Source organism: Actinoplanes subtropicus (assembly GCF_000721705.1).
GTDB lineage: Bacteria > Actinomycetota > Actinomycetes > Mycobacteriales > Micromonosporaceae > Actinoplanes > Actinoplanes subtropicus.
Genome location: NZ_JOJL01000046.1, coordinates 1 through 55,962 on the forward strand (window position 1 = coordinate 1; position 55,962 = coordinate 55,962).

The following is a 55,962-nucleotide window of genomic DNA, read 5'->3' on the forward strand; positions in this document are numbered from 1 at the left end:
GGCGACTGCAGCACCAGGCACGAGCCAGACGAGCCCACTACGCCCGCCGCCTCAGCCTCGAATTCCAGCCATGATCACGAATGGCGGCTGCCGTACTAGGTCACCAGTTCCTTCGCCCAGTCGACGGCGACCTGGGGTGGTGTGCCGGTTCCGCCGTAGAGGGCGTCGATGAGCAGCCAGATCCGGTCGCCGGTGACTCCGGGTTTTCCGAGTGTGGCAACCAACTCGTCGACCTGCCGGCGGGTGTCGCGCAGATAGTCGCGGGCGACCGCGGCGGGTTCGTCGTCGCCCGCGGGGAACTCGGTGAGGTAGTTCCGGAACGCGCAGCCCCGGTAGTCGCGGCGTTGCACCCAGGCCGCGACCTCGGCGACCAGGGCGACCAGTTGTTCTCCTGCCCGGGTCGTGCCGATCCCTCGCGCCGCGTCTCCGGCGCTGGTCGTTTTGCTCGCGCCGGCCGCCGCGGCGAGCGCCCGGGTGGTGGATTTGTCGCGCTCGGCCCGGACGCGTCGCAGATATGCCGCGGCCAGGGCCGCCTTGCTGGGGAAATGCCGGTACAGCATGTGTTTCCCGCACCCGGCGGCGGCGATCACCTCGGCCATGCCGACCGCCCGCACCCCGTTCACGTAGAACAGGTCGGTCGCCGCCGAGAGGATCCGTTCGCGTCCCGCGGGATCTTCCGTCCGTGCCATGAGTGACAAGTGTAACGGACCGATCGGTCCGGCGAGCGCATAGTATCGGACCGATCGGTCCGTCAAGGGATGGGCCGGCGCGCGACGCCCGAGCGGGGCACGCCAGCCGAGTGCCTCGCTGAGTGAGTATCTCGCTCAATGAGTATCTCGCTGGGCGAGTAACTAGCTCAGCGAGTATCTCGCCGGGCGTGCGAAACCGGACCCACCTACCCGAGGAGGCCAGCATGCGAGACGCAGTCATCGTGGACGCCGTCCGCACCCCCATCGCCAAGGGCAAGCCCACCGGCGCCTACCACGACATCCACCCCGTCGACCTGCACGCGCACGCCCTCCGCGCCCTCGTCGACCGCACCCCCGGCCTCGACCCGGCCGACCTCGACGACATCATCGGCGGCGCGGTCGGGCAGGTCGGCGAACAGTCCGCCAACACCACCCGGCTGGCCGCCCTCGCCGCCGGCTTCCCCGAGTCGGTGCCGGGCGTGACCGTCGACCGGCAGTGCGGGAGCAGCCAGCAGGCGCTCAGCTTCGCCGCCCAGGGAGTGCTCGCCGGCGCGTACGACCTGGTCATCGCGTCCGGCGTGGAGTCGATGTCCCGGGTGCCGATCGGCTCGTCCACGCTCGTCGACGGCCGCCGCGCCGACGTGGGCGGCCCGGCCCTCGCGCGGCGTTACCCGGGCGGCCTGATCCCGCAGGGCATCGCCGCCGAACTGATCGCCCGCAAGTGGAACCTCTCCCGCGCCCAGCTCGACGAGTTCTCGGCGACCAGCCACCAGCGGGCCGCCGATGCTGGGAAACGCGGATATTTCGACTCCCAGATCGTCGCGGTCAACGAGCTGGCGACCGACGAGACGATCCGGCCGGGCACGACGGTCGAGACGCTGGCGCCGCTGCGGACCGCGTTCGAGGACCCGCGCTGGGTGGAGCGGTTCGGGCCGATCGACTGGAAGATCACGGCCGGCAACTCCAGCCCGGTCAACGACGGCGCCGCCGCGCTACTCATCACCACCAGCGAGATCGCCCGCAAGCACGGCTGGCGCCCGCGCGCTCGGATCCACACCGCGACGGCGGTCGGCGACGATCCGATCTACATGCTCACCGGGATCATCCCGGCGACGGCGAAGGTCCTCGCCCGGGCCGGTCTGACCATCAAGGACATCGACGCGTACGAGGTGAACGAGGCCTTTGCCCCGGTAGTGCTGGCCTGGCAGGCGGAGACCGGCGCCGATCCCGCGCGGGTCAATGTCGACGGCGGCGCGATCGCGATCGGGCACCCGCTCGGCGCCAGCGGTGCGCGGCTGGCGACCACGTTGCTGAGCGTTCTGGAGCGCACCGGCGGACGATATGGACTCCAAACCATGTGCGAGGCCGGTGGCACGGCGAACGCGACGGTCATCGAAAGACTCGGTTGATGATGAAGACTGGCGGGCATGTCTCCCGCGCACCCGAACTACCCGAGCCTCCTCGCCCGCACCCAGCGCTTCCGCCTCGGCCGTCCGACGCGCCTCACCCTGACCCCCGACGGGCGCCGGGTGTTCTTCCTGCGCTCGCGGGGGAGTGAGGACCCGGTCCGCTGCCTCTGGCAGCTCGACCTGGAGACCGGGGCGGAGCGCCTGCTCGCCGATCCGCGCGCGCTCGGCACGACCGAGGCCGAGCCTTCGGCGCAGGAGCAGACCCGGCGGGAGAGAGCACGCGATCAGGGTTCCGGCATCGCGGCCTACAACTTCGATCAGGCCGTACGGGTCATAGCGTGCACGATCGGGGAGGAGCTGTACGTGGTCGGGATGCGGACCGGCACGGTCACCCCGCTGGCGGCGCGCACCCCGCTGACCGACGCCACGATCAGCCCGGACGGCGTGCGGGTCGCCTACGTTCACGACGGCGAACTACGTCTGATCGGGACGGACGGCGCGGACGACCGGTCCCTGGCCACGCCCGAGTCCCCGGACGTGACCTACGGGCTGGCCGAGCACGTGGCGGCCGAGTCGATGGAGCGGCACCGCGGGTACTGGTGGTCCCCGGCCGGCGACCGGCTCGCCGTGGCGCGGGTCGACAACGCGCCGGTCGGCGTCTGGTACCTGAGCGACCCGGCCAGCCCGGAGAAGCCCCCGGCCGCGCATCGCTACCCGGCCGCCGGCACGAACAACGCGCTGGTCACGCTCTGGGTTTACGGGGTCGGCGGCGAGCGGGTCGCGGTCGACTTCGGCTGGGACGACTACGAGTACCTGGTGGACGTGGTCTGGGACCGGCACGGCCTGCTCGCCGTCCTGCAGAACCGCCCGCAGACGGTGTTGCGCACGGTCGCGGTCGACCCGGACACCGGCCGGGTCAGCACGCTCGCCGAGTCCCGCGACCCGGCCTGGACCCAGATCGTCCCCGGCGTGCCCGTCCGCACCGCCTCGGGCGCCCTGGTCGCGACGGCAGACCTCGAGGACACCCGGCACCTGACCGTCGACGGCAACCCGGTCACCCCGGCCGGCCTGCAGGTCTCCGAGGTGCACGGCGCCGACGACGAGACGGTGCTGTTCTCGGCCACCGACGAGCCGACCGAGCGACACCTCTGGACCTGGTCCCCGGCCGGCGGCCTGACCCGGGTCACCACTACGGCTGGCATACATTCCGGCATCCGTACTGCCGGGACCACCGTCATCAGCAGCGCGACCCTGGACGGCCACGCGGTAACCGCGACGACGCGGAACGGCCACGCGGCGACCCGTACGGTCAAGGATTTCTCGGCGACGTCCCCCGTCGTACCGCAGGTGAATTTGATGCGGACCGGTGAGCGCGAGTTGCGGACGGCCGTGCTCCTCCCGTCCGGATGGCGGGGTGAAAGCCTGCCGGTGCTGATGGATCCCTACGGCGGGCCGGCCGACCAGCGGGCGCTGGCCGACCGGGACCGCTATTACGCGTCCCAGTGGTTCGCCGACCAGGGCTTCGCCGTGATCGTCGCGGACGGGCGCGGCACCCCCGGCCGCGGGCCGCGCTGGGAGCGGACCGTCCACGGCGACCGCGCGACGCTGCTGCTCGAGGACCAGATCGCCGCCCTGCACGGCGTCGCCGAGCGATATCCGTCGCTGGAACTGGGCAGCGTGGCGATTCGCGGCTGGTCGGCGGGCGGCTATCTCGCGGCGCTGGCGGTGCTGCGCCGGCCGGACGTCTTCCACGTGGGGGTCGCCGGTGCGCCGGTCACCGACATGCGGCTCTACGACACGCACTGGCAGGAGCGGTTCCTCGGCGACCCGCGTACGGACGCCGGAACTTATGAGAACAGTTCCCTGATCGCCGACGCGCGGCGGCTGACCCGGCCGCTGATGCTGATCCACGGCCTGCGCGACGACAACGTCTATCCGGCGCACACGCTGCGGCTGTCCGCGGCCCTGCTGGCGGCCGGCCGCCCGCACACCGTGCTGCCGCTGCCGGGCGGAAGCCACATGCCGCCCGGCATCGACCTGCTGACCCAGGAGCTGATCTTCATCCGGGAGGCGCTGGCCATCGCCCGCACCGGGAGCTGATCTTCATGGCGGAAGGGCCGGCCATCGCCCGGCCCGGGAGCTGATCTTCATCCGGGAGTGGTAGACCATCACCTGATCGGCCGGAGGCGGGACGTCTCCACAGTGGATCCACAGGAAGGCGGCGGCGGTCTAGCGTGTGCGCCCATGCGGTTGCTTCTGGTCACCGGGAGCGGCGGGGTGCTGCTGGACCTGGTCGCGCTGCGCCCCTGGTGGGAGCGGCACGAGACGTCGTGGGTGGCGAAACGCGCGGCGGACACGACGATCGCCCTCGACGGGTTGCCGGTGACCTGGGCGCCGGAGTCGATCGGGATGTGGCGGGCGCTTCTAATGCTGCGCCGGGAACGGCCGGAGCTGCTGGTGTCGGCCGGCCGGATGGCGACCCCGTTCTTCCGGGCGGCGCGCCTGCTGCGGATCCCGACGCTCTGGGTGGAGCCGCTCACCCGGACCGGGCCGCGGCCACGGGTGGCCCGGCTGGCCGGCGAGGTGTTGACCCAGCGCCCGTCCCGCCCCGGCGTCTACGTCGGCGAGCTCTACTGATGGCCGTCCTGCTGGTCACCGTCGGCATGGGGTCCCGCCCGTTCGACCGCCTGATCAGCGCGGTGGCGCCGCTCTGCGCCTACCACGACGTGTTCGTGCAGACCGGCGCGTCGTCGGTGGTCCCGCCGTGCCCGCACGAGCGATATGTTCCGCTCGCGGAAATGCGGCAGCGACTTTCCGAGGCCGATATCGTCATCACCCACGCCGGCGCGACCGTCCGGCTGGTGCAGCGGCTGGGCGGGGTGCCGATCGTGGTGGCCCGGCGGCGTCCGCTCGGCGAGACCGACTCGACCGAGCAGGAGCAGTACCTGCGGCTCGAGGAGCGGACCGGCCGGGTCCAGGCGGTCTGGGACGTGGCGACGCTGCCCGCGGCGGTGGCCGCGCACGGCCTGCGGGCGGCGGAGCTGCTGGAGACGCGGGACCTGCCGCCGGTCGCCGAGCCGGCCGGGCTGATCGTCCAACTCGACGAGATCGCCGAGCGCCTCCGGGGCGGCCGTCGCGGGCGCCCTGCCGGCCAGTTCCCGGGGCCACGCGCGTGGTGGTGCGGTAGACAGCTGTAAACATCTATGATCGCGGGCCGCGGCGGCGCAAGATGAGCGTGGATGCCCTGTTGAGAGGGCTCGCACGAGGCGGTGGACGATGGCCCGTACCGAGCAAGTCACGCCGGCGGTGATGGCCGGCACCGGCATCGAACTGATCGGCATCGAGGTCGTCCCGGAGAGCTCGCGCGCCGGTCGGCCGAGATCGCTGTTCTGGCCCTGGTTCGCGTCGAACATCTCGGTGCTCGGCATCAGCTACGGCGCCTTCACGCTCGCCTTCGGCGTCTCGTTCTGGCAGGCGGTGATCGCCGGGATCATCGGCGTCGTCGTCTCCTTCGCGCTGTGCGGCGTGATCGCGCTGGCCGGCAAGCGGGGCTCGGCGCCGACCATGGTGCTGTCCCGGGCCGCCTTCGGGGTGAACGGCAATCGCCTCACCGCCGCGCTGTCCTGGCTGCTCACCGTGGGCTGGGAGACGGTGCTGGTCATCCTGGCCACGCTGGCCACCGCCACGGTCTTCACCCGGCTCGGCTGGGGCGGCGGCACCGGCACGAAGGTGGTCGCGCTGATCGTGGTCTCGGCCGTCACCGTGCTGGCCGGGGTGGCCGGCTTCACCGTGGTGATGCGCCTGCAGACGGTGATCACCGTGGTCACGGCGGTGCTCACGGTGGTCTACATGGTGCTGGCCGCCGGCCACATCCACTGGTCGACCGTCTCCGCGCTGCCGGCCGGCTCCACCCAGCAGGTGATCGGCGCGCTGGTCTTCCTGATGACCGGCTTCGGCCTGGGCTGGGTGAACGCGGCCGCCGACTACTCGCGCTACCTGCCCCGTACGGCATCGGGTTGGGGGGTGTTCGGTTGGACCACGTTCGGCGGAGCGCTCGGCCCGGTCGTCCTGCTGACCTTCGGACTGCTGCTGGCCGGCTCGTCGAAGGACCTGTCGACCGCGATCGGCGCCGACCCGATCGGCGCGTTGACCAGCTTGCTGCCCACCTGGTTCCTGGTGCCGTTCGCGATCGCGGCGGTGCTCGGCCTGATCGGCGGCGCGGTCCTGGACATCTACTCGTCCGGCCTGGCCCTGCTCACCGCCGGCGTCCGCCTCCGGCGCCCGGTGGCCGCCGCCGTCGACGGCGTCCTGATGATCGCCGGCACCATCTACGTGGTCTTCTTCGGCACCAGCTTCATCGGTACGTTCCAGGGCTTCCTGATCACCCTCGGCGTCCCGATCGCGGCCTGGTGCGGCGTGATGCTGGCCGACGTGGCCCTCCGCCGCCGCGACTACGCCGAGGCCGAGCTGTTCGACCCGCGCGGCCGCTACGGCAACGTGCGCGCGCTGCCGCTGACGCTGGTCCTGGCCGGCACCGCGATCGGCTGGGGCCTGGTCACCAACACGTATGCCGGTTGGCTGTCCTGGCAGGGCTACCTGCTCGGACCGCTCGGCCTGGGCGGAAAGCAGGGCGCTTGGGCGTACGCCGGACTGGGCATCCTCGTCGCGTTGGTGATCGGCCTCCTCGGGACACTGATCGGCAGCGCGAGGGAGGTCCGCCGCCAGGAGGACCGAGTGGACGCCGCGGCCCGCCTGCGCGCGACACCACACGCCCCGTAGCCCACCGCCCCGGCAGGCCCGCGCTCCCCACGCCTCGGCCGATCCGACACGACGACGCCCGCAGCCCACGCGACGGCCACGGCCCACACGGCGGCGCCCCCACCCGGCGGCGCCCCACCCGGCGGCGCCCCACCCGGCGGCGCCCCACCCGGCGGCGCCCCACCCGGCGGCGCCCCACGCGGCGGCGGCCATGCTCCCGTGGCGGCCGCGCCGTAGCGGCGGCCGGGGCCCGGTTGGGCGCCCCGGCTGGCGGCGCTCCGGCTGGCCGTGCCCCGGCGCGGTTGCTGTCCGCGGCCTGCGAGGCGTTCTTCGCCCTGCCTATGCGGCGACGGGCGTGTTCTCCAGGTCGATCACCTCGTCCACCCGGTCCAGGCCCTCGGGGCGGTGGGTCAGCAGCAGGACCGTGCGTCCGGCGGCCGCGTCGAGGAGGTCGGCCATCAGGGCTTCGGCCAGGTCGGTGTCGAGGCCCTCGGTGGGTTCGTCGAGGATCAGCACCTCCGGGTCGGCGAGCAGTGCCCGGGCGGTGGCCAGCCGCCGCGCCTGACCGCCGGACATGGTGGCGCCGCCGGTGCCCAGCCAGGTGTCGAGGCCGTCGGCGAGCGTCGCCAGCCAGCCGTCCAGGCGCACCCGGCGCAGCGCGGCGACGAGCTCACGGTCGGTGGCGGCGGGCCGGGCCAGCCGGAGGTTCTCGCGCACGGTCGAGGCGAAGATGTGCCCGGTCTCGTCACCGACCAGCACGATCCGGCCGCGGATCTCTTCCTCGGGCAGCGCCCGGAGGTCACGCCCGTCGGCGATGATCGTGCCGGCCCTCGGGTCGAGGAGACGGGCGACCACGGCCCCGAGCGTGGACTTGCCGGAACCGGAGCGGCCGACGACCGCGACCCGGGCGCCGGCCGGGAGGTCGAGGTCGAAATCCTGGAGCGCGGGAGTCTGCCTGCTGTCCCAGCCGGCGCTGACGCCACGCAACGAGATGTCGCCAAGCACCCGGCCGGGCATGAATCCGGAAATCTCCGCCGGGAACGCCGCGGGAATCGGTGCGCTGGTCAGGTCGGCCAGGCGGGCGGCGGCACCGGCCTCACGACGGCGGGCTGTCGCGGCGTCGGGCAGGGGCAATGCGGTGTCGCCGAGCGCTACCACAGTCAGCAGCAGGACGGCCGTCCACTCGGGGGAGAGGGTGGCGGCGTTGGTCAGGGCCCAGGCGACCCCGGTGACGGCGATTCCCCAGCCGAGGTGGGCCAGCGCGGTGGCCCGGCCGGCGGCCTGCGCGGCCCGGGACTCCAGGCGGGCCAGGGCGCGGCTGTGCTCCTCCGGGACACGGCTGCCGGTCGGCAGCTCCTCGATGCCGTCGACGGTCTCGACCATCGCGTCGTGCAGGCGGGTCCGGGCGGTGGCGGTGGTGGCGTCCTCGTTCGCGGCCTGCCGGGCGGCCAGGGCGGGGGCGAGAACGACCGTGGTGAGCAGTCCGATGGCCAGCGGGACGGCTACCGGCGGGGCGATCGCCACGGCGGTCAGGGTGGCGATCGCCAGGGTTGCGGCCGCGGCGAGGGCGGGCAGGCGTCCGCGGAGGAGGCCGTCGACCCGGGCGTCCACGTCGTCGACCACCCGGGTGAGCAGGTCGCCCCGGCGGCGCAGGCGCGGGCCGGGCACGCGGGGGATCAGCGCGGCGTAGACGCGGGAGCGCCGGGCGCCGAGCCGGGCGAAGGCGACGTCGTGGGCGACCAGCCGTTCCAGGTAGCGCAGGAGCGGGCGGGCCACGGCGCTTCCCCGCACCAGCACCACGGCCGCGGAGAGGGTGAGCACGGGTGGCAGCGTGGCCGCCCGCACCAGCAGCCAGGCCGCCGCCCCGGTGAGCACCAGTCCGGCGAGCGACGACCCGCTGCCGAGCGCCACCGCGACCGGTGTTGAGCGGACACGCCGCCGCCCGGAAAGGGACGGCAAGGGCCCATAGGGGTCGGCCGTCGAGGCCGGGGCGGGTGGTTGAGGGGCGACGGGGTCGGCGGTCGGGGCGGGGCCGGGTGGTTGAGGGGCGACGGGGTCGGCGGTCGAGGCCGGGCCGGACTGACGAGGGGCGACGACGTCGACTGTGCGGTCGGCGGCGGCCAGCAGAGCCGAGCGGTGGGCCACCACGAGGACCGCTGAGCCCCCGGCTGCCGTCTCTCGGAGGCGGGTGATGACCAGGCGTTCCGTTTCGGCGTCCAGGTGGGCGGTGGGCTCGTCGAGCAGGAGCGTGGCGGGGGCGGCGCTCGCCTTCTGCAGGACCGCGGCCAGGGCCAGGCGGTGGCGTTGGCCGGCCGAGACGCCGGAGCCGTGTTCGCCCAGCGGGGTCTCGGGGGAGAGGGTGAGGCCGACGGCGGCAAGGGCGGCCTCGGCGGATCCGGGCGGGAACAGGTCGGCCACTCGGCGGGCGTGCGGCAGGGTGGGGCGCTGCGGCAGGTAGAGCGGGCTCGGCGCGGTGAACTCCCCGGCCGTGGCGGGGTGCAGGCCGGCCAGCACCCGCAAGGCGGTGGTCTTGCCGGCGCCCGAGGGGCCCCGCAGGGCGACGATCTCGCCGGGTGCGACGGTGAGCGCGGGCAACGAGAGGGCGTCGACGGTCGCGCCGAGATAGCGGGCACGCAGCCCCGACACGGTGACCCCGGCCGGACCGCCCGGCGCGGATTCCGCCCGGCCGAGGGAAGCGTGGCCGACGGGGGCGCGGTCGAGGAAGGCGGCGCCGAGGACAGTGCGGCTTGGGGAGGTGCGGCTTGGGGAGGTGCGGCTTGGGGAGGTGCGGCTTGGGGAGGTGCGGCTTGGGGAGGTGCGGCTTGGGGAGGTGCTAGGCCTCGGGCGCCAGCAAGATCACCAGTAGGGCCGGCCCGAGCGACAGGTGACCGGCCGCGACCCGCAAGCCGGCCTCGACGGCGATCAGGCCGACCGAGAGCGTGCCGACCAGGTCGAGGGCGGTCGACGAGAGGAAGGCGACGCGCAGCACCCGCAGCGTGGCCGAGCGGTGCTGGTCGGTCAGGTCGGCGATGACCTGGGTCTGGCGGGTCGCCCGGCCGAAGACGCGCAGCGTGGGCAGGCCCCGCACCACGTCGAGGAAGTGGCCGGCCAGGCGGGCGTCGGCCTGCCAGCGTTCGCGGGCGCGGGCCGCGGTGGCCCAGCCGATCAGCGCGCCCAGCAGCGGGATCAGCGGCAGGGTGGCGAGGGCGATCAGGGCCGACGCCGGGTCGACGACGGCCATCACGAGGATGACCAGCGGCGGGAGGGCCACGCCGAGGATCAGGGCGGGCAGGTAACCGGCGAACCACGGGCGCAGGGCGGCCAGCCCCGAGGTGAGCACGGCGGTGAGCCGGCCGGCCCCGAAGGACGCGACCCACGCCGGGCCGCGGCGGGGCAGCACGGCCAGGAGGCGGCGGCGGAGTTCGTCGGTCACCCGGGCCGCGGTGCGCACGGCAACGACCTGCTCGGCCCACGACAGCAGGGCCCGCGCGGCGTAGGCGGCGGCCAGCAGGACCAGGGCCCACCGGTGCGGCGCGGTGAAATGCCGGAAAGGACCGGCCACGAGCAGGGCCAAGGCGACCGCCACCGAGACCGTCGCGGCGGCCTGGGCGGCACCGAGCACGGCGAGCAGGGCAATCCCCGAGCGGCTGGAGCTCGCGTGCCGCAGCAGCCGGGGATCGAGTGGTGCGCGGCTCATGACGGGACCCGCTCGCTGGCGACGCGGCGGCGGAAGACGAAGTACGAGTACGCCTGGTAGGCCAGCACCCCGGGCAGGATCACCACGCCGAACGCGGTGAGCAGCGACAGGGCCGACGGTGTGGCCGCCGCGGCGATGCGGGTCAGGGACCACGACGCGTCAAGGGTGCTGGGCAGCACGACCGAGCCGTGGGCCAGGAGCACCGCGACGACCGAGCCGGCCACGCCCGCGCAGGTCAGCGCGAACGCCAGGGCCTCGCGCCCCTGCCGGGCCAGCATGCCGGCGGCCAGGGACACGGCCGCGGCGGCCAGCACGAGGCGGGAGCTCGTGGCGAAGCCGGCGACGAGCAGCGCGACCGCCCCGCCGGCGCCCAGCCACCGGGCCAGGTCGCGCGCCCGCCGGCGGACCGGGCCGCTGGTGCGCAGCGCCAGGAACGTCGTGCCGAGCAGCAGCGCCGCGAACAGGGCGGCGCCGGCGCCGAGCAGGGACTGCCAGGTCAGGATCGGGGCGAGGCTGCGTGCCAGGCCCGAGCCGTGGACCGAGCCGTCGGGGCCGAGCGCCAGGCCGCGCACGAAGACCGCCAGCAGCGCGCCCCACAGCGCCACGATCGCGGCCGAGCTGACCGCCAGGAACGCGTCGCACCGGCGGCGCCAGCGGGGGCCGTCGCCCTTGCCGCGGAACTCCAGGGCGACGCCGCGCACGGCCAGCAAGAGCAGCAGCCCGGCGACCGGCAGGTAGAGGCCGGAGAGCAGGGCCGCATACCAGGCCGGGAAGGCGGCGAAGGTGACACCGATCGCGGCGACCAGCCACACCTCGTTGCCGTCCCAGAACGGGCCGATGGTGCGGACGACCGCGCCGCGCTCGTGGTCGTCCCGGCCGAGCAGCGGGCCGAGCAGGCCGACGCCGAAGTCGAAGCCCTCGAGGACGAAGAACAGCACCCAGGCGAGCACGACGATCGAGAACCAGAAGGTGATCACGACGAGGCTCCTCAGTAGACCGGCGCGAGTTCGGGCGACTTGTCGGAAATATCTGCGGAAGGCGCGAGCGGCTGCCGGGCCAGATGCCGGATCAGCCGGAACCAGACCACCGCCACGACGCCGTAGACGAGGGTGAAGCCGGCCAGCGACGCGATCACCTCGGCGCTGGTCAGGCCGGGGGAGATGCCGTCGGCGACCTTGGTGAGCCCGAAGGCGATCCACGGCTGCCGGGCCGTCTCGGTGAAGATCCAGCCGAGCGTGTTCGCCGCCGCGGGCAGCACCGGGATCAACGGCAGCCACCGGGTGAGCCGGCGAGGAGCTTCACGACCTTTGCGCGTACGCCAGAGGTAGAGCGCGCCGATCGCGGCCGCGAGCATCCCCGCGCCGATCATCAGGCGGAATGTCCAGAATGCGACGGGAATCATCGGCACATAGCTGCCCGGCCCGAACTGCGCGACATACTGCGCCTGGAGGTCGTCGATACCTTGCACGGTGGCCGTCGGGGACCCCTTGGCCAGGATCGACAGCAGGTAAGGGACCTCGATCGAGAACTGGGGCAGCGGCTTGCCGGTTGCGAAGATCGAGAACGGCGCGCCGGAGGCGGAGGAGTAGAGGGCTTCCGCGGCGGCCATCTTCATCGGCTGCACCGAGGTGATCACCTTGCCCAGGTGGTCGCCGGTCAGCGCCGTCGCCGCCCCGCCCGCCACCATCACCCACGCGCCCAGCCGGGCGAGCGTGCGGTGCGCCGGCTCGGCCGCCATCCGCCAGACCGCGATCGCGAGCAGCAGGGCGCCGCCGATCATCGCCGCGCCCGACAGCGTGTGCGGGAAGGCGGCCAGATTCACCTTGTTCAGCAGCAGCTCGGTGAAGGACGTCAGACGGGCGCGACCGGTGGCGGGGTCCATCTCGTACGCAATCGGGTTTTGCATGAAGCTGTTGGCGGCCAGGATGATGAACGCCGACAGGATCGTGCCCAGCGAGACGATCACGATCGTCGCCGCGTGCGCGAGCCGCGGCAGCCGGCCCCACCCGAAATACCACAGCGCCAGGAACGTCGCCTCCAGGAAGAAGGCGAGCATCCCCTCGATCGCCAGGGTCGGGCCGAAGACGTCGCCGTAGAACTTGGCGAAGGCGCTCCACCCCATGCCGAACTGGAACTCCTGCACCAGGCCGGTGACCACGCCGACGGCGAAGGTGACGATCAGCAGCTTGCCGACGAACCTGGTCAGGTCGCGCCATTTGTCGTCGCGGGTGCGCAACCAGGTGATCTCCAGCCCGGCCGCGACCGCCGCCAGGCTGATCGACAGCGGCACGAAGAAGTAGTGGTAGATCGTGACCACCGCGAACTGCAACCGGGTCAGGTCAAGCACGTCCATTGAGTAGTTCCCCCCATCTACGACGGCTCGTAGTAGATACTATGCCGCGTAGTACGACGGTGTGCAGTAGACTTTGGTATATGGCGCTGGGAGACCTGGAACGCGAGATCATGACCGTGCTCTGGGAGACATATCTGCCGATGACGGTGCGCGAGGTGCACCAGGAGCTGGCCCGCGAGCGTCACCGTGATCTCGCTTACACCACCGTGATGACCGTGCTCGACCGGCTCGCCAAGAAAGGTGTGGTCCGGCAGATCAAGGACGGCCGCGCCTACAAGTACGCGCCGATGCAGTCCCGCGCCGAGATGACCGCCGCCCTGATGATGGACGCGCTGAGCGGCACCCCCGATCAGGACGCCGCGCTCGCCCACTTCGTCGGCCGGCTCCCGCCGGAGGCGCTGCGGGCCGCGCTCGAAGCCATCCAGCGGCAGGGATGACCGCGCTGCTGCTCGGCGCGCTCGGGCTGACCCTGTCGCTGATCGTCCCCGGCCCGCTCGCCCGGGCCCACTGGCCCGACCGGGCGCCCGCCGCCGCCGTGCTGCTCTGGCAGGCGATCACCCTCGCCGCCGTGCTCTCCGCGCTCGGCGTCGTGCTCGCCGCCCCCGAGGAGCTGACCCGCGCCCTCGGCTCCGGCAAGCCGGTCGCCGCCGCCGCGCTGATCGGCGCCCTCGCCGTGGCCGCGGTCATCGTGCTGCGGCTGCTCGTCTCGCTGTGGGGCGTCTCCCGGCGCTCCCGGGCCCGCCGCGCGCGCCACCGGCTGCTGGTCGACCTGCTCGACCGGGCCGAGCAGCGGCAGGAGCTGGACGCCGGCCACGTCCGGGTGCTGCAGGGCAACCTCCCGCTCGCGTACTGCGTGCCCGGCCGGGAGGCGCGGGTGGTGCTCAGCGACGGCGCGCTGCGCCTGCTCGACCGGGAGCAGGTCGACGCCGTGCTGGCGCACGAGCAGACCCACCTGCGCCATCGGCACGAGGTGGTGATGGAGTCGTTCACCGCGTTCTACCGCGCGGTCCCGGCCGCACTGCGCAGCCGGGCGCCGCTGGACGCCGTACACCTGCTGCTGGAGATGGTGGCCGACGATGCCGCCAGCAAACGCACCGGCCCGGCTCCGCTGCGCGGCGCTCTCGAACGTCTGACCGACGCCGTCCCCCTCGCGGAGGAAGTCATGCCCGAAGAGGATTCACGACGGCGCCGGACGGCTCGCCTCGCCGCCCCACAGCGGCCGTCCAGGATGCTCACAGGTGCCGTGGTGGCGGCCGCCGTCGCCCTCCTGGTGCTACCCACCGTGATCCTCGTGGTGCCCTGGCTCGGCCAAGCTCTCGCGGTATGGCCGCTCTGACTACTCCGCGTGTTGGTGGGTGCGCAGGAAGTTTCCTGGTCGTGGCAGCTTCAGTTACCGCGTTGATCCGGACTATGGTGGTCCCCGGTCCGGCAGCCCCCCATCGTCCATCCGGATGATCTGCGGGACCACCGCCTAATCGCCGCACGCGGCGAACCGGGGACCCGAGTAGTTGGGGTGAAGCCGCGAATCCCTTGCGGCCGGGCGCGCTTCCCGCCCGAACCCGTCAGCTAACCCGGTCGGCGGCCTGACGGAAGAAGGGATAACGCACCTAACGTGAAACGGATTGGGGCGCGCCGCGCCGCAGTTCTGCGCAGCCTGGCCTGCGCCGTCGCCGCGGCCGGGCTCGTTCTCACCGGGCCGTCCGTAGCGCACGCAACGCCCTCGGCAAGTTCCATCGAGGCACAGATCGACAAGCAGTGGAACCAGCTCGAACCGGTCATCGAGAACTACAACGACGTACACAGCAAGCTTCTGCAGAACCAGGCTCAGCTGAAGAAGCTCACGTCGCAGATCGGCCCGCTCGAGCTCCAGGTGGACGTGGCTCTCGCTCAGGTTCGTGGCATCGCGGCCGACGCGTACATGCAAGGCGCGCCGAACGCGTTGAGTGCCATGCTCATCAGTGGCTCGCCCACCGGGCTGACCGAGAAACTCACGTATCTCGATCAGCTGTCGCGTCACCAGCAGGACCAGATCGCCGGGGTCGCGAAGCTGCGCGACAAGTACACGGCGATGAAGTCCGATCTGGCCACGCTGACCCAGTCCATCGCCGCCCGCGATGCCGACCTGGGCCAGCAGAAGAACGCGATCCAGAAGAAGATCGACGCCCTGCAGAAGCTCCGCATCCAGGCGTACGGGGCGAACGGCGGGGACGACGGGAACTACCGGCTGGGGCCCTGCCCCGCGACGTACACCCCGGACAAGGGCGGCCGGGCGGCGCAGAAGGCTTGCTCGCTCATCGGCAAGCCGTACGTGTTCGGCTCCCAGGGGCCCGGCTCGTACGACTGCTCCGGTCTGACCCTGACGGCCTGGGCCAGCGTCGGTGTCTCTCTGCAGCACTACACGAAGGACCAGTGGGCGGAGACGACACCGATCTCCCGGAGCGATCTGCAACCGGGTGACCTGGTCTTCTTCTTTCCACCCACGCTGCATCACGTCGGCATCTACGTCGGCGGCGGGTTCGTGGTGCACGCGCCGCACACGGGTGACCATGTGCGGATGGCGGTCATGGACAATGTCGGGCCGATCGCCGGGTTCCGGCGACCAGGGTGACGTTACCGAAGGGCCGCCCTTTGCCGGGCGGCCCTTCGGAACGCCTCAGCCGTCGACCCGGTGCGACGTCCAGAAGGACGTGAGGCTGGTCGAGCCGGCGGCGGCCTGCGCGGCCGCCTTGAAGTCGGCCACCGTGGAGATCCCGTACCAGTGGCTCGCCGCGTACGACTTCATCAGGTTGGTCATCGCGGTCGTGCCGATCAGCCGGCGCAGGTCGTGCAGCGTGCACTTGCCGTACCCGTAGACGACGGTGCTGTAGCGCGAGGAGTGCGCGTCCCAGTAGGCCATCGAGTTGGTCAGCCGCTCGGCCGAGGACTGCCAGGTGATCCCGCAGCCCGAGCCGGTCTTGCCGAAGTACAGGTCGGTCATGTAGTCGGTGAAGCCCTCGTCCAGCCACGGCGTGTTGTACTCGTCGTCGCCGACGATGCCGTAGAACCACTGGTGGGCGAGCTCGTGCGCGAGCGCCGTCGTGCTGACCAGGTCGAGCACGAAGCCCGGATACTCCATCCCGCCGAACCAGAAGCCGTTGTCCAGCACCACGTCGGCCTCGCCGTAGGGGTAGGCGCCGAGCCGGCCGGCGTGCGCGTCCAGCGCGGCCTTGGCGGTGCTCAGCATCGAACTGGCGCTCGAGGTGCTGATCGAGCTGACCGAGTAGACGTTCACCGCGACACCACCCGCGGTGGTGCCGGAGATCTTCCGGAAGGGTCCGGCGGCCCAGGCGAACTCACGCACCTGCTTCCCGGCCGCGGTGGTGACCGTACGCCCATTCGTGCCGACCTGATCCACTGACGTGCCGGTGGCCGGCACCGAGATCGTGCTCGGATGGTCCAGGCTGACCGTGTAGTCGGACGCGAGCGCGTAGAAGGACTCCCCGTTGTCGGTGTACGGGTCGAGGTGCCACCCGGCCGCGTCCCGCACCGCCAGCACGGGGATCGCGTTGCCGATGAAGTAGTAGCCGCCGTCGTGCCCGAACCGGTCCACGCCGTCGGTCACCGTGATCGACAGGTCGAAGCCGACGCTGCCGCTCGCGCCCTGGGCCAGCGGCGCCGGCAGGGTGATCTTCAGGGCGGTGCAGGCCACTTCGAGCGCCCCGGCAGTGCCGCCGGTGACGTTGCTGACCTTGATCGGCAGCGTACTGCAGGTGCCGTGCGCGTTGTCCCAGAGTCGCAGGTAGACCTCGGTGAGCGGGACGGCGGAGGCGTTGGCGAACGAGATGGACTCGTGCCCCGTCCAGACCCCGCCGGTGGCGTTGCTGGACAGGCTGATCGTGTACGCCGGGGTCGCCGGGGTACGGGTGGCGTCGGTGGCCGCCGCGAGTGCCGGTCCGGCCGGCACGGCGATGCTCGCGGTGATGGCGAGCAGCGCCGTCAGTGTTCGTCGAATCATTCGACGAGCATGAATCCAGTCCTACATGCTGGGCAACGGGGGAATCCCTTGCGCTCCAAACGTTAGTCGAACTAACGTTAGTTACATGAACGAATTCACGATGCACGTCCCGCAAGCCGACCTCGACGACCTGCACGACCGCCTCGCCCGCACCCGCTGGCCCGACGAACTGCCCGACGCCGGCTGGGACTACGGCATCCCGCTCGACCGGGTCCGCCGGCTGGCCGACGCGTGGCAGAAGCTGGACTGGCGCGCCCACGAGGCGCGGCTCAACGCGTACCCGCAGTTCACCACCGAGATCGACGGCGCGACCGTGTGGTTCCTGCACATCCGCTCCACGGCGCCGGACGCCGTCCCGCTGATCCTCACCCACGGCTGGCCGGGCTCGCCGGTCGAGTTCCTCGACCTGATCCCGCTGCTCACGCCGCACTTCCATCTGGTCATCCCGGCGATCCCCGGGTTCAGCTTCTCCGGCCCGACGCGCGAACGGGGCTGGGGCCAGCAGCGGGTGGCGGCGGCGTGGGCCACCCTGATGGCCGGGCTCGGCTACGACAAGTACGGGGCGCAGGGCGGGGACTGGGGCTCCGGCATCTCCCGGCTGCTGGCCGCCGCCGCGCCCGGGCACGTCATCGGCGTACACGTCAATTTCATGCCCACCGGCGGAACCTACGACGGCCCGCTCGGCCCGCAGGACCAGGAGCGGCTCGCCAGGACCGCGAAGCTGGCCGCCAACCGCCACCCGCACCAGATCCTGTTCGCCGCCGCGCCGCAGACCATCGCGTACGCGTTCACCGACTCCCCGGTCGGGCAGCTCGCCTTCCTGGCCGAGAAGTTCACGCAGTGGGCCGACCCGACCACCCCGGTACCGGACGACGTCGTCCTCACCGACGTCATGCACTACTGGATCACCCGGACCGGCGGCTCCTCGTCGCGCCTGGTCCGGGAGAGCGGCCTCGGCGGCGGCCCGATCCCGTGCCCGGCGCCGCTCGGGGTGGCCGTCCTTCCGCGCGACATCGTCCTGCCGGTCCGGCCCCTGGTCGACCTGCGGCACGACGTCCGCCGGTGGACCGAGTTCCCGGCCGGCGGGCACTTCGCCGCCCTCGAGGTGCCCGACCTGCTGGCCGCGGACATCACCGCCTTCTTCGGGTCGCTGGGGGCGCGGGCATAATTCGTTGTCATGAGCGACTCGCCCCTCATCGACAGCCTGTCCGCGGCCGTCGAGGCCCGGCCCGACGACCTGACGCTGCGGCTGCACCTCGCCGAGCTGCTGGTCGGGGCCGGGCGCGGGGCCGAGGCGATCGGGCATGCCGCGCAGGTCCTGGCCCGCGAGCCGGGCAACGCGACCGCCCAGCGGCTGATGACAACCGCCCTGGGCGGCCCCCCGGCCACGGCAAAAACCGACGAAACAGTCGACTGGGCGGCGATGGAGCAGGATCTCGGCGACGTGGTGCCCCCGCGCTTCGCCAAGGCCACCGACGAGCCCGACCCGGTCCAGGGTTACGCCGACCGCACCTTCGACGTCGAGCGCTCGACCATCACGCTCGCCGACGTGGGCGGCATGCAGGAGGTCAAGAAGCGCCTCGAGGTCTCCTTCCTGGGACCACTTCGCAACCCCAAATTGCGTACGCTGTTCGGCAAGTCCCTCCGTGGCGGTCTGCTGCTCTACGGCCCGCCCGGCTGCGGCAAGACCTTCCTCGCCCGGGCCGTGGCCGGCGAGATGGGCGCCGCCTTCATCTCGCTCTCGATCACCGACGTGCTGAACATGTGGGTCGGCAGTTCCGAGCGCAACCTGCACGACCTGTTCCAGTCCGCCCGCGGCCACGCGCCCTGCGTGCTCTTCCTCGACGAGATCGACGCGCTCGGCCACAAGCGCAGCCAGCTCAACTCGTCCTCGATGCGGACGGTCGTCAACCAGCTGCTCACCGAGCTGGACGGGGTGGACGGCAACAACGACGGCGTCTTCGTGCTGGCCGCCACCAACGCGCCGTGGGACATCGACGCCGCGCTGCGCCGCCCCGGCCGCCTCGACCGGACCCTGCTGGTGCTCCCGCCCGACCGGGCCGCCCGCGCCGCGATCCTGGAATACCACCTGCGCGACCGGCCGGTCGCCGGGATCGACCTGGGCAAGGTCGCCGACGTCACCGAGCACTACTCGGGCGCCGACCTGGCGCACGTCTGCGAGACCGCGGCCGAGTTCGCGATGCGCGACTCGATCGCGACCGGCGACATCCGGATGATCTCCCAGGCCGACATGCTCGCCGCGGCCCGCGAGGTGCGGCCGTCGACCGACGCGTGGTTCGGCACCGCCCGCAACGTCGCGATGTTCGCCAACGAGTCCGGGGAGTACGACGAGCTGGCCGCCTACCTCAAGAAGCGCAAGCTCCGCTAAGGCCTGTTTCATGACTGGGGTGGGAGCGAGGCGGGGTCCAGATTTCGTCTGGCGGCGTCCCGTGGAAGCCCGGCTCCCGGTGTTGGAACCGGGCTTCCACGGGACGCCGCCAGGCGGGATCTGGGCACCTCCGCAGCCCCGCCCCAGTCATGAAACAGGCCTTGGATGAGCGACGCCTACCGGCGGGCCCACCACCTGGCCCAGGCCGGGCGGTACGAGGAGGCGGAACGCGCCGCCCGCGACGGTCTGGCCGCCGCCCCCGGGGACGGCCGGCTGCTCACCCTGCTCGCCTCGGTGCTGCGGCTGCGCCGCGACTACGCCGCCGCCCTGGCCACCGCCGACCGGGCGGTGGCGGCCGCCCCGCAGCTGGCCGACGCGCACGCCGAGCGGGCCGAGATCCTGATCGTGCTGCTTCGCGCCGCCGACGCGGTCGCCGCCGCCGGGGAGGCCGCCCGGCTCGCCCCGCTCGACGCCTCGGTGCGGCTCGTGCTGGCCCGGGCGCACGCCGCCGCGCACCAGCACGACCGGTCCCGGGCCGCCGCCGCGCAGGGCCTCGCCCTCGACCCCGGCTCGGTGGCGGCCCTGCTCACCGTGGCCGACGTCGAGCGGCAGGCCGGCAACCGGGACGCCGCCCTGGCCGCCACCCGCGCCGCGCTGGCGATCGAGCCCGGGAACACGTACGGCCGCTGGTTGATCGCCGTGCTGGACGCCGAGCGGCTGCGGGTCCGCCGCTCGATGCGCGGCCTGCGCGACGTGGCCCGGGCCGATCCGGCCCGCCCCGACCTGGTCGCGATGGCCTGGCCGATCCGGGGCGTGCTGAGCGGGCTGCGCCGCGGGCTGACCGTCGGCGCGGCGCTGGCCTGCGCGCTGCTGATCCTCGGCCACTGGTGGTCGCCCGCGGGCGGCTTCGCCCGGATCGTCTCCGCGGTGCTCGCCGCGGTGCTGGCCGGTTTCGCGGCCCGGGTGTTGCTGCCCGCGGGCCGGTTGCCGTGGCGCTGCCTGCGCCTGCTGCCCGCCCTGATGCGCCGGGCGAATGTGGCCGGCCTGGCCACGGTGGCCGTCGCGGTGGCGCTGCTGCTGGCGCACGCGGCCACCGGACGAGGGTTCTGGGCCGTGCTCGCGCTCGCCCTCGCGCCGGTGCTGTGGGCGTACAGCATGATCGAAGCTCTTGGTTTCGGTTTGGATGATCCAGGCGCCCGCGGGGCCCTGCTCAGCCTCGGCGACGAGTTCCGGGACTGGTGGGTGACCACGAAGCGCGACCTGCGGGACGCCTGGAAGGACTGACCGGCTCAGCAGTTGCGCAGCTCCGGGGACTGGTTGAGCAACTGGCCGCGCGGCGAGACGAACCGGCGGTAGCGCTCGCCGCCGACGGCCTCGGGGGAGAACGCGGCGACCCGGTGGCAGTTCTGGAAGGCCAGCCGCGCGCCGAAGTGCCGTTCGAGCCCGCCGCGGATCGCGTCGCTGGCCAGGGCGCGCAGCAGCTGACCGCGCTCGGCCTCGGTCGGCGGCGGCACCTCGTGGTCGGCGAACTCGCCGCCGTTCGCGCGCAGGTCGGTCATCACCGTGCTGACCACCTGCCACGCGTACGGGAGCGACTCGCGCACGCAGGCGACGAACTCGGCATCGGTGACCTCGCCACGTCCGGCGGTCTCGAGCAGGGCTGGGGAAACGTTGAGTGACATGCCACCATCTTGTTGGAAATGATTCCCATTAGCAAGTAGGGGTCACCCGTTCGGTAGCCTGTAACGCATGACCGCCCTCGACTGGCCGGCGTGCCAGAACGCGCGTGACCTCGGCGGATTGCCCACTGTGGATGGCCGGGTGCTGCGCGCGGCGGTGCTCTACCGCAGCGACGGGCTGTTCCGGCTGAGCGCTGCCGGGGTGGCGGCGGTGCGGGCGGCCTCGCTCGCCCGGATCATCGACCTGCGCTGGCAGCGGGAGCTGGACCGGGAGCCGTCGCCGTTCGCCGGCGACGCGATCTACCGGCACGTGCCGATGCTCGAGGAGGAGCTCACGTACGAGGTGCCGCACGACACGTACGCCCCGATGCTCGACCACAACCAGAGCCGGATCGCCGACGCGTTCCGCGCCGTGGCGGCGGCGCCGGCCGGGGGAGCGGTGGTGGTGCACTGCCACGGCGGCCGAGACCGGACCGGGGTCCTGGTGGCGCTGGCGCTGGCGATCGCCGGGGTGCCGGCCGAGGAGATCGTCGCCGACTACGGCCGGTCACCGGAACGGCCGCCGGTCGCGATGACGAACACGCTGGCGTATCTGGCCGATCGGCACGGCGGCGCCGAGCCCTATCTGTTGCGCATCGGGGTGACCGCCGAGGAGATAGCGGCCGTCCGGCGACGGCTGGTATGAGCCGGCCCTCGCACCTCAGGTCGCGCTGCCGAGAACATGGCCCAGCCGTTGGTCGAGCCTGCGCGCGCTCGCCGACGGGTCGGCGCCTTCGAGGATCGCGTTCAGTGTCTCTCCGAGCAGCCGCCAGATCAGGAGCATCCGGGGATGGCTCGGCAGGGGAACGGAGTGGTCGGGGCCGCCGCGCAACACATCGAGGTCACGATCGCCGGGTTGAAAGTCGCGCAGACAGCTTGGCATGCAGAGTTGGGCGGTCTGGTTCCGGGCGACGTCGACGCGAGCCAGATAGTCGGGAATCAGGTCTCGCGCGATGAGCCGATTGGCCCCGCGGCGGCTGAGGAGAAACCCGCGGACCGAAGCGTACGGACGGGTCGCGTTCCGGTTCCGGAACGGTGGGATCGCCGAGACGGCGCATCGCAGGCCGGCGGCACGCGCGTCCATCAGGTCCTCGGCCAGGCCGATCAGGTGTGGCGTGCGGCCGCCGAGGAACTCCTGACGAGCGCCGTTCTCGTCGAGTCGCCGGCGCAGCGGGCGCACGGCCGCGAGTGACTCGAACGCCGCGATCGACGTGGGTGCTGCTCCCCGGAAGCGGTTCGGGTCGGGGGTGCCGTCGGGCCCGACGCCGAATATCTCACCGCCGGCGGCTGCGAAGATCGCCAACAGGTGGAACGGTTCGCGTTGCACGGCGAAGTCGTCGATGGCCTCGAAAGTGGCCGGGGCGTCGGGCGCCAGGTCGAGGTTGCTGATCAGGACCGGCACCTGGGCGGTGAGAGGCACGCCGTACAGCCGGTTCTGGTAGGTCAGTGCTTGTAGCGTCCACGGCAGAAAGCGGTCGAGTTGGTCGGCCGCCAGCACCACGGGCTCGATGACACGCTGCTCGGCCAGGACCGCGATCGTGTCGTTCGGTGCGTCCAGAACGTCGGCGATCGTTCCGTCCAGGCCGGCCCGGACGTACCCCTGCCAGCGCGTCGGCCAGTCCGGGGTGTGGCAGGTGAGGGCGATGCCGTATCGGGCCGCCAGATCCGCGCTGAAGTGCTGGTGGACGGCTTCCATTCGCTCGGCGCCGGCGATCGTGAGCCGGGACTCCAGCTCGCGAAGCCTTCCGTACGCGTCCCGGTGCCAGCGGACGCCGGCCGCGTCGGTGAAAGTCACAAGCACGCGAGGCTCGGCGGTGCCCGGAACGGCCGCGGGGTGCGAGGTGGCTTCCGCGCCTGGTGGCAGGACGTCCGCCCGCACGTGGTGCAGCGGGGCCGCCTCCGGCTCGGCGAGATCGACCACCGTGAGACGCGCCTGGTACACCGGGCTGTGCGAGGCGTTACGGACCCGCAACCCCAACTCATCACACCATGCCGAGACGAGAATCGCCTGCGCCCGGCGGCTCGCCTCGACGGCCACCTGATCACGCCGGGATTCGATTCGGAGACTCCGGCGGGCCACGACGACGGCAACCGCCGCGAACGCCAACGCGGACAACGCCGCCACGGCGGACAGCCAAGTCGGCAGATCACCCCAGTCGACGGCGGTGCTCACCAGTCCGAGGCTAGCCACGAGGAGCAAACCTCAGGCTACCCGGCGTCATCGCGCCTCGACGGCGGGAATGCGTTCCGGGCATTCCCGCCGAGGGCGAACGGTCGTATTCAGCTGGACATGACCATCAGCATCGCCATCATTCCCTCGTCCTCGTGGACGGTGTTGTGACAATGCAGCATGTAGCCGTACGTGTCGTCGGAATAGTCGGTGAATTTCATCGCGATCACATTGGTGCTCTGCGGTGCGATGAGAATGGTGTCCTTCCACTGCGCGTACGCACCGGTCGGCGCGGTCCCGTTGATGGTCTGCACCTGGAACGGCACGTCGTGCAAATGGAACGAGTGGGTCAGGCCGGATGTGTTGGTGATCGTCCACACCTCGGTGGCGCCCACCGTCGTCATGATCTCGGCGGCCGCCATGGCCGACATCGTGGTTCCGGCCACCCCGTTGATCATCATGGTGTTGCCGCTGTTCGACAGGGCGATGGTGCGGGTGGCGCTCGGGCTGCTCACGTCCAGCGCGGTGAACGTGTTGAGCGAGCTGGGCAGGGAGTCCGCCGCGGCGGTGGCGGTCGACGTGAGGCTGAGGATCTTCGAGGTACCGCTGCCGCCCCGCGCGCCACCGGCGGTGACCGTGGCTTGCAGGACGACGGCGCTGTCCGAGCTGGTGAGGTCGATACAGATCTCGGCCCGCTCGCCGCCGACCAGCTGAAGGCTGGTGACCGAGATCGGTGCGGACAGCAGCGCCGCGTCGGTGGCGACCTGGGTGAAGGTTCCCCCGTCGGAGCGGGTGAAGGTGATCAGGTCGGCGATCGAGGCGTTGAGCAGGTGGAAGCGGACCCGGCCGGCGGAGACCGCGAGCGTCGGCGTCCCGTCGACCGCGACGTTGGAGCCGTTGACCAGCACCGGGAAGGACGTGGTGCTGGCCAGCTCGCCGGCGGTGGTGGACTGGATGACACCGGCCGAGCTGATCGGCAGGGACTGCACGATCAGCGGGAACTGGTCGGTGCCGTAGTCGGTGGGCAGCGCCGCGGCGCCGTCGGAGTCGTCGTCGACGATGAGCATGCCGACCAGGCCGCTGGCGACCTGCGCGGACGTGGTGCCCAGGGCGTGCGGGTGGAACCAGAGCGTGCACGCGCCCTGGTTGATCTCGAACGACGGGGAGAACGTGGCGCCGGCCTCGATGGTGTTCTGCGGTCCGCCGTCGACCGAGGGCGGGATGTGCGCGCCGTGCCAGTGCACGGTGCTCACGGCGGAGAGGTTGTTGGTGATGTCCATCTGGACCGTGTCGCCCTGCGCCACCTTGAGCACCGGGCCGAGGAAGGCTTGATTGAAGCCGCAGGTCGCGCTGCTGACGCCGCTGAGGATCTCGGTCGTGCCGGATTCCATGCTCAGCGTGTAGACCTTCGTGCCGCTGCTGTCGGTGGTGGGGTCGAGCAACGTGGGGATGTTGAGGGTGCCACTGGCGGTGGCCGCACGAGCGGGCGCCGCGAATCTCATGCTGGTGCCCACCGCGACACCGGCGAGGGCCAGCGTGCCGAGCAGGCTTCGCCGGGAGATTCCCGGCATTCGGTGATCAGTCATGGCAGGGGAAGCTAGGAACCGATTCTGTGATTCCGGTGTGGGCTTCTTATCAAATCGATCAGACTGATCATAGAAAAGTGCCTCGGATTGTGTACGAGCTGTAGTAAGGCCTGATCGGGCCTGGGATTTGGGCCGGAAATTGTGAATTCACTGTGCATTCCGCACATTGCTCGCGGACAGCTCGCTCCCACTGTCCTGCCAGGAATGGCGGCCACGGTGATGCGTCGTCCAGCCCATCCATCGGAAGGAAAATCCATGCGCAGACGTACGCTGGGTAATGGGGCGATCATCGCGGCCTCGTTGCTCACCCTCACCGGCCTCGGCGTGGCGATCGCCAACGCCGCGACCAACAGCGGCGGGGCGTCCACCTCGGCCGGCGCCGGCCCCTCGGCCGGCGACAGCCTCCCGGAAAGCGCCGGCCCGTCGCCCACCGCCACCCGTACGGCGACCGCGAGCCCGTCGGCCTCGTCGAGCAGCGGCTCCGGCGACAGCCAGTGTGCGGACGTGTTCCTCACCGACAAACCGGCCGGCGACTCGGCCGGGAAGTTGTGCACCACGCTGGATGTGGACGGCACCGCCCTCAGCGGCGTGACGGTGACCTTCACCGCGTCGTCGGCCTGCAGCGGCAGCCTCATGCTGCGGGTCTCGGGCATCGACTCGTCGGGCGCCGAGTTCGGCAAGGTCGAGAAGGTCACGTGCAGTTCGGAGAAGGCGACCGCCTCGTTCACGCCGGCCTCGAAGATCGCGGCGAACACCTTCGTGTGCGGCACCCTGCTGGCCGACAAGTACACCGCGGCACAGGCCTGCGTCGCGGTCTCCTGACCCGCGGATCGGGGCTCGGCGGTCATCGCGCCGGGTCCCGATCCGCCATCCGCTGCCGCGCGCCTTCTATTTCGACGAAAGTGAAGGCAAAGTTCCTGGTCAAGAGGCACTTTCAGGTTTGAACCGGCGGTCGTCGCGGGCCGTATCCGAGGCTGCAAGGCCGGCTCGGGCGGGCCCGATCCGGCGCGGAAGCAGGCAGCAGGGAGTGTTCCTATGCGGACACGAAAGTACGCGGCGATCGCCTTCGCGGTCCTCGTGGTCGGGGCGGTCGGTGTCGGCACCGAGATGTCGTACGCCGGTCAGAACAAGCAGCAGGCAGCACCGAACCCGGACTGCTCCCTGATCGTGCCGCCCAAGCCCCTCACCGCAACCGGCCTGGCCACCCCGTACCAGCTGGTGGCCACCAACCGCCGGCAGGGCGCGTGCCACGAGGCGAACAGCGCCCAGGCCGCCTTCGTGCAGGCCAGCGTGGTCGACCCGGCCACCGGCCGGGTGACCGTCTACAACCCGCTGGTGATCGACCAGGGCACCCGCCCGGCCGTCGCCCCGGTGGTGCCGGCGCTGCCGAAGAACGCCGTCGTCGGCATCTGGTTCGGCTTCAACGGCGCCAACCTGACGCTGAACGACGACCGGGGTAGCCTCCAGGCGGGCGCCTGCGTCAACGGGCAGGGCAACTCGATCTTCACCCAGTTCGCGTACTGCAACGCCCCGGCGTTCTTCAGCACGGCGAACGCCGCGATCAAGGCCGGCAAGCTGAAGGTGCCGCCGCTCGGCAAGGGCCGGGACGGCAACCCCTGCCCGACCACCCGGGACTTCACGGTGATCGACCAGGACCAGAGCGACAACGTGACGAGCGAGTACCTGATCCGGGGACGGTCCGTCGCGCAGGACACCGCCGCCGCCCGCGCGAAGCTGCCGAACGCGACCGTGCAGACCAACGGCAGCGACAACCTGCTGCTGGTGCAGTTCGTCGACCAGGCCCTGGGTTGCACCCCGTTCGAGGCGCCCGACCTGGCCGACAACGGCACGCCGACCACCTCGCTGGCCCTCGACGAGCTGCAGGCCGCCGCCGATCAGGGCGCCCCCGTCGCGGTGGTCCCGCCGAACGACCCGATGACCCAGGTGAACGGCCACGGCAACACACCGAAGCTCAACCTCTACCGCCAGGGCGTCGACATGCCGACGATCAAGCACGCGGGGGGACTGGCCGCGCCGTACTGCCAGAGCATGGTCGACCTCGCGCCGAAGCGCCTCCAGCAGGACCGCCGCTTCACCCAGCGGGTCGGTTCGCCCGACCCGGCCGCGGCGAACAACCTCTTCACGTTCCTGGCCCAGCGGCTGAGCGCCTCGTTCACCAACCTCGGCTGCGACCAGCTGGTCAAGGGCGGCAACCCGGTCAAGCTCAAGACCCGCAACGGCGTGGCGGTCGATGCGACCTTCGCCGCCGCCCCGGGAGGCAGCGGCCGGGGGAGCAGCCCGGCGCCGACGGTGTCGGCCTCCAAGTACTGAGATCTACTCCGTGGTCGATGGCGCCAGCTGGGCGTCCCACTTCTCCTCGATGCGGCCGTACCGCCACACCGCCAGCGCCACCGCCCACGTCAGCACGAACAGCCCCACGATCACGAAGCCGACGTAGTTCAGATCGAGGCCGCCGATCACCGCCAGCGGCCCGCTGCGGATGCCGAGCTTGTCGGTCACGATCGAGACCAACTCGATCGTGCCGATGAGCAAGGCGACCGCCACCGACAGCCCGGTGATCGTGAGGTTGTAGTAGACCTTGCGGACCGGCTTCGCGAAGGCCCACCCGTACGCGAAATTCATGAACGCCCCGTCGATCGTGTCGAGCAGGCTCATCCCCGCCGCGAACAGGACCGGCAGGGTCAGGATCGCGTACCAGGGCAGGGCGAACGCGGCGGCGCCGCCGGCCAGCACCAGCAGCGAGATCTCGGTGGCGGTGTCGAAGCCGAGCCCGAAGAGCAGGCCGATCGGGTACATCTGCCACGGCTTGGTGACCGCGCCGGTGGTCCGGGAAAGAATGCGGTTGAGGAAGCCCCGGTTGTTCAGGTGCGCCTCGAGCTGCTGCTCGTCGAAGGTGCCCTGGCGCATCCGGCGGAACACCTTCCAGATGCCGACCAGCAGCACCAGGTTGATGATCCCGATGACGTACAGGAAGACGCCGGAGACGCTCACCCCGACCACCCCGGTGACGTGCTGCAGCGTCGAGGAGTCGCTCTCCACCTGGCCGGCCAGCGACCGTACGCCGAGACCGAGCAGCAGGCACAGGACGAAGACGACGCTGGAGTGCCCGAGCGAGAACCAGAACCCGACCGAGAGCGGCCGTCTGGGGGCGCCCATGAGCTTGCGGGTGGTGTTGTCGATCGCCGCGATGTGGTCGGCGTCGAAGGCGTGCCGCATGCCGAGGGTGTACGCGGTGACGCCCAGCCCCACCCCGTACACGCCGGCCGTGCCGACCTGGTAGTGCGCCGGGACGATCACGAAGAACAGCAGACCCCAGCCCACGACGTGCAGCAGCAGCACGAACGCGCTCATCCCGCCGAGGCTGGCCCACCCGTTCGGCCCGACGGCATCGCGTACGCGCTCCCGGGTCATCATTGACGTCGCCACGATCAACCTCCCTACGCGTCAGTCTTGCTGTTGCCAGTCATTTGCAACAGCAGGCCGCAGGCGAAAGTGGCGTGCCTCACGTCCGAGCCTCATTCGGCGTGCGGGGCGTGGCGGATGGGTGGCGCTCGGGAGCGGCGGCGCTCGGGTCCGGGCTCGGGGCTCAGGGCTGGCGGCTCCACTGCATCGACAGGCCGGAGACGGCCCGCTCGGTGCGTATCTCCAGCAGATTCCCCAGGATGGTGGCCCGATCGAAGACCAGCGGCGCGTCGTCGAGCCCGTAGGTGATCCGATCGGAAACGAACGCCGGCGTCCCCACCGCCTGCCCGAGCAACTCGGCGGTGACCGCATCGAGCGCCCCCGGCCGGATCACTTCCGACGCCCGATGCACAACGATGCCGCGTTCGGCCAGCGCCGCGTACAGCGAGATCCCACTGAGATCCGCGTCTTTAAGGTCAAACCCCAAAATCCATGACAATTGGTGTACGGCCGGCCGCCCCGCCAACAACCGCACCCGCTCCAGCCGGACAACGCTCCCGTCGCCCTTGTCTCCGCCCGCCCCGATACGGAGGTGGGCGCTGACCCAATCCGGCGGCCGGCGGACGTCCTGCCCCAGGATCAGCGTGCTGACCGTCTGCCCCTGGGCCCGCAGATCCTCGGCGAAGCCACGCAGCGAGTCGAGCCGATACGCGGCCCGCGGCTCGGCGACGAACGTCCCGCGCCCGGCCTGCTGCGAGACCAGCCCCTCGTCCTCGAGCCGCTGCAGGGCCTGCCGGAGCGTAGCGAGCGTGACCCCATAGGCGGCGCTGAGCTCCTTCTGCGGCGGCAGCGCCGACCCGGGCGCCAGCTCGCCACCGCGGATCTTCCTGGCCAGGTCGGCGGCGATAGCCTGGTACTTCGGGGTGCGCGGGGCAGTCAGCGAATCCTCCCAGAACGACCGGCACGCGGACCGAGTGGCGACCCGCGTGCCAGACGATATCCGAGGCCCCGCCGCCCGCCCCGTCAATGTTGACGTGTTGGCCCCATCAATATTGACGTCGATATTGACGACCCCCATCAACATTGACGACCCGAATCAACATATCGGCACCCCATCAACAAGGCCGGCGTCACGTCACCCCGTCAGTACGTGCCTGTCGCTTCACCGCGCTCGGGGTTGCGTGAATGCGGATCGGCACGTCAATGACCGTCGTGGCGGTCAGCCCAGCGCCGCCCGCAGCGCCGCGACGTCACGGCCCAACTCGTCGGGGGTGGCGCCGTCGAGCACCCGGCGCATCAATGCGGATGCCACCACGACCCCGTCCGCCACCGCAGCGGCCGCGGCGGCCTGGGCCGGCGTGGACACGCCGAAGCCGATCAGCACCGGCAGATCGGTCACCGCCTTGACCCGGGTCGCGAGACGGGTGGCGGCGTCGTCGAGAGTGTCCCGCTCGCCGGTGGTTCCCATCAGGCTGACCGCGTAGACGAACCCGCGGCTGCGCGCCCCGATCTCGGCGAGCCGCTCGCCGGGCGTGACCGGCGCGGCCAGCAGCGTCAACGCCACCCCGGCCTCCTCCGCCGCCCGGGCAACCGCCGCCGCCTCGTCGACCGGCAGGTCCGGCACGATCAGCCCGGTGATCCCGGCCGCCACCAGCCGCCGGCAGAACGATGCCGGCCCCGCGCGGAACACCAGGTTCGCGTACGTCATCGCGATCAGGGGCACGCCGACCGAAACCCCGGCGACGTCACGAAGGATCGCCTCGACGGTCGTGCCCCGACCCAGCGCCCGGTCCGAAGCCCGCTGAATGGTCACCCCGTCGAGCATCGGGTCGGAGAACGGCAGCCCAATCTCGATCGCGTCCGCCCCCGCCGCCGCGTAGGCGAGCAGGTACTCGGTCCAGTCCGCACTGATCCCGCCGGTGATGTAGGGGACCAGCGCCTTCCCGCCACCCGCCACCCGACGATCGAGCGCTTCGTCCGACGCGTACGCCCTCATGCTTCCGCTCCCTCGCTCAGGGCGACCATGTCCTTGTCGCCGCGCCCGGAGAGCGTGAGCAGCACCTTCGACCCCGCGGGCAGCAGCGGGGTGCCCGCCTCCCGCAGCACCCACGCCACCGCGTGCGCCGACTCGAGCGCGCAGATGATGCCCTCGGCCCGGGCCAGCCGGTGGATCGCCGTCACCACCTCGGCATCGGTGACCGTCCGATACGACGCCCGCCCGATCGCCCCCAGATGCGCGTGCTCCGGCCCGATCCCGGGGTAGTCGAGCCCGGCCGCGATCGACGACGCCTCGGCGACCTGGCCCTCGGCGTCCTGCAGCACCATCGAGCGCGTCCCGTGCACCACCCCGGGCGCGCCCCCGGTCATCGCCGCCCCGCCGGACGCCTCCACCCCGATCAGCCGCGCCGTCGTGTCGGCGAAGCCGGCGAACGTGCCCGCCGCGTTCGAGCCGCCGCCGACGCAGGCCACCACCGCGTCCGGCAGCGACGGCGCCTGCGCGCGGGCCTCGGTGCCGATCACCCGCTGGAACTCGCGGACCATCCACGGGTACGGGTGCGGCCCGCCGACCGACCCGAGCAGGAAGTGCGACGAGTCGACGTCGGCCACCCAGGCGCGCATCGCCTCGTTGGTGGCGTCCTTCAGCGTGCGGCTGCCGCCGGTCACCGGCACCACCTCGGCGCCCAGCATCTCCATCCGGAAGACGTTGAGCCGCTGCCGCTCGATGTCCCGCGAGCCCATGTAGATCGTCGCGGAGAGGCCGAGCAGCGCCGCCGCCGTCGCCGTGGCCACGCCGTGCTGGCCGGCGCCGGTCTCCGCGATCAGCCGGGTGCGGCCGAGCCGCCGGGCCAGCAGCGCCTGCCCGAGCACGTTGTTGATTTTGTGGCTGCCGGTGTGCGCGAGGTCTTCCCGCTTGAGCCACAGCGTGATGCCCAGCTCCGCCGACAACCGGCGGGCCGGGGTCAGGGGAGTGGGCCGCCCGGCGTAGACCGCGAGCAACTCGTCGAGCTCGTCACGGAAGGTCTTGTCGGTCCACGCGTCCCGGAACGCCGCGGCCAGCTCCGCGCACGCCGGGACCAGGGACTCGGGAACGTAGCGGCCGCCGAAGTCGCCGAACCGGCCCGCGGCCGGCTCCGCCATGAGGATCATCGCTGCCTCCAACAGTTATAGAACTCTCCGCCGCAGTGTTGCACATCGCGGCGGAGAGTTCTAGAACTTTGATGGAGCGGCGACAATTACTTGGCGGCCGCCTCGTACAGCTTCTGCGGGGTCACCGCGCCGGCGAAGACCCGGCCGTCATCGGTCACCAGCACCGTGAACAGCGTGCCCGCGAACTCGTGCCCGCTGCCCCAGCTGCCGCTCACCTTCGGCAGCATGCTCAGCACCGAGTCGAGCTGCTGAGCTTCGGAGCCGGACCCCTTGGGCAGCTTGGCCGACACGATCGCCGTCCAGCCCTTGCCGATCACCTGCGGCTGCACCTGGTCCTTCCCTGCCTCGGCCTTCTGCGCCTGGGCCTTCTGCGCCTGGGCTCGAGCCTTCTGCGCCTCGGCCTTGTGCTGCTGGGCCAGGCCCTCGGCCGAGCCCTGCTGCACCGTCGTGCCCGGCGGCGGGTTGAACGTGAACTGCTCGGCATCCGGCACCGCGAAGCTGATCTGCTGGAACGCCACCCGGATCGCCGGGGTCGGCTTGTTCTTCGCGTAGACGTCCACCCGCAGCGGGATGTGGTGCTCCGCGTCGATCGCCAGGCGCACCTGGCCGATCAGCGAGGACGTGTCCTTCGGGCTGAGCACCAGCTCGTACGCGTTCCGCCCGGCCACCTTCGCCGCGCCGGTGGTGGTCACCTTGGTGGTCGGGTCGATCGCGGCGAGCGCCGCGTCGGCCGCCTCCTGCGGCGTCTTGGGCGCCTGCCCGGCGATCGGGCCGGGGTGCTCCACCTTGTCGGCCGGCAGGGTCAGGTGACTGGCCGTCTTCTCCTTGCTGCTCCACAACCAGACGTCCTTGCCGTTGTGGATCACGTCGGTCTCGCCCTGGGTGCTGACCAGCGCGATGCGCGCCTTGGTCTCGCCCGCATACCACACCTTGGCGGTGTTGGTGCCGCTCAGCAGGGTGGCCAGGTCGGCCAGCCCGGAGGCCCCGGCGCTGCCGCTCGCGCCGCCGGGCGTCCCGGCGCCGCCGAGCGACGACGCCCCGCCGGCCAGGCCCGCGATGGCGGGCAGGCCGAGGTCGGCGCTCTCCACGATGGTGCCGGACAAGCCGTCGACCTTCGCATTCTGAATGTCGACGAGCAGCTGAGCCGCGCTGCGATCCGGCAGCGACGGGTCTGCGCTCGCGACGATCGTGCCGGCCGCGGCGCCACCCCCGATGACGACGACCGCGGCGGCGGACGGTACGAGCCAGCGCAACGCCGGCCTGGACCTGAACACGGACACGATGTCCACCTCCCGTTTCTCTGCCACAAAGCGTGCGCCGAAGCCGCTGTGACAGCGCTGAGAGCATCCCCTAGGGGAAGCACCGCACGTGTAAAGGTATATCGGTGCGGTTGCTGGTGGTGGAGGACGAGGCGCGCCTGGCGGCGGCGCTGCAGCGCGGCCTGCAGGCCGAGGGTTTCGCGGTCGACGTGGCCGGCGACGGGCAGGACGGTCTCGAGATGGCCCGCCACGGCGGCTATGACGCGATGATCCTCGATGTCATGCTGCCCCGGCTCAGCGGTTATCGGGTGGTGCGCCAGCTGCGTGCCGAGCGCAACTGGGTGCCGGTGCTCATGCTCTCCGCCAAGGACGGGGAGTATGACCAGGCCGACGGCCTCGACTGCGGCGCCGACGACTACCTGACCAAGCCGTTCTCGTACATCGTGCTGCTCGCCCGCCTGCGCGCGCTGCTGCGCCGCGGCGCGCACGAGCGCCCGCCGGTGCTCAGCCACGGCGACATCGAGCTCGACCCGGCCGAGCGCCGGGTCCTGGTCGCCGGGTCTCAGGTGGTGCTCACCACCCGCGAGTTCGCCCTGCTGGAATACCTGATGCGCCGCCCCGGCGAGGTGGTCAGCAAGATCGAGCTGCTCGACCACGTGTGGGACGCCGCGGTCGAGACCGCGCCGAACGCGGTGGAGGTTTATGTGGGGTATCTCCGCCGCAAGATCGGCCGCGAGCGGCTGGAGACCGTGCGCGGCGCCGGTTACCGCCTGTCGGGCGGCTGACGTGCGCCGCCCCCGCGAGTTCAGCCTGCGGTCCCGGCTGATGTGGCTGAGCGTCACGGTGGTCGCCGCCGGCCTGGCCGCCGGTGGCCTGCTGCTGCTCGGCGTGCTCAATTTCGCGTTGCTGCGCGCGGTCAACGCGGAGGCCGGCGACACCGCGGCCGGCGTGGTCAAGCTGATCGACCAGCATTCGCTGTCCGAGATCATCCAGGTCAACCCGTCCATGCAGGTGCAGGTGATCGACGGCCAGGACCGGGTGCTGGCCATCTCGGCCGGCGCCGACCGGCTGATCCCGATGCTGCACGACGACGAACTGCGCGGCCTCAAGGACGGCGAGATCACCGAGATCCCGGGCGACCGGATCGGGCTGCCCGGCGGCGCCGCCCGGGTGGTGATGCGCACGGCCGGCCCGCCCGGCAACCCGGTCCGGGTGCTGGTCGCCCGCTCCACCGACGACCTCGACCAGGGCGTACACATCCTGCGGGTCACCCTGCTGATCGCCTTCCCGCTGCTGCTCGGCATGCTGGCGGCGGTCATGTGGCGCGTGCTGGGCGCGGCCCTGCGCCCGGTCGACGCGCTGCGGGCCGGCGCCGAGGAGATCACCGGCGGCACCCGGCACGGCCGCCTGCCGCTGCCCGAGGCGCGCGACGAGGTCTACCGGCTGGCCGTCACGCTCAACGGCATGCTCTACCGGCTCGAGGCGGCCCGCGCCCGGCAGCGCGCGTTCGTCGCCGACGCCGCGCACGAGCTGCGCAGCCCGCTGACCAACATGCGGACCGAGCTCGAGGTCGCCCAGCGGCTGCCCGACACCGACTGGCCGGCGCTCTCCGCCGACCTGCTCACCGACGTCGACCGGCTCAGCCGCCTGGTCGACGACCTGCTGCTGCTGGCCCGCTCCGACGACGCCCGGCCGCCCACCCGGCTCGCCGACGCCGACCTCGGCGAGGTGGTCGGCAGTGTCGCCGCCCGCTACGACAAGGTCGCCTACACCCCGCCGCCCGAGCCGGTGACGGCCCGGGTCGAGCCCGACGCGATCGGCCGCGTGGTCGCGAACCTGCTGGACAACGCCGACCGGCACGCCCGCTCCCAGGTCGCCGTCGAGGTGGCCGATGAGGACGGCTACGCCCGGGTGACGGTCCGCGACGACGGCCCCGGCATCCCGCCCGCCGACCGGGAACGGGTCTTCGACCGGTTCACCCGGCTCGACGACGCCCGCGCCCGGGACGCCGGCGGGACCGGGCTGGGCCTGGCGATCGTCCGCGAGCTGGTCCGCCGGCACCACGGCACGGTCACCCTGGGTGATGCGTCACCCGGCCTCCGCGTGGACATCCGACTGCCGGTCACCTAAAGGGAGCCGAACGGGAGCCGGAAAGATCGGTGGGAACTATTCGGACGAGCATGCCGACCAACGGGGCATATCAACCCTCCGGCGGAAGGTATCGACACCGATGTCCCTGTTCAAGCGCTCGGCCCTGGTGGCCGCCGTGGTCGGCGGCCTGACTCTCGCGCTGGCCGCCCCGGCCTCCGCGCACGTCACGGTCAACCCGAACACCGCCACGCCCGGTGGCTACACCAAGGTGACCTTCCGTGTGCCCAATGAGAAGGACAACGCGAACACCACCAAGCTCGAGGTCGCCCTGCCGGCCGGCCAGCCGATCGCCTCCGTCTCGACCAAGCCGATCCCGGGCTGGACCGCGGTCACCGAGAAGACCAAGCTCACCACCCCGATCAAGTCCGACGACGGCGACATCACCGAGGCGGTCACGAAGATCACCTGGACCGCCGACGCCACCTCTGCCATCAAGCCCGGCCAGTTCCAGGAGTTCGACGTCTCGCTCGGCCCGCTCCCCACGTCCGGCCAGATGGTCTTCAAGGCCCTGCAGACCTACTCGGACGGCGACGTCGTCCGCTGGATCGACGAGCCCACCACGGACGGCACCGAACCCGACCACCCGGCCCCGGTGCTCAAACTCACCGCCGCAACCGCCCCCGCCGCGCCGGCCGCCACCACATCATCGGCCAAGGGCACGGACGCGTTCGGCATCGCCGGCTTCGTGGCCGGCCTGCTCGCCCTCATCCTGGCCCTGCTGGCCTACCAGCGCGCCGCCCGCAAACCCACCGAAACCGCCGGATCCGCCGACGAGAGCTCTCCCGAAAAGGTCACGGCCGCACGTAGCTGAAAAGACCCCTATCGTACGAGCGGCGACAAGTCCCGTGGTGTGTGCAGCGGCCTGATCGCATGGCCGAGGCCGTTGCGCCGCCGCCGGGCTGACCTGCCCACTCACCCTCCCGGCTGGCGAGCGTTACGCAGAGTATTTCTTTCGGGTGGAACAGGTTCGCCCAGTACATTGCACGCCGTGGATAGCGTTGATCGTCTTCTGGGGCGGTTCGGAACGCCCGGCGCCGACCAGGTCCGGCTGATCCTCGACGCCGAGCCGCTGCTGCCCGATCCGCGGGTCCACGCCTTCCTCATCGCCCTCGCCGCCGACCCGGCCGGCTACGACCTGGCCCGGATCGAGTGCATGAAGATCCTGCGGCTCTCCCCGCCGGCCGGGCCGGCGGTGTGGCGGCAGGCGGGCCGGGCCGTGGCCGCGGCGCTGGCCGAGGACGACCGGCTGGTACGCCAATTCGCGGCGATGTCGCTCGGCCCGTACGCCCAAGATGAAGTTGTCTTTCGAGCCCTCGCCGCGGCGGCCCTGCACGACGAGGATCTCGACGTCCGCTACAACGTGCTGGACGCGCTCGAGGAGGCCGGCCCGTCGGACCGCAACGCCGGCCTCCTACGCCGCCTGACCGACGACCCCGAGGTGGGCAACGCCGCGGCCCGCGTGCTGCGCGCCTGGAATCACGGCGTGTCCAGGTAGGACGGCAGCACCGTGCCGTCCCGGCTCACCAGCCGGGTCGTCTCGATCCGCCACTCGCCGGCCAGCGCCCGCCCGGTCCCGCTCACCACCCGGTAGAACCCGTCGCCGACGGACACGAACCGCCACTCCTGGCACAAGCCCCGCCCCGGCGACCGGAAGGCGATCGTCCGGCCGCAGGCGTTCAGCGCCCGCGTCCCGGCCGGGTCGGCGATCAGCACCCTCCCGACCGGCTGCAACCGGAACTGCTGACACGTCGCGCCGGTCGCGGTCGCCGTCTGGATCGCGTCCCCGGTGCACCCGGCCGGCTGCAGCACCCGCCCGTTGAGCTTGCTCCGGATCGTGGACCAGCCGTCCGTGGCCGGGTCGACCGCGAACTGCTGGCAGTCGTTGTGCAGCCAGCCCCACTGCGCGACCCGGGCGCCCTCCGCGTTCACGCAGGCCGCCACCTCGGCGATCTTGTTGCTGAACCGGTTGTCGATGCTCACGTAGCCGGGGTCGCGCGGGTCGAGCCGCCATTGCGAGCACGTACTCTCCGACGGGGCGGCCAGCGTGATGTCGGCCCCCTCGTACCCGCAGGTGGCGTTGGACACGACCCGCCCGTCCACCCGGTTCACCAGCTGCAGATAGGCCGGCCCGTGCCCGATCCCCACGCTCCCGGAGAGCGGGTCGCCGAGCGCCGGCCAGTCGCCCGCCCAGCGCAGCGGCCGCACCGACAGCTTGGGGGCGCCGTTGTCGTACAGGTCGTAGTAGTGGTGCACGTACAGATTGCCGTAGACGTCGCCGCCGCCCGGCCCGCGGAACTCGTTGTAGCCGCGCAGCAGTTCCGTCCCGCCGCCGGTCAGCATCGGCGTGCCGGACCGGTCCACATAGGGCCCGGTCACGCTCGCCGAGCGCCCGACCACGACCCGGTAGTCGCTCTCCACCCCGCGGCAGCAGTAGTCCAGGCTCGCGAACAGGTAGTAGTACCCGCCGTGCCGCACGATCGACGCGCCCTCGATCGAGGCCCCGCCGCGGGAGGCGAGCGAGTAGATGGCCGGGTCGCCGGCCAGCCCGGTGGCCGGGTCCAGCCGCCGCATCTTGATCCCGTCCCAGAACGAGCCGAACGCGAGCCACTGCCCGCCGGCCGCGTCGGTGACCAGGTCGGGGTCGATGGCGTTGAAGTTGTCCGAAGTGGCGGAGCGCAGCACCATCCCGCGGTCCACCCAGTGGTAGTCCGGGCTCGACGGGTCCAGCGTCCGGTTGGTCGCCAGCCCGATCACCGAGTTGTTGGTCCCGAACGAGCTCGCGGCGTAGTAGAGCCGGTATTCGCCGTGGTAGTAGGAGATGTCCGGGGCCCAGAAGTCGCCCGGCGTGACGCCGAGCTGCTGCGGGATCCACGCCGGCGCGGTCGTGAAGACCGGCCCGAGCTCCTCCCAGTGCAGCAGGTCGGCCGACCGTTTCATCGGCAGATAGGTCCGGGTGGCGATGTCCCCGGTGATGAAGGCGTAGTAGTACCGGCCCTGCTTGATCATGGTGGGGTCGTGGGCGATCGGGTCGTTCGCGATCCGTCCGACGGGGGAGTTCGAGGCGAGCGCGGGCTGCGACAGCACCGCGATCGAACCGACGATCAAAAGCAAGATTGCGTACGCCCGGCAGGCAGCTCTCCGCATTCGAGCATCATCATCAATGTTCCGCGGAAAGGCCATACCCGGCGGCGCGGCGGCCCCGTGGACCGCCGCGCCGTGCTTCCGGCTCGGGGGTCAGGCCGGGGCCACGGCCCGGCCGGTCTGCGGCGAGATCATGCCGGCGCACAGGCCCCGGCTCGCCAGGCCCTGGGCGATGCGCGGGATCGCGGCGAGCGTGTTCGCCGGCCACTCGTGCATCAGGATGATCTGCCCGTTGGTCAGCCGGGCGTTGGCCGCGACGATCGCGTCGACGCTGGCGCCGTTCCAGTCCTGCGAGTCGACGTCCCAGATGATCTGGGTGAGGCCGTACTTCGCCGCCACCGCCCGTACGGTCGCGTTGGTTTCGCCGTAAGGCGGCCGGAAGAGCTTGGGCCGTCCGCCGCCGGCGTTGGCGATCGCGGTCTGGGTACGCGAGATCTCCGAGTCGATCTGCGCCTGGGTCTCGGTGGTCAGGTGCGGGTGGGTGTAGCTGTGGTTGCCCACCCACATCCCGGCGCGGGTCTCGGCCGCCACCTGGGCGGGGTAGGCGGCCGCGTACTGGCCCTCGTTGAACATCGTGGCCCGCAACCGGTTGGCCGTCAGGGCGTTCAGGATGGCCGGCGTGTGCGCGTTCGACGGCCCGTCGTCGAAGGTGAGCCCGACGTACCCGGTGCAGGCGGCGGCCTGGGCCGGCGTGTTCAGCGCCACGACGGCGACCCCGCTGGTGGCGACGGCCAGCGCCGCCACGGCGATCCTGGGAATCCTCATCACGCACCGGCCAGCGTGATGTTCGAGCTGCCGCTGCTGTGGTAGCCCTCGGTCGCCAAAATCATGTAGTTGAACGCGCCCAGGTTCATGCCGTGCTGCGCCCACGCGTTGAAGTGGTTCCCGGTGGTGATCTTCCCGCCGGTCCGCTTCGCCTGCCGCACGCTCCAGTACTGGTTGAACGTCCGGATGCCCTGGATGGACGGCGCGTTGTACCGGGTCGTCTCGTAGATGTCGTACGTGCCGCCGTCGCTGGTGACGGTGCCCTTGTACGTCCCGGTCGGCCGGTACGTGCCGTAGTTGTCCACGATGTAGTACTCGACCAGCGGGTTCGTCGTCCAGCCGTAGAGCGACAGGTACGCGTTGCCGGACGGGCTGAAGCTGCCGCTGTAGCTCACCGTCCGCCGCCCGCCGGTGCTCCAGCCCTTGCCGGCGACGAAGTTGCCGACGTTGCTCCAGCTGGTGCTGTAGTTGCCGCCGGAGCCGAGGGTCATCGAACACGACCCGCTGTCTTTCCAGAACGAGTAGAAGTAGCCGTTGTTCATGCCGGTCTGGTTCGTCGTGATCGCCGCGTGCGCGACGCCCGGCACGAGGAACACGCCGGCGACCACGGCGGCCATACCGGCCAGCACCCGCCGGCGAGTGCGGCCCTTCGGGGGAGCGTTCATGTGCACACCTCTCGTGACGGCCGGCGGCCGGGGACGCCGCCGGCAGGGGACGGGCAGCCCGCATCGAGCCGGCCGGTGGAAGCCGACGTGCGCTGCGGTTCGGGGGATGTCATCGAGCCTCGTCGATGGCGCCAATATTGGCCGGTCGCCCGTCCGGTGTCAACAACTTCCGGAGAGTCACCGTAATTCGCGGAGGCCGTATTGCCAGGCCCAGCCGCCGTGGTCTGGCCGTTTCCGGGCGTGACCCGGCTCTGAGCTGCGCCGCTAGCCGAAACTTCCGGAGCGCTTGCACCTGGGGGGCACTATCGGATCATGACGTACCAGTACGCCCAGCCGAACGTCCACGTGACCGGTCGGCGGATCGTCGCCACCATCATCGACGGCATCGTCCTCGGCGCCCTCGGCTCGGCCGCAAATGCCGCCGTCGACACCGGCCGGACCACCTCCGGCTTCGACATGACCACAATGAGCTTCGGCGGCAGCCTGCGCCTGGGCGTCGTGGTACTGCTCTACTACACCCTCTTCGAGGGCCTGACCGGCCGCACGGTCGGCAAGTTCTTCACCGGCATCCGCGTCGTCGACGCCGGCACCGGCCGCGCGCCCGGCCTGCTGTCGGCCCTGGTCCGCACCCTGCTGCGGGTGATCGACGGCATCTTCGCCTACCTGGTCGGCTTCCTGATCGTCATCAACTCCGACCGCCGCCGCCGGCTGGGCGACATGGCCGCCAAAACCCTGGTCGTACGGGCGTAGGCCGGCCCGAGGAGGCAGAACCATCACCCCTCCGGGTCGGCTACCGGGGCGGTGCCTCGCCCGCCCCAGCTGTCCAGAGTCCGGGCCGCCGCGCGGCCCAACTCGGCGTCGCCGGCCAACCGCCGGAGCAGGTCGGCGCGCCGGTCGGCGGGGCCCGCCTCGGCGACCGCGGCCAGCGCGCTGTGCCGTACGTCAAGGTCGTCGTCGTGCAGCACGGCGGCCGTCAGCGCCTCGAAGACCGGCGGGTCGTCCAGATAGGGCCCGAGAGACATCGCGGCGTGCTGCCGGACCAGCTCGTCGTCCTCCCGCAGCGCCGCCGCGACGGCTCGCCCCGCGTCACGGCGGGCGGCCGGCATCGGCGGCGGCCACCACCGCAGGATCTTCATGCACTCGATGCGGGCCAGGTCGTACTCGCCGGGATCGGCGGCCACCGCGGTGAGGAACGTGATCACTTCCGGATCCGCGGCGTGCTCGTCCAACGAGGCGACCGCCTCGGCCTTGACGTCATCGTCGGGCGTCGACCGAAACAGCTCGATGAGACGACTCTGCCGCATCCCAGACCTTCCGCTCACCGAACCCCTGCGATCGACGATGATAGGCCGGTGCCGGCCGCTACGGCTGGAGGGCGGTGCGGGACGCCCGGTCGGCGGCCACGTAGAGATCGGCACGGTGGTTGTTGCCGGCTTCGGCGGCGAAGGCCGCCACGCGGCTGGCGAGCACGAGCCGGAAGCGGAGCGGGCCCGTCCGGGGTGGCTTGCAGCAGACCGTAGTACTCCGGCGCGGCCGGCTGCTTGCCGTCGGCAGCCGAGGCCGCGGTCCAGAGCGTCACGGTCGCCCCGGCCGGGACGCCCGCGCGTACCGCCGTGACATTGCCGTCGGCCGGGAGGTCCAGCCAGCGGCGATCGAGGATGGGCGTGGTCTCCAGCAGGGCAGCGCCGGGCGAGGTCCGGGCCGCCACGGCAACGGTGCTCCAGAAGCTGTCGTCGGCCGAGGGCAACCCCGTGGTCTCGGGCGACGCGTCGTAGCGCACCGTCGGGCCGGACACGATCGGTGGCAACAAGGCGGGATCCTCGGTGTACGGCGCGATCTCACCGCTGACCACGCCGCGTACCACCTCGCGCACCTTGACCAGGCCGAACAGGCTGGCGGCCAGCGAGGCCGCCCACCGGACGGAAGAAACCAGGACGACGCGCCCCAACCCGGAGATGACGACGTCGATCAGGACAAGTGCCCAGGACAGCTGAAATGCCCAGTGCCTCGTCAGACCGCTCGCGTCGTCGCCGAAGGAACGCAGGATGGGCTTGGTCCACAACAGCCAGCTGAGCGCGACAAGCTGCAGAGCGACGATGTCGGCCCGATCGATAGCATCCCACGACGTCCCGGACGCGACGAGCACCACCGCCGCGACAACGTGCAGCGTGGCAACCAAGACGCCGAGGACGAGCACAGTGCCGGCCAGCATCTCCCACCGGCGCATGGTCTGCGAGGTGGAGGTCAACGTCGTGGTCATGCTTACTGCCTTCCCCCTATGCCGGCGCGCCCATCAAACAGGGCGAAGCATGATCTGGTCAACGAATATCAACTCGCGCGGGGCCTGCCTCAGGAACGGTTCGTGTGGCCGGGCAGTCCAAGCGGAATGCGTGTGGTCCTGCTCGGCGCCGCTGTCCTGCTGTTGTCGGCATGTTCGGTGGGTCGCATGTGCCCGATGTACCGGGTCGCCGACGGCGGCGGCGTCACGGTCGACGCCTCCGCCTACGTGACCGCCCACCCGTCCGTGGCCAAGCTGTGCCTGCCCGCCGGCTTGTGCCGGCCGATCGAGCGGTTCACCATCCCCGGCGGCGGCCTCGACCCCCACCACATCGACCTAACGGTCACGACCGCGACCGGAACGGTGCTGCTGCACGCCACCGCCATCGTCCGGATGCATCACGTCGACCCCGACCCGGGCTGCGGCAACGACTTCGACGCCGGCTCCATCACCATCGCCGCGGACGGCTCCGTCGCCACCTCCTGAGCCTACGAGCGCAGGAGCCGGAGGAGGGTGTCGGCGGGGTCGCCCCGGTGGTCCCGATGCCGGGACACATAGCAGGACGGGGACACTCGCACGGAACTGACGTCCCCTGCCGCCGGGCGGGCGTCGGTGACGATCAGGTCCGCCTCGTGGCGGCGCAGCACCTGCGCGCCGTCGTGGTGGGCGAGCGGCACACGGCGTACGCAGGTCCCGGGCCGGATCGCACGAAGCGCGAGGAAGGCCGGCCGGAGGCGGTGGTCCGAGCCCTGGATCGCCACGCGCAGCGTGGCCGACGGGCCCTCGCGCACCGACTTGTGGATCAATTCGATCGCGGTCAGCAGCCGGGGCGCGGCCCGCAGGACCCGTGCCCCGGCGGGCGTGAGACCGGTGACGCCACCGTTGTCGCGGATCAGCAGGCGGCCGCCGGCCTGGCGTTCCAGCGTCTGGATCCGCTTCGTCAGCCCGGACGGCGAGATGGCCAGCTCGCGGGCCGCCGCCGTGAAGCTGCGCGTGCCGGCCAGCACGACGAAGCTCCGCAGCGAAGCGAATTCGAGGTCGGGCATGCGGTCACCGTCGCACGCGGCGCTGAAGCGAGCCTGAAACGGCCCGGTCAAGGGGTGCTGCCGAGCTGGAACAACCCGTTGTGCGCCGGATTCCGCGGCCGGAGCATCGTGGCGACGCCATACGAGGGGAGAATCATGCGCAGATCGATTTTCATGGTGGCGATGGCGCTGGTGGCCGCCTCGCTGGGGCTCGTGCCGGCCGCGCCGGCCAGCGCGGCGCCGCCGCCGGGCGAGACCTATCTGGAGCTGTTCTGGAACGGCGACCGCGAGGACAACCTGCTGTGCGGGACGCTCGCCTGCGAGAACGACCAGTTCGGCTCGGGTTACCGCTTCATCCGCAACGAGGGGCTGGCCTTCGATCACCCGGCGCCGGGCACGGTGCCGCTCGAACTCTTCTACAACGGGAACCGTGGTGACAACGCGGACTGTGTCACCGACACGTGCATCAGCGCCCAGCTGAGCTCGGTCTACGACTTCATCCGCAACGAGGCCTGGGTCTATCCGACGCAACAGCCGGGCACCGTGCCGCTGCGCATGTGGTGGAACAGCGACCGCGAGGACAACGCCCTGTGCGTCACCACGACCTGCAACAACGACCAGGTCAGCAGCGGCGGCTACAAGTTCCTGCACATCGAGGGCTGGGTCTTCCCGGCGAGCTGAGCGCGTGACTGCGAACGTCGCGGTCAGCCGACCGGCCAGGAGGAGGCGGCGGCAGTCGGTCGAGGCCGAATCCGGACCCGGCTCAGGAGGCGTAGCGCTTCTCCGCCCGGGCCCGGGCCTTCGCCGCCTCCTCCTCGCGGTTCTTGGGGGCGGCCGTGGTCACCAGCTCGCCCAGCAGATCGGCGGTGGCCGCGGCGACCGCCGCCACGGCTCGGTCGAACGCCTCCTGGTTCGCCTGGGACGGCCGGGTCGTGCCGGCCACCTTCCGCACATACTGCAGGGCGGCGGCCTGGATCTCCCCGGACGTCGCCGGTGGCTCGAAGTTGTGCAGCTGGTGGATGTTGCGGCACATCGCGTCTCGTCCTCCCACTCGGGCTGCCGCCAACCTACGCCCCGGGTCCGACAAAAACTTCGCCCGCGGCCGAATCGCCGGCGTCCTACCGTCGAGAGCATGCCCGACTTCCGCGATCTGCACCGCCCCGGCGCCCCGCTCCTGCTGCCCAATGCCTGGGACGTGGCCTCCGCGCTGGCCCTGGCCGACGCCGGGTTCGCCGCGATCGGCACCACCAGCCTGGGCGTCGCCGCCGCGCACGGCCTCCCGGACGGCCAGGAGCAGGGCAAAGACCAGACCCTCGAGTTCGTACGGGCATTGCACGGTCGCCTGGAGATCCCGCTGACGGTCGACGCCGAGGGCGGCTTCGGCGGCTCCCCGGCCGAGGTCGCCGACCTGGCCGCCACCCTGCACGCCGCGGGCGCCGCCGGCCTCAACCTCGAGGACGGCCGCCCGCACGGCACCCTGGCCCCGCCGGACGACCAGGCCGCCCGGATCGCCGCCGTGAAGGCCCGCTCCCCGGGCCTGTTCGTCAACGCCCGCACCGACACCCACTGGACCGGGACCGGCGACCTGGCCGAGGCGCTGTCCCGGGCCCGCACCTACCTGGAGGCCGGCGCCGACGGCATCTTCGTCCCCGCCGTCGCGGCCGACGACGACATCCGGGCGCTGGTGGCGCTGGGCGCTCCGGTGAACGTCCTGCTGCTCCCCGGCATGACCGTCCCGCACCTGGCCGGCCTCGGCGTGGCCCGGATCAGCACCGGCTCGCTGCTCTTCCGCGCGGCCCTCGCCGCCGCGGTCGGCGTCGCCCGGGAGGTGGCCGCCGGCGCCCCCGCCCCGGCCGTGACCCTCACCTACGCGCAGGCGAATGCCCTTTCGCGCTGACCGTCCCACCGTTATGGCGCCGGGGCAGGGTGGAGGCATGGCAGAGACGAGAGGGAAGCCGGGACCACGCCGGACGCTCACCGAGCAGGAGATCCTGGACGCCGCGCTGGCCCTGCTCGACACGGGCAGGTCGGGCGCCGCCTCGATCCGCCGCATCGCCGCCGCGGTCGGGGTGGCGCCGAACGCGGTCTACACCTACTTCCCGGACAAAACGGCCGTCGATCGCGCCCTGGTCGAGCTCATCCTGGCCGAGGTGACCGCGGAGCTCACCGGCGGCTGGCGGGCACGGGTGGAGGCACTCGCCGTCGACCTGCGCCGGCAACTGATCGCCCACCCGGGCGCGGTCCCGCTCCTGCTCGGCGGCCCGCTGGACGGCCCCAACTCGCTCCGGCTGGGCGAGTCCCTTCTGGGTCTGCTGGCCGCCGGCGGACTCGATCCGGCGTCCGCGGCCCGGGGCTCGTACCTCCTGATGGTCTATGTCCTCGGCGCGGTCGCGCTGGAGGTCGACGACGTCCCGCCGGGGATGCTCGCGCCGGAGGCGGAGCGGATCGCGGCCCGCCGGGCCGCCCTGTGCGAGGTGCCCGCCCAGGCCTTCCCGCGGATGGCGGCCGCGACCGGCGTGCTGGCGGCCTCGATCGGCACCGAGCAGTTCCGATGGGGGCTGCGCCGGTTGCTGGACGGACTGCAGGCCGAGGCGGAACTAAACTGAATCGGCATGGTGCACTGGTACGAGTCGTCGATCGACCGGCAGCTGCGGGAGGCGACCGAGCGCGGCGAGTTCGACAATCTACCTGGCGCCGGCCGGCCCCTGCGCGACCACGGCCGGGAGTATGACGAGGACTGGTGGGTCAAGGACTGGCTGGAGCGCGAGGGCGCGACCGCCGGCGTCCTCCCGCCCACCCTGGCGCTGCGGCGCGAGGTGGAGGATCTCGAGGCCCGGGTCGACCGGCGGCGCACCGAGCGCGAGGTTCGTGAGTACGTGGCCGAGCTCAACGAGCGGATCGGCCGGGCGCGGGTGGGCCGGATGGACGGCCCGCCGGTGCTGCTTCCGCCACGCGACGCCGACGAGGTCGTCGCCGCGTGGCGGAAGCGCCGTTCCTAGTTCTGGATCACGAGCGGGTCGCCGGTCAGCGTGTCGCAGCGGACGTACGCCAGTTGGATGGTCACGTCGGTGAACCAGAGGATCGGCAGGGTCAGCGGCGGCGGCGAGTCCGGCGTGAAGGTCACCGGGATCAGGCCGAAGAGCTTGCCCTTGAACTCTGGGGTGTAGAACTTGACCGTCCCGGTGGTGGTCAGCTCCTTGCTGCTGATCACCGTCTGGCTGCCGTTCTTCTCGGCGATGGTCAGCTTGAACGGCTTGTTGACCGCCTTGTCCATGCTGAACTTCAGCGCCTTGAACGACCCGCCGCCGGTGGTCGGCATGTTCACCACGCCGTCGTAGGTCGAGTTGTACATGGTCAGCGAGTCGACCTGCATGACGCCCGGCTTCTGGGCCACCTGCGGGATGTCGTCGGCGCCGGCCACCTTGCCGTAGATGCGGGGGCCGAGGCAGGGGATCACGTCGCCGCTGGCGGTCGTCGTGGCGGCGGCCGGGGTCGTGGTCTTCGTCGGGTCGGCGGAAGCGGACGAAGCCGAGGACGTGCCGGTCGCCGGGGACGTCGTGGTCGGATCGGCCCCGGGGGTCGTGCTCGCCGACGGCGACGGCGACGTGCTCGGAGACGCCGACGAGTCGTCGCCGATGCCGAGCAGGTTGCCGATGCCATCGATGACGCCCTTGATGCCGCTGACGACGGTATTGCTCTCGGACGAGGCCGAGGGCGAAGGGGTGGCCGAGGTGGTCGTCCTGGCCGACGTCGACCCCGCCTTCGTGGTCTTCGCGGTCTTCGGCGCCGTGGTCTTGGCCGTCGTGGCCTTCTTGACGGCAGCGGCCGCCGCGGCGGCGGTCGTGGTGGTGGCCGTGGCCGAGGGCAGGCCGTCGGGGCAGGTCTCGTCGGCACTGGCCGGGAGGTTGCTGCCGGCCACGACGACGATGGCGGTCACCGCGACCGGAATGAGCGCGAGCGCCATGGCCCGCGGGTTACGGGCCAGGCGCTGGAGACCGGTCGCTCGCGGCTTTTCGGCCTGCGGCGGCTCCGGCTGCGCGGCCTGGCCGGCGGGGCGGATCGGCTGCTGGTCGTGCGGGCGGTCGTCGTGGCCGGCCACCTCGATCTGCTCGGTCGGCGTCTCGGCCGGCCAGTTCTCGTTGAAGATGTCGTCGCCGACGTCGACCGGCCCGTCCTCCTGGTGGTCGGTGGGCTCGCCGGCCGGCGGGCCGGCGATCTGGTCGCCCGGCTTCGAGCGGGGCGGTCCCCAGGAGATGACCAGCGCGCCGCCGACGATGCCGAGGATCATGCCGACGATGAAGCCGCCGAGGTTCACGCCGATGAACGAGTAGAGCGCGGTCAGCACGCCGACGATGCCGTAGAACAGCCGCTGGGCCGGGGTGATGGCACAGAGCACCGCGCACAGGATCAGCACGACCGGCACCACGTACGAGAGGAAGCCCTGCTGGCCCATGTGGATCTGGAGATTGCCGAGATCCATGTTCGCCGTGTAGAGGATCTCGAGGCCCGCCAGGAGGAAGAACAGGCAGCCCCAGAACGGGCGCCGCCGCCGCCAGTGCCGGAACTTGGCCCAGAAACCGTCAGTCGCTGCCACTACATGCCCTCTCACACGGGTGTGTCGCTCACATGGGTTGGGGCCCGCGAGGAGGTCTCGCGAGCCCCGGGGGTTGCCGGATCAGCCGTTGAAGCAGTCCTTGTTCTGGCCCACCAGCAGCTGCAGGTGCATGCCCTGGAGGACGAAGGTCGACGCCGAGGTGGATTTCGCCGTCTGCTTCAGGTTGTCGATGTGCACCGTCTTGGCGCCCTGGCCGAAGCCACCGGCCGTGCCGGCCGGCACCTTGTCGCCGGCCTGGTCGAGGGTGCTGGCGTCCTGACCGATGTTGATGTCGCCGAAGGTCGCGTCGCCGCTGAGGTCGGACATGCCGATCAGCAGGTCGTTCGCGCTGACCGCCTTTTTCTCCGCGGTCTTGCCGGCCTCGATCCGCAGGGTGAGCGGAATCGACGTACCCGGGATGTTGCCGACGACCGACTGGCACAGGTCGTGGATCGTGGCGGACTGGATGCCCGACATCGCCAGCGGAACCTTGGTGCCGTCGGCCGTAGCCTGCGCACCGCTGTACTGGGTGAAGCCCGTGCCGTCCAGCGACGTCGCGGTGAGGTGGAAGTCCTGGCCGGAGATGGAGAAGCTGGCCGCGAGCGCGCCCTGAGCGAGCGCAACGACCAGGCCACCCGCGACAACGGTGGGCACGCCCACCGCGACCGCGAACCGGCGCCAGTTGGTGCGCCCCTCCGTCGCGGCGTCTTGCGAATCCTTCACGGATCCTCCTAGGGAATATCTGACGGCGCGCAGGCCTCACCGCAGGGGCTCGCATCGACGGGCGACCCTGTCGATCTTCCGCCAGCAGAGAGTTCCGTCGATGCCGTCGTTTAACGTTCGGGAAATGTTGCCGTCCCAGGTCAGCGGTTACAAGTGGCAGACCTACCAGTCAGTAACCCAGCTCACTTCACGGCGATCACACACGGTGACATTCACCATCTGGAGGCCGGGATTTCCCGGCCTAATCTGGACAGAATCGCCGCCGATGACTGCTGTGACGGTCACCACGTGTAAGAACCCGGGAAAGATTACGGATCGGTAACGAATCCCAGGGAGTCTTAAGGAATCGGTGCTACGGACTAGAGGTCGGACCGTTTGACGGATCTTGGGGAAGGATCTTGGGGATGACACCGGAAGCAACCGGACGCGGACGCGGGCCGGGGGGCGCCCTGGCCCGGCTCAGCGGCGTGCTGATTTTGATCGGCGCGCTCGTCGGCGTCGCGGCGATCCCGGCGGGAGCCATCCTGCTCACCGCGGCGCGCTGGTCCGACCAGCAGCGCGCCCAGCTGCCCACCCAGTTGCTCAACCCGCCGACCGCCCAGGTCACCCGGGTGTACGCGAACGACGGCAAGACCCTGATCACCACGTTCTACGACGAGGACCGGCACGACGTCGCGCTCGGCCAGATCGCCCCGGTCATGCAGCAGGCCATCGTCGCCGCCGAGGACGTGCGCTACTACCAGCACGGCGGGGTCGACCTCAAGGGCGCGGTCCGGGCCCTGGTCACCGACGCGCGCAGCGGTGCCGCCGCCCAGGGCGCGTCGACGCTGACCATGCAGGTGGTGCGCAACGTCCTCAAGGAGGACCCGACACTGACCCCGGCCGAGCGGGCCGAGGCGACCGCGGACACCCCGGCGCGCAAGCTCAAGGAGGTCCAGTACGCGATCGAGCTCGAGCAGCGGCTGACCAAGCAGCAGATCCTGCAGAACTACCTGAACATCGTGTATTTCGGCGACGGCGCGTACGGCATCGAGGCCGCCGCCCGGCGGATCTTCGGGGTCACCCCGGCCAAGCTCGACCTCGCCCAGGCCGCCATGATCGCCGGCATCCTGCAGTCACCGGAGGCCGACAACCCGGTCGGCGGGGACAAGGCCAAGGCCAAGGCCAGGCAGCTGTACGTGCTGGGAGCCATGCAGAAGGCCGGCATGATCACCGCGGCCCAGCAGCAGAAGGCGGCCGCCGAGAAGCTGACGTTCAGCGGCCAGACCACGCCGAACGGCTGCGTGGACGCCTCCGGCACGACCGACGGCTGGGGCTTCTTCTGCGATTACGTGCGCAGCTGGTTCGACGCGCAGCCGCAGTTCGGCAAGACCGTCGCCGAGCGGGACACGGCCCTGCGCCGCGGCGGCTACTCCATCGTCACCACGCTCGACCCCGACGTCCAGCAGAAGGCCGCCGCCGAGTCCCGCTCCGTCTACGGCCTGACCAGCAAGCGGGTGCTGCCGATCGCGGTGGTGCAGCCGGGCACCGGCAAGGTGCTGGCGCTGGCCGTCAACCGGCACTACAGCACCGGCAAGGGCACCGAGAACACGGTGAACCCGCTGATCAGCGGCGGCCCCAAGCTGTACGGCTACCCCTCCGGCTCGACCTTCAAGATGTTCACCATGCTGGCCGCCCTGGAGGCGGGCATGCCGCTGAACACCGGCTTCGACTCGCCGGCCAAGCTGCGCACCCAGTGGCCGGACACCGGGCCGGGCAACTGCGGCGGCATGTACTGCCCGGGCAACGCCAACCCGAGCTGGATGGACGGCTACCGCACCATGTGGAACGCCTTCGGCCGCTCGGTGAACACGTACTTCGTGCACCTGGAGGAGCAGGTCGGCCCGGCCGCCGCGGTGGCCGAGGCGAAGAAGCTGGGGATCAGCTTCGCCAACCCGCAGGACGCGAGCATGGCCAAGAACAGCGCGGCCGGCTGGGGCTCGTTCACCCTGGGCGTCGTCGACACCACGCCGCTGGAGCTGGCCTCGGCCTACGCGACGGTGGCCGCCGAGGGCACCTACTGCAAGCCGCTGCCGGTCGAGTCGATCAAGGACGCGGACGGGCAGGCCGTTCCGGTCGCGAGCACCTGCAAGAGGGTGCTCAGCCAGGACGTCGCCCGCGCCGCCACCGACGCGGCCCGCTGCCCGGTCGGCCAGCAGGGCGCGTTCGGCAAGTGCGACGGCGGCACCGCCACCCAGGTCACCTCGATCATGAGCGGCCGCCCGGTGGCCGGCAAGACCGGCAGCACCGAGGACCACCGCACCGAGACGTTCGTCGGGTTCACCACCACCGCGGTCGCCGCCGGCATCGCGGCCGACCCGACCAACCCGTCGGACGCCGTCGGCAGCGCGGTCGAGACCGACGTGGTGACCGCGGTCGGCAAGGTGCTGCGCACCGCGGTCGGCGACGCCGACATGGGCTACTTCAACGCGCCCAGCGAGCAGATCGCGTTCGGCGGGTAAAAAGGTCAGATAAGGGTGGTCACCGCCGAATTGACTGAGGTGACCACCCACGACGAACCGCGCGGATGAACCTCCAGCGCCGCGTCGCCGGGGGATTCGCGCTGCTGTGCGCGATGTTCCTGGCGCTCGTCCTGCTGCAACTGGTGGCCGGCGACCGGGTGCGGGCGGGCCATGAGCAGCGGATCGGCCGGCTCGACCGGTTGCTCGACGGCAACCGCCGGGTGTTGCAGGACATGACCGACGCGGAGACCGGGGTGCGCGGGTTCCAGCTCACCGGGGAGCCGGCCTACCTTTCGCCGTACGAGAGTGGCAGTCGCGAAGCGTTCGCGGCCCTCGACGACCTGGACGCGGACGCCACCAGCACCGCCGTCCGGGGGCTGACCCGGGCCGAACGGGCGGCGGCGAAGCGGTGGCTCGACGCGTACGGGATCCCGATCGTCGGCGCCGGGGTCGCGGACGCCGATCCCGAGCTCGCCGCGAGCGGCAAGCGGATGTTCGACGAGCTGCGCGCCGCCAACGGCACGCTGGACCGGGCGCTCGAGGCCGAGCGCACCACCGAGGTCGCCGCCGGCCGGCGCGACGCCCATCGGATCGAGCTGCTGTTCGGCGTGCTCGCCGGGCTCGTGCTGCTCACCGCGTTCGGCATCGCCGGGCTGCACCAGCGGCACCTGCTGCGCCCGCTCGAGCACATCCGGCACACCCTGCGCCGGCTGGCCGACGGCGACCGCTCGGCCCGGGCCCGCCCGGCCGGGCCCAGGGAGATGCGCGCGGTCATCGGCACGCTCAACGACCTGGCCGCCGAGACCGAGCGGCTGATCACCGCCGAGCGGGCCCGCGGGCTGCTCGGCGAGCTGCGCCAGCGGATCGCCACCGAGTTGCGCCGCGACCAGGACTTCGAGGAGAAGGGCCGCCGGGTCGCCGAGATCCTGGTGGAGGCGCTGCGGGGCGATGCGGCGTACGGCCAGGTGAGCGTGGGCCGCGGCGCCGGCCTGGCGGTGTGCTGGCCGCCGGACGCGCCCCCGCTGGACGCGGAGCTGGTCCGGCGGATCCGCTCCGGCCGTCCCGGCTCGGTGTACGAGCTCGAGGCCGGCCTGGCCGTGACGCTCGACGGCGACGACGACTGCCCGCCCGGCCTGGTGCTGGTCACCCGGGCCGGCGGCGCGGGCTGGACCGAGGACGAGCGGGTGCTGCTCGCCGGCCTGTGCCGGGAGATCGGCCACGCCGTCCGCCAGGAGCGGCTGCGGCTGCGGCAGGCCCGGCTGATCACCGAGCTGCGCCTGCTGGACGAGCAGAAGGACGTCTTCGTCTCGACCGTCACGCACGAGCTGCGTACCCCGCTGACCAGCATTCTCGGCTACACCGAGATGCTCACCGACGGCGACGCCGACGGCCTGTCGCCGGTGCAGCTGCGCAGCCTGGACGCGATCCTGCGCAACGCCGGCCGGCTGCGGGACACGGTGGCCGACCTGCTGCTGCTCGACCGGGCCAACGGCCGGACCGGCGCCGAGCCGGCCCCGGTCGATCTGGCCGCCGTGCTGGCCGGCGTGCACGACGACGCGTCCACCGCGGCCCGGGCGAAGAACGTCGCCGGGCGGCTCGACGCCACGCCGGTCTGGGTGCTCGGCGACGGGCCGCGACTGGCGACGGCATTGCGCAAACTCGTCGACAACGCGATCAAGTTCACTCCTGCGGGTGGCAGATTCGAGCTGCGACTTTCCGCCGATGGCGAACGCGCGACGCTGACCGTCACGGACACCGGCATGGGCATCCCGGCCGACGACCTGCCCGGCCTGTTCACCCCCTTCCACCGCGCCGCGAACGCCATGGACCAGGCCGTTCAGGGCCCGGGGCTGGGCCTGGCGATCGTCCGGGACATCATCGTCGAGCACGGCGGCACGGTCTCGGCGCGGTCCGAAGTGGGCCACGGTTCCGTCTTTACGGTGACGTTTCCGGTACTCTCCGCGAGCCGGGTCGAGGTCGCACTCAGCTAGACGGCAGCTTCTTACCCACCGTTTCACAGCTCCCGCACAGATGATTGCGTCATGATGCAACCCCGGTTGGCGCGTCCACCGCTGTCGCGGCGGACAATTGCCCGACTTGTCCAGCTGGCCGGTCTTTTCGACGTCGTGACCACCCTGGCCCCCCGCCCGCACGGCCGCATGGCGATGGTGGCGCACTTCATGCCGGCGGCCGGCGTGCTCTCCGCCCGGGCCGCCACCGTCGCGGTCGGCATGCTGCTGGTCTACCTCGGCGCCGGGCTGCGCCGCGGCAAGCGCCGGGCCTGGCAGGTCGCGGTCGGCCTGACCGCCCTCTCGATCGTGCTGCACCTGGTCAAGGGTCTGGACTTCGCGGCCGCGGGGGTCGCGGGAGTCCTGCTGATCATGCTGCTGGCCACCCAGGACCGGTTCACCGCGGTCGCCGACCCGACCAGCCGCTGGCGGGCGCTGACCGCGTTGGTCGGCTTCGCCCTGGCCGGTTTCCTGCTGGGCTTCCTCGAGATCGCGGTCCGGATGAACCACCTCGTGGGTACGCCGGGCGTCATCGCCTGGGCGCAGGAGGCCGCGCTGGGGCTGATCGGCATCGACGGACCGGTGCAGTTCCAGTACCGGGTCGGCGCCGACGCCGTGGCGTACACGACCGGCGCCTGCGGGCTGCTCGCCGCCGGGACAGCGCTGGTGATCCTGCTGCGGCCGATGCCGCGCCGGCCCGAGCGCGACGAGCCGAGCGAGGAGCGGCTGCGCGAACTCCTGCGGCGGTACGGCAAGGCCGACTCGCTGAGCTACTTCGCGCTGCGTACCGACAAGGCCTTGATCTGGGCCCCCAACCGGGCCGCGGTGGTCGCCTACCGGGTGGTCAACGGGGTGAGCCTGGCGGCGGGCGACCCGATCGGCCCGGAATCGGCCTGGCCCGAGGCGATCGGCGCCTGGCTCGAGGACGCGACCCGGCACGGCTGGACCCCGGCGGTCCTCGGGTGCGGGAATGCGGCCGGCAAGGCGTACCGCAAATGGGGTTTGGACGTTGTCGAGCTGGGCGACGAGGCCATCGTGGACACGGCGACGTTCTCGCTGAACGGCCGGCCCATGCGTGGCGTGCGGCAGGCGGTCAACCGAATGCGGCGGGCCGGCTACCAGTGCCGGGTCGTCCGGCAGCGCGACCTCACCCCGGAGGAACTGGCCGACGCGATCCGGGCGGCCGACGTGTTCCGCGACGGGCCGGTCGAGCGCGGCTTCTCGATGGCGCTGTCCCGGCTCGGCGACCCGCGGGACGCCGACTGCCTGCTCGTGCTCTGCCACGACGAGCAGGGCGCGCTGCGCGGGCTGCTGCAGTTCGTGCCGTGGGGCGCCGACGGGCTCTCGCTCGACCTGATGCGCGGCGACCGCACGGCCGACAACGGCCTGACCGAGCTGATGGTCACCGCCGTCCTGGAACAGGCTCTGCAGATGGGCGTACGCCGGGTGTCGCTGAACTTCGCGGTGCTGCGCTCGGTCTTCGCCCGGGCCGAGGAGCTGGGCGCCGGCCCGGTGCTGCGGGTCTGGCACCGGCTGCTGATGGCCGCCTCCAAGCTCTGGCAGATCGAGTCGCTGTACCGGTCGAACGCGAAGTATCAGCCCGAGTGGGCGCCGCGCTACCTGTGCTTCCCGACCGCCCGCGACCTGCCCCGGATAGCGATCGCCGCGATGACCGCCGAGGCGTTCCTGCCCGAGCCGCGGCTGCCCCGGCTGCCCAGGCTGCGCCGGCCACCGGAGAACGAGGCGGCCGCGCAGGCGACCGCGTGAGGGATCGGCGACATCTTGGCCGTAACGCGGCGGCGGCCGGACTCGGCGGGTAGTCTTCTCCAGGCACCGCTCGGAGATCTTCTCCGGGCACCGCTCGGAGACCACCGGCCGTGATGGAGGGACCATCATTCGACTGGCTCGCCGCCCACCCGCCCCGGCCGACTCCCTGAGTCGGTCGTTGCTGCTTCCCACCGTGCTGGTTCTCGTCCTGTTCGTGGGGGCTTGCACCGGTGTGTCCGAGGCCACGGTGATCCATCCCGCGGCGCCGGGAACGCCGACCGTCGTGACCCTCGGCGACTCGGTCGCGGCCGGCGCCGAGTGCGACTGCGATCCCTTCCCGGCCCTGTACACCAAGGACCAGCACGCCATCGACGTGAACCTGGCCGAGTCCGGGGCGACCGCCGCCGACGTGCGTGCCCAGCTGCCCACCGACAACGGCGCCCTGTCCCAGGCGGCCGAGGTCCTCATCATGATCGGCGCCAACGACGTGGCCGACACGATCGACGACCCGACCACCTACGCGGCAGCCGCCTCCGGCGTGCAGACCGACGTCACCGCCACGATCGCCGATATCGAGAAGGCGCACAGCGTCCCGGTGATCGTCCTTGGCTACTGGAACGTCGTCCAGGACGGCCGGGTGGGCCAGAAGAGCTACGGCCCGGACGGGGTGCGGGCCGCCACCGAGGCCACCAACATGATCAACAACGCCCTGGCGGCGGCCGCCTCGACCAACGCCGAGGCCGAGTACATCAGCACCGAGCCCGCCTTCCACGGCGACGACGGCAACCAGGACCCGACCGACCTACTGGCCTCGGACGGCGACCACCCGAACGCAGCGGGCCAGGCGGCGATCGCGGCCCTGCTGCCCGCACTGCCGGGAAATCGCGCGTCCTCCAGCGCGGCGGCGGCCGCCAAGCGCTGACGCCGGCCCGAGTTCGACGGTCGTTGACTAGATCATCCATCTCCCTGTCTGATGGGCGGCGTGTCGTCGACTGGTGGGCAGGTTGTCTTGATCGGTGCGTTGAGCAGGCGGTCGGTTCGGATTTGGCTGGTCGGTGGGATCGTGCTGGCTGCCGGTGTCGGCCTTGTTGTCTGGCTGGTGGTAGGTCGGCCAGCGGCTCCGGCTTCCGCGGTCCGTGACGTGTCGGGCAATTTCCGGGCTTGTCTTCTGGTGCCGTCGGGGCGTACAGCGGAGTCGTCGCCGCGAGCGGCGGTGTGGGCGAGTCTGCAGCGTGCGGCCGCGAAGGGCGGGGTGAACGTGCAGCAGTTCCCGGTTGCTGGCGACGCGGCGCATGCGGGACCGTACGTGAATGGTGCTGTTGCGGGTGGCTGTGACGTTGTTGTAGCGGCCGACGTCGCTCTCGTCGGTCCGGTGGAGAAGGCCGCAAGCGCGGCACGGCAGCAGCGGTTCCTGCTGGTGGGCGGCGGTGTTGCTGCCGGCAACGTGGATGTGGTTGCGGATGCTCCGGCTGTCAGCGCCTGGCTGTCGAAACACGTCGCCGGCGCTTGACCAGCAGGGCGGTGACCGCCGCCGCGATGAGGGCTGCGACCGCGACGGCGGTGGCCGTGAGAAAGCCGCCGATCGAGCCATGCGTGGCGGGCGGCTGCTTTCGGGCGGCTGCTGGCAAGGCTTGGAGCAGGGGGTTGGCGGCGGCAGAGGTCGGCGCCGGCATGGTGAGTGCCCGGTAGGGGTCGATGACGCCGTATCCCCATCGGGTGTCGCGTTGCACGCCGGCGGGGTGATGGGCGCT

At 71.6% G+C, this 55,962-nt stretch carries 53 protein-coding genes and 1 riboswitch (1 of these 54 only partly in view); of the genes, 29 read left to right on the plus strand and 24 right to left on the minus strand.

The window, feature by feature from the left end; translation table 11 throughout:
* Positions 1-95: 95 nt before the first annotated feature.
* Positions 96-689, minus strand: coding sequence for a TetR/AcrR family transcriptional regulator (locus tag IH26_RS0145605; RefSeq protein ID WP_030442558.1), 594 nt, complete (start codon positions 687-689; stop codon positions 96-98).
* A gap of 224 nt (positions 690-913) precedes the next feature.
* On the opposite strand from IH26_RS0145605, the gene IH26_RS0145610 reads away from it, so the two are divergent.
* The 5 genes from IH26_RS0145610 (at position 914) to IH26_RS0145630 (ending at position 6,877) form a co-directional block, all read left to right on the plus strand.
* Positions 914-2,098 carry a thiolase family protein gene (locus tag IH26_RS0145610; protein ID WP_030442559.1) on the plus strand — a complete coding sequence of 395 codons (1,185 nt, stop codon included), beginning with the start codon at positions 914-916 and terminating at the stop codon, positions 2,096-2,098.
* A gap of 18 nt (positions 2,099-2,116) precedes the next feature.
* A complete protein-coding gene (locus tag IH26_RS0145615; RefSeq protein WP_030442560.1) occupies positions 2,117-4,198 on the plus strand; it encodes a S9 family peptidase in 2,082 nt (693 codons plus the stop codon).
* Positions 4,199-4,342: 144 nt separating this feature from the next.
* Positions 4,343-4,735, plus strand: a complete 393-nt coding sequence (locus IH26_RS0145620; protein WP_051809725.1) for a hypothetical protein — start codon at positions 4,343-4,345, stop codon at positions 4,733-4,735.
* Entirely contained in the window at positions 4,735-5,295 is a 561-nt protein-coding gene (locus IH26_RS0145625; RefSeq protein WP_030442562.1) for a hypothetical protein, read from the plus strand. Before IH26_RS0145620 ends, IH26_RS0145625 begins: the two co-directional genes overlap by 1 nt.
* Before the next feature lie 79 nt (positions 5,296-5,374).
* Complete coding sequence (locus tag IH26_RS0145630) at positions 5,375-6,877, plus strand: purine-cytosine permease family protein (protein ID WP_245665983.1); 1,503 nt, start codon at positions 5,375-5,377, stop codon at positions 6,875-6,877.
* Between the two features lie 318 nt (positions 6,878-7,195).
* Here the strand turns inward: IH26_RS0145630 and cydC are convergent, their stop codons facing one another.
* The 4 genes from cydC to IH26_RS0145645 all read right to left on the minus strand — a co-directional run bounded on the left by cydC (position 7,196) and on the right by IH26_RS0145645 (position 12,906).
* Positions 7,196-9,502 carry a thiol reductant ABC exporter subunit CydC gene (gene cydC, locus IH26_RS54835; protein WP_084599713.1) on the minus strand — a complete coding sequence of 769 codons (2,307 nt, stop codon included), beginning with the start codon at positions 9,500-9,502 and terminating at the stop codon, positions 7,196-7,198.
* Between the two features lie 187 nt (positions 9,503-9,689).
* Complete coding sequence (locus tag IH26_RS64335) at positions 9,690-10,553, minus strand: ABC transporter transmembrane domain-containing protein (protein ID WP_051809727.1); 864 nt, start codon at positions 10,551-10,553, stop codon at positions 9,690-9,692.
* On the minus strand, positions 10,550-11,530 hold the full coding sequence (cydB, locus tag IH26_RS0145640) for a cytochrome d ubiquinol oxidase subunit II (protein ID WP_030442564.1): 981 nt from the start codon (positions 11,528-11,530) through the stop codon (positions 10,550-10,552). Before cydB ends, IH26_RS64335 begins: the two co-directional genes overlap by 4 nt.
* An 11-nt stretch (positions 11,531-11,541) precedes the next feature.
* The gene (locus IH26_RS0145645) at positions 11,542-12,906 is read right to left on the minus strand and encodes a cytochrome ubiquinol oxidase subunit I (protein WP_030442565.1); all 1,365 of its coding nucleotides are present in this window, start codon (positions 12,904-12,906) and stop codon (positions 11,542-11,544) included.
* Positions 12,907-12,986: 80 nt separating this feature from the next.
* Between IH26_RS0145645 and IH26_RS0145650 the strand changes: the two genes are divergently transcribed.
* The 3 genes from IH26_RS0145650 to IH26_RS0145660 all read left to right on the plus strand — a co-directional run bounded on the left by IH26_RS0145650 (position 12,987) and on the right by IH26_RS0145660 (position 15,514).
* On the plus strand, positions 12,987-13,343 hold the full coding sequence (locus IH26_RS0145650; RefSeq protein ID WP_030442566.1) for a BlaI/MecI/CopY family transcriptional regulator: 357 nt from the start codon (positions 12,987-12,989) through the stop codon (positions 13,341-13,343).
* Entirely contained in the window at positions 13,340-14,242 is a 903-nt protein-coding gene (locus IH26_RS0145655; protein ID WP_030442567.1) for a M56 family metallopeptidase, read from the plus strand. The genes IH26_RS0145650 and IH26_RS0145655 overlap by 4 nt, the downstream gene beginning before the upstream one ends.
* Before the next feature lie 122 nt (positions 14,243-14,364).
* Positions 14,365-14,503, plus strand: a riboswitch (cyclic di-AMP (ydaO/yuaA leader).
* Positions 14,504-14,518: 15 nt separating this feature from the next.
* Positions 14,519-15,514: a C40 family peptidase gene (locus IH26_RS0145660; RefSeq protein ID WP_030442568.1), complete on the plus strand. Its 996-nt coding sequence runs from the start codon at positions 14,519-14,521 to the stop codon at positions 15,512-15,514.
* 45 nt (positions 15,515-15,559) lie between these two features.
* Here the strand turns inward: IH26_RS0145660 and IH26_RS0145665 are convergent, their stop codons facing one another.
* Positions 15,560-16,900, minus strand: coding sequence for a M1 family metallopeptidase (locus IH26_RS0145665; protein WP_030442569.1), 1,341 nt, complete (start codon positions 16,898-16,900; stop codon positions 15,560-15,562).
* An 85-nt stretch (positions 16,901-16,985) separates the two neighbouring features.
* Here IH26_RS0145665 and IH26_RS0145670 point away from each other — a divergent pair, with 85 nt between their 5' ends.
* From IH26_RS0145670 to IH26_RS0145680, 3 genes are all read left to right on the plus strand, one after another.
* The gene (locus tag IH26_RS0145670; protein ID WP_030442570.1) at positions 16,986-18,068 is read left to right on the plus strand and encodes an epoxide hydrolase family protein; all 1,083 of its coding nucleotides are present in this window, start codon (positions 16,986-16,988) and stop codon (positions 18,066-18,068) included.
* A gap of 9 nt (positions 18,069-18,077) precedes the next feature.
* The gene (locus IH26_RS0145675; RefSeq protein WP_030442571.1) at positions 18,078-19,289 is read left to right on the plus strand and encodes an AAA family ATPase; all 1,212 of its coding nucleotides are present in this window, start codon (positions 18,078-18,080) and stop codon (positions 19,287-19,289) included.
* Positions 19,290-19,454: 165 nt separating this feature from the next.
* On the plus strand, positions 19,455-20,573 hold the full coding sequence (locus IH26_RS0145680; protein ID WP_030442572.1) for a tetratricopeptide repeat protein: 1,119 nt from the start codon (positions 19,455-19,457) through the stop codon (positions 20,571-20,573).
* Positions 20,574-20,578: 5 nt separating this feature from the next.
* Here IH26_RS0145680 and IH26_RS0145685 read toward each other — a convergent pair whose 3' ends face one another.
* Positions 20,579-20,971 carry an SCO5389 family protein gene (locus tag IH26_RS0145685; RefSeq protein ID WP_030442573.1) on the minus strand — a complete coding sequence of 131 codons (393 nt, stop codon included), beginning with the start codon at positions 20,969-20,971 and terminating at the stop codon, positions 20,579-20,581.
* Positions 20,972-21,038: 67 nt separating this feature from the next.
* On the opposite strand from IH26_RS0145685, the gene IH26_RS0145690 reads away from it, so the two are divergent.
* Positions 21,039-21,653 (plus strand): tyrosine-protein phosphatase, encoded by a 615-nt coding sequence (locus IH26_RS0145690; protein ID WP_030442574.1) that lies wholly within the window; start codon positions 21,039-21,041, stop codon positions 21,651-21,653.
* Between the two features lie 15 nt (positions 21,654-21,668).
* On the opposite strand, the gene IH26_RS0145695 is transcribed toward IH26_RS0145690, so the two are convergent.
* Together IH26_RS0145695 and IH26_RS0145700 are read right to left on the minus strand one after the other, a co-directional pair.
* Positions 21,669-23,180 carry a sugar ABC transporter substrate-binding protein gene (locus IH26_RS0145695; protein ID WP_030442575.1) on the minus strand — a complete coding sequence of 504 codons (1,512 nt, stop codon included), beginning with the start codon at positions 23,178-23,180 and terminating at the stop codon, positions 21,669-21,671.
* A 107-nt stretch (positions 23,181-23,287) separates the two neighbouring features.
* Positions 23,288-24,763 carry a multicopper oxidase family protein gene (locus IH26_RS0145700; protein WP_211268881.1) on the minus strand — a complete coding sequence of 492 codons (1,476 nt, stop codon included), beginning with the start codon at positions 24,761-24,763 and terminating at the stop codon, positions 23,288-23,290.
* Positions 24,764-25,018: 255 nt separating this feature from the next.
* Between IH26_RS0145700 and IH26_RS0145705 the strand changes: the two genes are divergently transcribed.
* Complete coding sequence (locus IH26_RS0145705; RefSeq protein WP_030442577.1) at positions 25,019-25,585, plus strand: hypothetical protein; 567 nt, start codon at positions 25,019-25,021, stop codon at positions 25,583-25,585.
* Positions 25,586-25,798: 213 nt separating this feature from the next.
* A complete protein-coding gene (locus IH26_RS0145710) occupies positions 25,799-27,094 on the plus strand; it encodes a hypothetical protein (protein WP_063763875.1) in 1,296 nt (431 codons plus the stop codon).
* 3 nt (positions 27,095-27,097) lie between these two features.
* On the opposite strand, the gene nicT is transcribed toward IH26_RS0145710, so the two are convergent.
* The 5 genes from nicT to IH26_RS0145735 form a co-directional block, all read right to left on the minus strand.
* Positions 27,098-28,210, minus strand: a complete 1,113-nt coding sequence (gene nicT, locus IH26_RS0145715; protein WP_245665984.1) for a Nickel transporter NicT — start codon at positions 28,208-28,210, stop codon at positions 27,098-27,100.
* A gap of 160 nt (positions 28,211-28,370) precedes the next feature.
* Positions 28,371-29,264 carry a GntR family transcriptional regulator gene (locus IH26_RS0145720; RefSeq protein ID WP_084599721.1) on the minus strand — a complete coding sequence of 298 codons (894 nt, stop codon included), beginning with the start codon at positions 29,262-29,264 and terminating at the stop codon, positions 28,371-28,373.
* Positions 29,265-29,405: 141 nt separating this feature from the next.
* Complete coding sequence (gene trpA / locus IH26_RS0145725; RefSeq protein ID WP_051809730.1) at positions 29,406-30,182, minus strand: tryptophan synthase subunit alpha; 777 nt, start codon at positions 30,180-30,182, stop codon at positions 29,406-29,408.
* Complete coding sequence (gene trpB / locus IH26_RS0145730; protein ID WP_030442582.1) at positions 30,179-31,333, minus strand: tryptophan synthase subunit beta; 1,155 nt, start codon at positions 31,331-31,333, stop codon at positions 30,179-30,181. The genes trpA and trpB overlap by 4 nt, the downstream gene beginning before the upstream one ends.
* Positions 31,334-31,419: 86 nt before the next feature.
* On the minus strand, positions 31,420-32,613 hold the full coding sequence (locus tag IH26_RS0145735) for a LolA family protein (protein WP_030442583.1): 1,194 nt from the start codon (positions 32,611-32,613) through the stop codon (positions 31,420-31,422).
* Between the two features lie 104 nt (positions 32,614-32,717).
* On the opposite strand from IH26_RS0145735, the gene IH26_RS0145740 reads away from it, so the two are divergent.
* From IH26_RS0145740 to IH26_RS0145755, 4 genes are all read left to right on the plus strand, one after another.
* Complete coding sequence (locus IH26_RS0145740) at positions 32,718-33,377, plus strand: response regulator transcription factor (protein ID WP_030442584.1); 660 nt, start codon at positions 32,718-32,720, stop codon at positions 33,375-33,377.
* 40 nt (positions 33,378-33,417) lie between these two features.
* Complete coding sequence (locus IH26_RS0145745; protein ID WP_030442585.1) at positions 33,418-34,722, plus strand: sensor histidine kinase; 1,305 nt, start codon at positions 33,418-33,420, stop codon at positions 34,720-34,722.
* Positions 34,723-34,822: 100 nt separating this feature from the next.
* A complete protein-coding gene (locus IH26_RS0145750; RefSeq protein ID WP_034217500.1) occupies positions 34,823-35,554 on the plus strand; it encodes a YcnI family copper-binding membrane protein in 732 nt (243 codons plus the stop codon).
* A 177-nt stretch (positions 35,555-35,731) separates the two neighbouring features.
* Positions 35,732-36,238 carry a HEAT repeat domain-containing protein gene (locus IH26_RS0145755; protein WP_051809731.1) on the plus strand — a complete coding sequence of 169 codons (507 nt, stop codon included), beginning with the start codon at positions 35,732-35,734 and terminating at the stop codon, positions 36,236-36,238.
* On the opposite strand, the gene IH26_RS56725 is transcribed toward IH26_RS0145755, so the two are convergent.
* From IH26_RS56725 to IH26_RS0145770, 3 genes are all read right to left on the minus strand, one after another.
* On the minus strand, positions 36,220-37,887 hold the full coding sequence (locus tag IH26_RS56725; RefSeq protein WP_084599715.1) for a family 43 glycosylhydrolase: 1,668 nt from the start codon (positions 37,885-37,887) through the stop codon (positions 36,220-36,222). The two genes, IH26_RS0145755 and IH26_RS56725, sit on opposite strands and share 19 nt — an antisense overlap.
* Before the next feature lie 90 nt (positions 37,888-37,977).
* Positions 37,978-38,649, minus strand: a complete 672-nt coding sequence (locus IH26_RS0145765) for a polysaccharide deacetylase family protein (RefSeq protein WP_030442589.1) — start codon at positions 38,647-38,649, stop codon at positions 37,978-37,980.
* Complete coding sequence (locus tag IH26_RS0145770; RefSeq protein WP_030442590.1) at positions 38,649-39,314, minus strand: glycoside hydrolase family 11 protein; 666 nt, start codon at positions 39,312-39,314, stop codon at positions 38,649-38,651. Before IH26_RS0145770 ends, IH26_RS0145765 begins: the two co-directional genes overlap by 1 nt.
* A 312-nt stretch (positions 39,315-39,626) precedes the next feature.
* Here IH26_RS0145770 and IH26_RS0145775 point away from each other — a divergent pair, with 312 nt between their 5' ends.
* Positions 39,627-40,064 carry an RDD family protein gene (locus IH26_RS0145775; protein ID WP_030442591.1) on the plus strand — a complete coding sequence of 146 codons (438 nt, stop codon included), beginning with the start codon at positions 39,627-39,629 and terminating at the stop codon, positions 40,062-40,064.
* Between the two features lie 23 nt (positions 40,065-40,087).
* Here IH26_RS0145775 and IH26_RS0145780 read toward each other — a convergent pair whose 3' ends face one another.
* Together IH26_RS0145780 and IH26_RS0145785 are read right to left on the minus strand one after the other, a co-directional pair.
* The gene (locus tag IH26_RS0145780; protein ID WP_051809733.1) at positions 40,088-40,618 is read right to left on the minus strand and encodes a HEAT repeat domain-containing protein; all 531 of its coding nucleotides are present in this window, start codon (positions 40,616-40,618) and stop codon (positions 40,088-40,090) included.
* 14 nt (positions 40,619-40,632) lie between these two features.
* Positions 40,633-41,574, minus strand: coding sequence for a hypothetical protein (locus tag IH26_RS0145785; protein WP_030442593.1), 942 nt, complete (start codon positions 41,572-41,574; stop codon positions 40,633-40,635).
* Positions 41,575-41,700: 126 nt separating this feature from the next.
* Between IH26_RS0145785 and IH26_RS0145790 the strand changes: the two genes are divergently transcribed.
* On the plus strand, positions 41,701-42,078 hold the full coding sequence (locus IH26_RS0145790; RefSeq protein ID WP_157437741.1) for a hypothetical protein: 378 nt from the start codon (positions 41,701-41,703) through the stop codon (positions 42,076-42,078).
* A gap of 2 nt (positions 42,079-42,080) precedes the next feature.
* Here IH26_RS0145790 and IH26_RS56730 read toward each other — a convergent pair whose 3' ends face one another.
* Positions 42,081-42,638, minus strand: coding sequence for a LysR family transcriptional regulator (locus tag IH26_RS56730; protein WP_051809734.1), 558 nt, complete (start codon positions 42,636-42,638; stop codon positions 42,081-42,083).
* A gap of 135 nt (positions 42,639-42,773) precedes the next feature.
* Between IH26_RS56730 and IH26_RS0145800 the strand changes: the two genes are divergently transcribed.
* The gene (locus tag IH26_RS0145800) at positions 42,774-43,298 is read left to right on the plus strand and encodes a hypothetical protein (RefSeq protein WP_157437742.1); all 525 of its coding nucleotides are present in this window, start codon (positions 42,774-42,776) and stop codon (positions 43,296-43,298) included.
* A gap of 82 nt (positions 43,299-43,380) precedes the next feature.
* Here the strand turns inward: IH26_RS0145800 and IH26_RS0145805 are convergent, their stop codons facing one another.
* Entirely contained in the window at positions 43,381-43,650 is a 270-nt protein-coding gene (locus tag IH26_RS0145805) for a DUF2277 domain-containing protein (RefSeq protein WP_030442597.1), read from the minus strand.
* 99 nt (positions 43,651-43,749) lie between these two features.
* Here IH26_RS0145805 and IH26_RS0145810 point away from each other — a divergent pair, with 99 nt between their 5' ends.
* The 3 genes from IH26_RS0145810 to IH26_RS0145820 are packed head-to-tail and all read left to right on the plus strand — an operon-like array spanning position 43,750 to position 45,616.
* Entirely contained in the window at positions 43,750-44,514 is a 765-nt protein-coding gene (locus tag IH26_RS0145810) for an isocitrate lyase/PEP mutase family protein (RefSeq protein ID WP_034217504.1), read from the plus strand.
* Between the two features lie 37 nt (positions 44,515-44,551).
* Complete coding sequence (locus IH26_RS0145815) at positions 44,552-45,223, plus strand: TetR/AcrR family transcriptional regulator (RefSeq protein WP_034217506.1); 672 nt, start codon at positions 44,552-44,554, stop codon at positions 45,221-45,223.
* A 6-nt stretch (positions 45,224-45,229) separates the two neighbouring features.
* The gene (locus IH26_RS0145820; protein WP_030442600.1) at positions 45,230-45,616 is read left to right on the plus strand and encodes a DnaJ family domain-containing protein; all 387 of its coding nucleotides are present in this window, start codon (positions 45,230-45,232) and stop codon (positions 45,614-45,616) included.
* Here the strand turns inward: IH26_RS0145820 and IH26_RS0145825 are convergent.
* Positions 45,613-47,211, minus strand: coding sequence for a DUF6114 domain-containing protein (locus IH26_RS0145825; RefSeq protein ID WP_030442601.1), 1,599 nt, complete (start codon positions 47,209-47,211; stop codon positions 45,613-45,615). The genes IH26_RS0145820 and IH26_RS0145825 overlap by 4 nt on opposite strands.
* A gap of 81 nt (positions 47,212-47,292) precedes the next feature.
* Entirely contained in the window at positions 47,293-47,934 is a 642-nt protein-coding gene (locus IH26_RS0145830) for a DUF6230 family protein (protein WP_030442602.1), read from the minus strand.
* 404 nt (positions 47,935-48,338) lie between these two features.
* Here IH26_RS0145830 and IH26_RS0145835 point away from each other — a divergent pair, with 404 nt between their 5' ends.
* The 5 genes from IH26_RS0145835 (at position 48,339) to IH26_RS60620 (ending at position 55,721) form a co-directional block, all read left to right on the plus strand.
* Positions 48,339-50,435 (plus strand): transglycosylase domain-containing protein, encoded by a 2,097-nt coding sequence (locus tag IH26_RS0145835; protein ID WP_030442603.1) that lies wholly within the window; start codon positions 48,339-48,341, stop codon positions 50,433-50,435.
* Positions 50,436-50,500: 65 nt separating this feature from the next.
* Positions 50,501-52,426: an ATP-binding protein gene (locus tag IH26_RS0145840; RefSeq protein WP_030442604.1), complete on the plus strand. Its 1,926-nt coding sequence runs from the start codon at positions 50,501-50,503 to the stop codon at positions 52,424-52,426.
* 54 nt (positions 52,427-52,480) lie between these two features.
* Positions 52,481-54,211, plus strand: a complete 1,731-nt coding sequence (locus IH26_RS0145845; RefSeq protein ID WP_281179845.1) for a phosphatidylglycerol lysyltransferase domain-containing protein — start codon at positions 52,481-52,483, stop codon at positions 54,209-54,211.
* A 178-nt stretch (positions 54,212-54,389) separates the two neighbouring features.
* A complete protein-coding gene (locus tag IH26_RS0145850; RefSeq protein ID WP_245665986.1) occupies positions 54,390-55,133 on the plus strand; it encodes an SGNH/GDSL hydrolase family protein in 744 nt (247 codons plus the stop codon).
* A 330-nt stretch (positions 55,134-55,463) separates the two neighbouring features.
* Positions 55,464-55,721 carry a hypothetical protein gene (locus tag IH26_RS60620; RefSeq protein WP_157437743.1) on the plus strand — a complete coding sequence of 86 codons (258 nt, stop codon included), beginning with the start codon at positions 55,464-55,466 and terminating at the stop codon, positions 55,719-55,721.
* On the opposite strand, the gene IH26_RS64815 is transcribed toward IH26_RS60620, so the two are convergent.
* Positions 55,684-55,962, minus strand: partial view of a S8 family serine peptidase gene (locus tag IH26_RS64815; RefSeq protein ID WP_157437746.1) — the 3' portion only. Its footprint extends 234 nt past the window's final position; 279 of the gene's 513 nt are visible here — the last part of the coding sequence; its start codon lies off the right edge, out of view — the gene reads right to left on this strand; the stop codon is at positions 55,684-55,686. The genes IH26_RS60620 and IH26_RS64815 overlap by 38 nt on opposite strands.

Coding starts and splice junctions, on each gene's coding strand:
- IH26_RS0145605 (WP_030442558.1), bottom strand. CDS start 689: ATGGCACGGACGGAAGATCCCGCGGGACGCGAACGGATCCTCTCGGCG.
- IH26_RS0145610 (WP_030442559.1), top strand. CDS start 914: ATGCGAGACGCAGTCATCGTGGACGCCGTCCGCACCCCCATCGCCAAG.
- IH26_RS0145615 (WP_030442560.1), top strand. CDS start 2,117: ATGTCTCCCGCGCACCCGAACTACCCGAGCCTCCTCGCCCGCACCCAG.
- IH26_RS0145620 (WP_051809725.1), top strand. CDS start 4,343: ATGCGGTTGCTTCTGGTCACCGGGAGCGGCGGGGTGCTGCTGGACCTG.
- IH26_RS0145625 (WP_030442562.1), top strand. CDS start 4,735: ATGGCCGTCCTGCTGGTCACCGTCGGCATGGGGTCCCGCCCGTTCGAC.
- IH26_RS0145630 (WP_245665983.1), top strand. CDS start 5,375: ATGGCCCGTACCGAGCAAGTCACGCCGGCGGTGATGGCCGGCACCGGC.
- IH26_RS64335 (WP_051809727.1), bottom strand. CDS start 10,553: ATGAGCCGCGCACCACTCGATCCCCGGCTGCTGCGGCACGCGAGCTCC.
- IH26_RS0145645 (WP_030442565.1), bottom strand. CDS start 12,906: ATGGACGTGCTTGACCTGACCCGGTTGCAGTTCGCGGTGGTCACGATC.
- IH26_RS0145650 (WP_030442566.1), top strand. CDS start 12,987: ATGGCGCTGGGAGACCTGGAACGCGAGATCATGACCGTGCTCTGGGAG.
- IH26_RS0145655 (WP_030442567.1), top strand. CDS start 13,340: ATGACCGCGCTGCTGCTCGGCGCGCTCGGGCTGACCCTGTCGCTGATC.
- IH26_RS0145665 (WP_030442569.1), bottom strand. CDS start 16,900: ATGATTCGACGAACACTGACGGCGCTGCTCGCCATCACCGCGAGCATC.
- IH26_RS0145670 (WP_030442570.1), top strand. CDS start 16,986: ATGAACGAATTCACGATGCACGTCCCGCAAGCCGACCTCGACGACCTG.
- IH26_RS0145675 (WP_030442571.1), top strand. CDS start 18,078: ATGAGCGACTCGCCCCTCATCGACAGCCTGTCCGCGGCCGTCGAGGCC.
- IH26_RS0145680 (WP_030442572.1), top strand. CDS start 19,455: ATGAGCGACGCCTACCGGCGGGCCCACCACCTGGCCCAGGCCGGGCGG.
- IH26_RS0145685 (WP_030442573.1), bottom strand. CDS start 20,971: ATGTCACTCAACGTTTCCCCAGCCCTGCTCGAGACCGCCGGACGTGGC.
- IH26_RS0145690 (WP_030442574.1), top strand. CDS start 21,039: ATGACCGCCCTCGACTGGCCGGCGTGCCAGAACGCGCGTGACCTCGGC.
- IH26_RS0145700 (WP_211268881.1), bottom strand. CDS start 24,763: ATGACTGATCACCGAATGCCGGGAATCTCCCGGCGAAGCCTGCTCGGC.
- IH26_RS0145705 (WP_030442577.1), top strand. CDS start 25,019: ATGCGCAGACGTACGCTGGGTAATGGGGCGATCATCGCGGCCTCGTTG.
- IH26_RS0145710 (WP_063763875.1), top strand. CDS start 25,799: ATGCGGACACGAAAGTACGCGGCGATCGCCTTCGCGGTCCTCGTGGTC.
- IH26_RS0145720 (WP_084599721.1), bottom strand. CDS start 29,264: ATGGGGGTCGTCAATATCGACGTCAATATTGATGGGGCCAACACGTCA.
- trpA (WP_051809730.1), bottom strand. CDS start 30,182: ATGAGGGCGTACGCGTCGGACGAAGCGCTCGATCGTCGGGTGGCGGGT.
- trpB (WP_030442582.1), bottom strand. CDS start 31,333: ATGATCCTCATGGCGGAGCCGGCCGCGGGCCGGTTCGGCGACTTCGGC.
- IH26_RS0145745 (WP_030442585.1), top strand. CDS start 33,418: ATGTGGCTGAGCGTCACGGTGGTCGCCGCCGGCCTGGCCGCCGGTGGC.
- IH26_RS0145750 (WP_034217500.1), top strand. CDS start 34,823: ATGTCCCTGTTCAAGCGCTCGGCCCTGGTGGCCGCCGTGGTCGGCGGC.
- IH26_RS56725 (WP_084599715.1), bottom strand. CDS start 37,887: ATGCGGAGAGCTGCCTGCCGGGCGTACGCAATCTTGCTTTTGATCGTC.
- IH26_RS0145765 (WP_030442589.1), bottom strand. CDS start 38,649: ATGAGGATTCCCAGGATCGCCGTGGCGGCGCTGGCCGTCGCCACCAGC.
- IH26_RS0145770 (WP_030442590.1), bottom strand. CDS start 39,314: ATGAACGCTCCCCCGAAGGGCCGCACTCGCCGGCGGGTGCTGGCCGGT.
- IH26_RS0145775 (WP_030442591.1), top strand. CDS start 39,627: ATGACGTACCAGTACGCCCAGCCGAACGTCCACGTGACCGGTCGGCGG.
- IH26_RS0145780 (WP_051809733.1), bottom strand. CDS start 40,618: ATGCGGCAGAGTCGTCTCATCGAGCTGTTTCGGTCGACGCCCGACGAT.
- IH26_RS0145785 (WP_030442593.1), bottom strand. CDS start 41,574: ATGACCACGACGTTGACCTCCACCTCGCAGACCATGCGCCGGTGGGAG.
- IH26_RS0145790 (WP_157437741.1), top strand. CDS start 41,701: ATGCGTGTGGTCCTGCTCGGCGCCGCTGTCCTGCTGTTGTCGGCATGT.
- IH26_RS56730 (WP_051809734.1), bottom strand. CDS start 42,638: ATGCCCGACCTCGAATTCGCTTCGCTGCGGAGCTTCGTCGTGCTGGCC.
- IH26_RS0145800 (WP_157437742.1), top strand. CDS start 42,774: ATGCGCAGATCGATTTTCATGGTGGCGATGGCGCTGGTGGCCGCCTCG.
- IH26_RS0145805 (WP_030442597.1), bottom strand. CDS start 43,650: ATGTGCCGCAACATCCACCAGCTGCACAACTTCGAGCCACCGGCGACG.
- IH26_RS0145810 (WP_034217504.1), top strand. CDS start 43,750: ATGCCCGACTTCCGCGATCTGCACCGCCCCGGCGCCCCGCTCCTGCTG.
- IH26_RS0145815 (WP_034217506.1), top strand. CDS start 44,552: ATGGCAGAGACGAGAGGGAAGCCGGGACCACGCCGGACGCTCACCGAG.
- IH26_RS0145820 (WP_030442600.1), top strand. CDS start 45,230: ATGGTGCACTGGTACGAGTCGTCGATCGACCGGCAGCTGCGGGAGGCG.
- IH26_RS0145835 (WP_030442603.1), top strand. CDS start 48,339: ATGACACCGGAAGCAACCGGACGCGGACGCGGGCCGGGGGGCGCCCTG.
- IH26_RS0145840 (WP_030442604.1), top strand. CDS start 50,501: ATGAACCTCCAGCGCCGCGTCGCCGGGGGATTCGCGCTGCTGTGCGCG.
- IH26_RS0145845 (WP_281179845.1), top strand. CDS start 52,481: ATGCAACCCCGGTTGGCGCGTCCACCGCTGTCGCGGCGGACAATTGCC.